52 protein-coding genes and 1 riboswitch (2 of these 53 cut by a window edge) are annotated in these 57,671 nt (G+C 57.5%); of the genes, 27 read left to right on the forward strand and 25 right to left on the reverse strand.

The genetic code is table 11. From position 1 onward, the window contains the following. The 6 genes from dndD to HOP44_RS06370 all read right to left on the reverse strand — a co-directional run. Window positions 1-229: the 5' portion of a DNA sulfur modification protein DndD gene (dndD, locus tag HOP44_RS06345; protein WP_172251707.1), read on the reverse strand. 1,775 nt of this gene lie to the left of the window's left edge; 229 of the gene's 2,004 nt are visible here — the first part of the coding sequence; its start codon is at window positions 227-229; the stop codon falls past the left edge of the window. 18 nt (window positions 230-247) lie between these two features. After that, window positions 248-1,738, reverse strand: a complete 1,491-nt coding sequence (gene dndC / locus HOP44_RS06350; protein ID WP_172251709.1) for a DNA phosphorothioation system sulfurtransferase DndC — start codon at window positions 1,736-1,738, stop codon at window positions 248-250. Continuing rightward, entirely contained in the window at window positions 1,731-2,828 is a 1,098-nt protein-coding gene (dndB, locus tag HOP44_RS06355; protein WP_172251711.1) for a DNA sulfur modification protein DndB, read from the reverse strand. The genes dndC and dndB overlap by 8 nt, the downstream gene beginning before the upstream one ends. A 513-nt stretch (window positions 2,829-3,341) precedes the next feature. Further along, window positions 3,342-3,698 (reverse strand): hypothetical protein, encoded by a 357-nt coding sequence (locus tag HOP44_RS06360; RefSeq protein ID WP_172251713.1) that lies wholly within the window; start codon window positions 3,696-3,698, stop codon window positions 3,342-3,344. Between the two features lie 10 nt (window positions 3,699-3,708). Continuing rightward, the gene (locus HOP44_RS06365; RefSeq protein ID WP_172251715.1) at window positions 3,709-4,935 is read right to left on the reverse strand and encodes an FAD-dependent monooxygenase; all 1,227 of its coding nucleotides are present in this window, start codon (window positions 4,933-4,935) and stop codon (window positions 3,709-3,711) included. 117 nt (window positions 4,936-5,052) lie between these two features. After that, window positions 5,053-5,229: a hypothetical protein gene (locus tag HOP44_RS06370; RefSeq protein ID WP_172251717.1), complete on the reverse strand. Its 177-nt coding sequence runs from the start codon at window positions 5,227-5,229 to the stop codon at window positions 5,053-5,055. A gap of 137 nt (window positions 5,230-5,366) precedes the next feature. Here HOP44_RS06370 and HOP44_RS06375 point away from each other — a divergent pair, with 137 nt between their 5' ends. After that, on the forward strand, window positions 5,367-5,825 hold the full coding sequence (locus HOP44_RS06375; protein ID WP_172251719.1) for a hypothetical protein: 459 nt from the start codon (window positions 5,367-5,369) through the stop codon (window positions 5,823-5,825). 101 nt (window positions 5,826-5,926) lie between these two features. On the opposite strand, the gene HOP44_RS06380 is transcribed toward HOP44_RS06375, so the two are convergent. Further along, window positions 5,927-6,142 carry a hypothetical protein gene (locus tag HOP44_RS06380; protein WP_172251721.1) on the reverse strand — a complete coding sequence of 72 codons (216 nt, stop codon included), beginning with the start codon at window positions 6,140-6,142 and terminating at the stop codon, window positions 5,927-5,929. 127 nt (window positions 6,143-6,269) lie between these two features. On the opposite strand from HOP44_RS06380, the gene HOP44_RS06385 reads away from it, so the two are divergent. Further along, complete coding sequence (locus HOP44_RS06385; protein ID WP_172251723.1) at window positions 6,270-7,439, forward strand: NAD(P)/FAD-dependent oxidoreductase; 1,170 nt, start codon at window positions 6,270-6,272, stop codon at window positions 7,437-7,439. A 29-nt stretch (window positions 7,440-7,468) separates the two neighbouring features. On the opposite strand, the gene HOP44_RS06390 is transcribed toward HOP44_RS06385, so the two are convergent. Both HOP44_RS06390 and HOP44_RS06395 read right to left on the reverse strand, forming a co-directional pair. Continuing rightward, window positions 7,469-7,705, reverse strand: coding sequence for a hypothetical protein (locus HOP44_RS06390; RefSeq protein ID WP_172251725.1), 237 nt, complete (start codon window positions 7,703-7,705; stop codon window positions 7,469-7,471). A 131-nt stretch (window positions 7,706-7,836) separates the two neighbouring features. Then, on the reverse strand, window positions 7,837-8,094 hold the full coding sequence (locus tag HOP44_RS06395) for a hypothetical protein (RefSeq protein WP_172251727.1): 258 nt from the start codon (window positions 8,092-8,094) through the stop codon (window positions 7,837-7,839). Window positions 8,095-8,628: 534 nt separating this feature from the next. Between HOP44_RS06395 and HOP44_RS06400 the strand changes: the two genes are divergently transcribed. From HOP44_RS06400 to HOP44_RS06435, 8 genes are all read left to right on the forward strand, one after another. Further along, on the forward strand, window positions 8,629-10,302 hold the full coding sequence (locus HOP44_RS06400; RefSeq protein ID WP_172251729.1) for an ABC transporter substrate-binding protein: 1,674 nt from the start codon (window positions 8,629-8,631) through the stop codon (window positions 10,300-10,302). Window positions 10,303-10,418: 116 nt separating this feature from the next. Further along, window positions 10,419-11,423 carry an ABC transporter permease gene (locus HOP44_RS06405; RefSeq protein WP_172251731.1) on the forward strand — a complete coding sequence of 335 codons (1,005 nt, stop codon included), beginning with the start codon at window positions 10,419-10,421 and terminating at the stop codon, window positions 11,421-11,423. 55 nt (window positions 11,424-11,478) lie between these two features. Then, window positions 11,479-12,342, forward strand: coding sequence for a nickel transporter permease (nikC, locus tag HOP44_RS06410; RefSeq protein ID WP_246281417.1), 864 nt, complete (start codon window positions 11,479-11,481; stop codon window positions 12,340-12,342). Window positions 12,343-12,489: 147 nt separating this feature from the next. Next, window positions 12,490-13,977 (forward strand): DHA2 family efflux MFS transporter permease subunit, encoded by a 1,488-nt coding sequence (locus HOP44_RS06415; RefSeq protein WP_172251733.1) that lies wholly within the window; start codon window positions 12,490-12,492, stop codon window positions 13,975-13,977. A 105-nt stretch (window positions 13,978-14,082) separates the two neighbouring features. Then, complete coding sequence (locus HOP44_RS06420) at window positions 14,083-16,095, forward strand: McrB family protein (protein ID WP_216667498.1); 2,013 nt, start codon at window positions 14,083-14,085, stop codon at window positions 16,093-16,095. Between the two features lie 436 nt (window positions 16,096-16,531). Further along, window positions 16,532-16,807, forward strand: a complete 276-nt coding sequence (locus HOP44_RS06425; protein WP_172251735.1) for a hypothetical protein — start codon at window positions 16,532-16,534, stop codon at window positions 16,805-16,807. Window positions 16,808-16,906: 99 nt separating this feature from the next. Next, on the forward strand, window positions 16,907-17,353 hold the full coding sequence (locus tag HOP44_RS06430) for a MarR family winged helix-turn-helix transcriptional regulator (RefSeq protein WP_172251738.1): 447 nt from the start codon (window positions 16,907-16,909) through the stop codon (window positions 17,351-17,353). Window positions 17,354-17,521: 168 nt separating this feature from the next. Next, window positions 17,522-18,544 carry an NADH:flavin oxidoreductase/NADH oxidase gene (locus tag HOP44_RS06435; RefSeq protein ID WP_172251740.1) on the forward strand — a complete coding sequence of 341 codons (1,023 nt, stop codon included), beginning with the start codon at window positions 17,522-17,524 and terminating at the stop codon, window positions 18,542-18,544. Window positions 18,545-18,748: 204 nt separating this feature from the next. Here the strand turns inward: HOP44_RS06435 and HOP44_RS06440 are convergent, their stop codons facing one another. Further along, complete coding sequence (locus HOP44_RS06440; protein ID WP_172251742.1) at window positions 18,749-19,153, reverse strand: cupin domain-containing protein; 405 nt, start codon at window positions 19,151-19,153, stop codon at window positions 18,749-18,751. A 131-nt stretch (window positions 19,154-19,284) separates the two neighbouring features. Here HOP44_RS06440 and HOP44_RS06445 point away from each other — a divergent pair, with 131 nt between their 5' ends. From HOP44_RS06445 to HOP44_RS06460, 4 genes are all read left to right on the forward strand, one after another. Further along, the gene (locus HOP44_RS06445) at window positions 19,285-19,728 is read left to right on the forward strand and encodes a GNAT family N-acetyltransferase (RefSeq protein ID WP_172251744.1); all 444 of its coding nucleotides are present in this window, start codon (window positions 19,285-19,287) and stop codon (window positions 19,726-19,728) included. Between the two features lie 309 nt (window positions 19,729-20,037). After that, window positions 20,038-21,381 carry a cryptochrome/photolyase family protein gene (locus HOP44_RS06450; protein WP_172251746.1) on the forward strand — a complete coding sequence of 448 codons (1,344 nt, stop codon included), beginning with the start codon at window positions 20,038-20,040 and terminating at the stop codon, window positions 21,379-21,381. 5 nt (window positions 21,382-21,386) lie between these two features. Beyond that, window positions 21,387-22,334, forward strand: a complete 948-nt coding sequence (locus HOP44_RS06455) for a dipeptidase (protein WP_172251748.1) — start codon at window positions 21,387-21,389, stop codon at window positions 22,332-22,334. Window positions 22,335-22,340: 6 nt separating this feature from the next. After that, window positions 22,341-24,242 carry a restriction endonuclease-like protein gene (locus HOP44_RS06460; protein ID WP_172251750.1) on the forward strand — a complete coding sequence of 634 codons (1,902 nt, stop codon included), beginning with the start codon at window positions 22,341-22,343 and terminating at the stop codon, window positions 24,240-24,242. Window positions 24,243-24,400: 158 nt separating this feature from the next. Here HOP44_RS06460 and abnB read toward each other — a convergent pair whose 3' ends face one another. Together abnB and HOP44_RS06470 are read right to left on the reverse strand one after the other, a co-directional pair. Then, window positions 24,401-26,809: an arabinan endo-1,5-alpha-L-arabinosidase AbnB gene (gene abnB / locus HOP44_RS06465; RefSeq protein ID WP_172251752.1), complete on the reverse strand. Its 2,409-nt coding sequence runs from the start codon at window positions 26,807-26,809 to the stop codon at window positions 24,401-24,403. Between the two features lie 350 nt (window positions 26,810-27,159). After that, window positions 27,160-27,465 carry a hypothetical protein gene (locus tag HOP44_RS06470; protein WP_172199399.1) on the reverse strand — a complete coding sequence of 102 codons (306 nt, stop codon included), beginning with the start codon at window positions 27,463-27,465 and terminating at the stop codon, window positions 27,160-27,162. A 306-nt stretch (window positions 27,466-27,771) separates the two neighbouring features. On the opposite strand from HOP44_RS06470, the gene HOP44_RS22995 reads away from it, so the two are divergent. The 4 genes from HOP44_RS22995 (at window position 27,772) to thiD (ending at window position 30,822) form a co-directional block, all read left to right on the forward strand. Next, entirely contained in the window at window positions 27,772-28,134 is a 363-nt protein-coding gene (locus HOP44_RS22995; protein ID WP_172251754.1) for a YesK family protein, read from the forward strand. A gap of 69 nt (window positions 28,135-28,203) precedes the next feature. Further along, window positions 28,204-28,308: riboswitch (TPP riboswitch) on the forward strand. A gap of 128 nt (window positions 28,309-28,436) precedes the next feature. After that, a complete protein-coding gene (tenA, locus tag HOP44_RS06480) occupies window positions 28,437-29,102 on the forward strand; it encodes a thiaminase II (RefSeq protein WP_172251756.1) in 666 nt (221 codons plus the stop codon). A 41-nt stretch (window positions 29,103-29,143) separates the two neighbouring features. Next, window positions 29,144-29,989, forward strand: coding sequence for a hydroxyethylthiazole kinase (gene thiM / locus HOP44_RS06485; protein WP_172251758.1), 846 nt, complete (start codon window positions 29,144-29,146; stop codon window positions 29,987-29,989). Continuing rightward, window positions 29,986-30,822, forward strand: a complete 837-nt coding sequence (gene thiD / locus HOP44_RS06490) for a bifunctional hydroxymethylpyrimidine kinase/phosphomethylpyrimidine kinase (protein ID WP_172251760.1) — start codon at window positions 29,986-29,988, stop codon at window positions 30,820-30,822. The genes thiM and thiD overlap by 4 nt, the downstream gene beginning before the upstream one ends. Window positions 30,823-31,036: 214 nt before the next feature. Here thiD and HOP44_RS06495 read toward each other — a convergent pair whose 3' ends face one another. From HOP44_RS06495 to HOP44_RS06505, 3 genes are all read right to left on the reverse strand, one after another. Continuing rightward, window positions 31,037-31,183: a hypothetical protein gene (locus tag HOP44_RS06495; protein WP_172251762.1), complete on the reverse strand. Its 147-nt coding sequence runs from the start codon at window positions 31,181-31,183 to the stop codon at window positions 31,037-31,039. Window positions 31,184-31,386: 203 nt separating this feature from the next. Beyond that, on the reverse strand, window positions 31,387-32,391 hold the full coding sequence (locus HOP44_RS06500; protein WP_216667499.1) for an ROK family protein: 1,005 nt from the start codon (window positions 32,389-32,391) through the stop codon (window positions 31,387-31,389). A gap of 38 nt (window positions 32,392-32,429) precedes the next feature. Beyond that, entirely contained in the window at window positions 32,430-33,161 is a 732-nt protein-coding gene (locus HOP44_RS06505) for an N-acetylmannosamine-6-phosphate 2-epimerase (protein ID WP_172251764.1), read from the reverse strand. Between the two features lie 216 nt (window positions 33,162-33,377). On the opposite strand from HOP44_RS06505, the gene HOP44_RS06510 reads away from it, so the two are divergent. From HOP44_RS06510 to HOP44_RS06530, 5 genes are all read left to right on the forward strand, one after another. Continuing rightward, window positions 33,378-34,727 carry an FAD-dependent oxidoreductase gene (locus HOP44_RS06510; RefSeq protein ID WP_172251766.1) on the forward strand — a complete coding sequence of 450 codons (1,350 nt, stop codon included), beginning with the start codon at window positions 33,378-33,380 and terminating at the stop codon, window positions 34,725-34,727. Window positions 34,728-34,787: 60 nt separating this feature from the next. After that, window positions 34,788-36,083 carry a citrate transporter gene (locus tag HOP44_RS06515; RefSeq protein ID WP_172251768.1) on the forward strand — a complete coding sequence of 432 codons (1,296 nt, stop codon included), beginning with the start codon at window positions 34,788-34,790 and terminating at the stop codon, window positions 36,081-36,083. 29 nt (window positions 36,084-36,112) lie between these two features. Then, complete coding sequence (locus tag HOP44_RS06520; protein ID WP_172251770.1) at window positions 36,113-38,257, forward strand: hydantoinase/oxoprolinase family protein; 2,145 nt, start codon at window positions 36,113-36,115, stop codon at window positions 38,255-38,257. Window positions 38,258-38,287: 30 nt separating this feature from the next. Next, on the forward strand, window positions 38,288-39,022 hold the full coding sequence (locus HOP44_RS06525; protein WP_172251772.1) for a hypothetical protein: 735 nt from the start codon (window positions 38,288-38,290) through the stop codon (window positions 39,020-39,022). Window positions 39,023-39,117: 95 nt separating this feature from the next. Further along, the gene (locus HOP44_RS06530) at window positions 39,118-39,975 is read left to right on the forward strand and encodes a MurR/RpiR family transcriptional regulator (protein ID WP_172251774.1); all 858 of its coding nucleotides are present in this window, start codon (window positions 39,118-39,120) and stop codon (window positions 39,973-39,975) included. Window positions 39,976-40,013: 38 nt separating this feature from the next. Here HOP44_RS06530 and HOP44_RS06535 read toward each other — a convergent pair whose 3' ends face one another. Next, complete coding sequence (locus HOP44_RS06535; protein WP_172251776.1) at window positions 40,014-40,940, reverse strand: substrate-binding domain-containing protein; 927 nt, start codon at window positions 40,938-40,940, stop codon at window positions 40,014-40,016. Window positions 40,941-41,143: 203 nt separating this feature from the next. Between HOP44_RS06535 and HOP44_RS06540 the strand changes: the two genes are divergently transcribed. Continuing rightward, the gene (locus tag HOP44_RS06540; RefSeq protein ID WP_172251778.1) at window positions 41,144-41,854 is read left to right on the forward strand and encodes a metallophosphoesterase; all 711 of its coding nucleotides are present in this window, start codon (window positions 41,144-41,146) and stop codon (window positions 41,852-41,854) included. Between the two features lie 34 nt (window positions 41,855-41,888). Here HOP44_RS06540 and HOP44_RS06545 read toward each other — a convergent pair whose 3' ends face one another. The 3 genes from HOP44_RS06545 to HOP44_RS06555 are packed head-to-tail and all read right to left on the reverse strand — an operon-like array spanning window position 41,889 to window position 43,646. Beyond that, window positions 41,889-42,635: a hypothetical protein gene (locus HOP44_RS06545; RefSeq protein ID WP_172251780.1), complete on the reverse strand. Its 747-nt coding sequence runs from the start codon at window positions 42,633-42,635 to the stop codon at window positions 41,889-41,891. 38 nt (window positions 42,636-42,673) lie between these two features. After that, a complete protein-coding gene (locus tag HOP44_RS06550; RefSeq protein ID WP_172251782.1) occupies window positions 42,674-42,940 on the reverse strand; it encodes a YkgJ family cysteine cluster protein in 267 nt (88 codons plus the stop codon). Between the two features lies 1 nt (window position 42,941). Further along, window positions 42,942-43,646, reverse strand: coding sequence for a peptidylprolyl isomerase (locus HOP44_RS06555; protein ID WP_172251784.1), 705 nt, complete (start codon window positions 43,644-43,646; stop codon window positions 42,942-42,944). A gap of 146 nt (window positions 43,647-43,792) precedes the next feature. Between HOP44_RS06555 and HOP44_RS06560 the strand changes: the two genes are divergently transcribed. From HOP44_RS06560 to HOP44_RS06570, 3 genes are all read left to right on the forward strand, one after another. Further along, complete coding sequence (locus tag HOP44_RS06560) at window positions 43,793-44,476, forward strand: TIGR00266 family protein (RefSeq protein ID WP_172199369.1); 684 nt, start codon at window positions 43,793-43,795, stop codon at window positions 44,474-44,476. A gap of 261 nt (window positions 44,477-44,737) precedes the next feature. After that, window positions 44,738-47,026: a YcdB/YcdC domain-containing protein gene (locus HOP44_RS06565; protein WP_172251786.1), complete on the forward strand. Its 2,289-nt coding sequence runs from the start codon at window positions 44,738-44,740 to the stop codon at window positions 47,024-47,026. Between the two features lie 537 nt (window positions 47,027-47,563). Beyond that, a complete protein-coding gene (locus HOP44_RS06570; protein WP_172251788.1) occupies window positions 47,564-50,971 on the forward strand; it encodes a S8 family serine peptidase in 3,408 nt (1,135 codons plus the stop codon). A gap of 145 nt (window positions 50,972-51,116) precedes the next feature. Here the strand turns inward: HOP44_RS06570 and HOP44_RS06575 are convergent, their stop codons facing one another. The 6 genes from HOP44_RS06575 to gpmA form a co-directional block, all read right to left on the reverse strand. Continuing rightward, entirely contained in the window at window positions 51,117-52,073 is a 957-nt protein-coding gene (locus tag HOP44_RS06575; RefSeq protein ID WP_172251790.1) for an NAD(P)-dependent alcohol dehydrogenase, read from the reverse strand. Window positions 52,074-52,222: 149 nt separating this feature from the next. Beyond that, window positions 52,223-53,215 (reverse strand): class 1b ribonucleoside-diphosphate reductase subunit beta, encoded by a 993-nt coding sequence (gene nrdF, locus HOP44_RS06580; RefSeq protein ID WP_172251792.1) that lies wholly within the window; start codon window positions 53,213-53,215, stop codon window positions 52,223-52,225. A gap of 280 nt (window positions 53,216-53,495) precedes the next feature. After that, window positions 53,496-55,580, reverse strand: a complete 2,085-nt coding sequence (gene nrdE / locus HOP44_RS06585) for a class 1b ribonucleoside-diphosphate reductase subunit alpha (RefSeq protein ID WP_172251794.1) — start codon at window positions 55,578-55,580, stop codon at window positions 53,496-53,498. Beyond that, the gene (gene nrdI, locus HOP44_RS06590) at window positions 55,567-55,926 is read right to left on the reverse strand and encodes a class Ib ribonucleoside-diphosphate reductase assembly flavoprotein NrdI (protein WP_172251796.1); all 360 of its coding nucleotides are present in this window, start codon (window positions 55,924-55,926) and stop codon (window positions 55,567-55,569) included. Before nrdI ends, nrdE begins: the two co-directional genes overlap by 14 nt. A gap of 584 nt (window positions 55,927-56,510) precedes the next feature. Next, complete coding sequence (locus HOP44_RS06595) at window positions 56,511-57,104, reverse strand: GNAT family N-acetyltransferase (protein WP_172251798.1); 594 nt, start codon at window positions 57,102-57,104, stop codon at window positions 56,511-56,513. Between the two features lie 48 nt (window positions 57,105-57,152). Beyond that, on the reverse strand, window positions 57,153-57,671 hold the 3' portion of the coding sequence (gene gpmA, locus HOP44_RS06600) for a 2,3-diphosphoglycerate-dependent phosphoglycerate mutase (RefSeq protein WP_172251800.1). The gene runs 231 nt beyond the window's last position; the window shows 519 of its 750 coding nt (coding positions 232-750); the start codon falls outside the window, past its right edge; its stop codon occupies window positions 57,153-57,155.

Raw genomic sequence — 57,671 nt, forward strand, 5'->3', positions numbered from 1 at the left:
TTAATAGGGAATGAATTTTTTTGAAGTAAGGTTCGTTATCCGTCATAAATCCGTAGGCCATAGACCCAAATAATACGATCCGTAGCGATTCAAGAATTGTTGTCTTACCGGCACCATTTTTCCCGCCCAATAGAACGACGTTACGCTCCTTATCTGTTCTAAAGTCAAAAGAGTGAGAAGTGCCATAGTAAGCGCCTATATTACGAAGCAACAGTTTGGTAATATGCATGAAAAACTAATCCACCTTTTATAGATGCAAGAAGTCTTGCTTCAAAGTTTTGTCGAACGCTTGGAACAGTCCCCGTCTGACTTTGACTCCGGAGAAATCTTTTTCTACCGAAATCAGCTTTTTGAGAACGCTAAGGTTTACGCCTTCTTCTTGGCAAAGAGTCTCCAGATCGGTCAATTGATCATCTTTGAACACCGGGCGGTCATTGTGATCCCAATCGTAAACTTCGCCGGTTTCTTCTTCTACGATTCTAGGCAGGCTATCTTCCCATTGCAGATCGGCGTGCCAGTATTTGCGGATTTCTTTCAGTTCTTCTACAGTGATTAACTCCATTGACGGATCATGCAATTCACGAATCAATTTTTGCGTACGCAGCAGCTCTCTGAGGATCTCTTCGCGAGCCTTGATCGTAAATGGACCTACACCCAAGCGTTTAAGTTCGTCTCCATCTTGGATGAGAATATCCAACTCTTCGACAGTCGCCAGATTGATGCTGTTCTCTTCCAAATAAGCTTTCAAGTTTTCTTTGAGTACGACTTCTTGTCCGCTCAGCTCATCATTAAAAGGAAGCAAGTAGACTTCACCGTTCATCCGTTGTTTCTGTCTCTTGGACTTATCTTCGCGAATTTGAACAAGGAAAGCTCTGAAATCATAAAGAGGACGCAGCCAATCTACGCCGTTATTAATAAAACCGCTGAGCGCTTTGTCTTCACTGACTACGGTGCACGTCCAGCAGCCGAAGCGGCTGTTCCCGCAAGAGCCGGCGCTTTCTTTCACTTCTTTGTCTACAATCAAAGGGCATTCGCTGTTCGAACTTTGGTAAAGTTCAAGCAGCTCATTGTTGTCGTCGCCCCAAGGAGATTCATACTGAAGCAAGAATTCCCATACGTCATCGACATGGAAAGTACGGATCGGCGCAAAAACAAAAGCATTTCTCAATGTGGAGTGACGCATAAGCTTTTTGCCTTCGATCGTGTGCGATTGCATAACGGCGGCACGAGTCGCGCTTTCCGAATCGCGAACGCCCAGCAACATGATGACTTCACCAAATTGATCGACTTTATCCAAAATAAAACGGTTGGCAGGCTCGATTTTCAAGCGATCCGTACACCATCTGAACTTTTGACGCGGAGTCGGGTAACCTTTGCCGATGATCGAAGACCAGAAAGTTTGATCGACTTTTGGACGAACTTTTTGCGTTTCAAAAGGCAGGCCGAGTTCGAGTGCTTTTTCCTGAATACGCCCTAACGTACGAGTAATCTTGTCAATAATAAGTGGAGTCTCCACTTGAGTGTCCGAAGAGATCACGTAGACTTTTTTATGCAGTTGGGATGACTCTAATTCTTGCAGCGCTTGGAAGACTAGTTGAACGACGGCAGTCGAGTCCTTGCCACCGCTGAATCCGACTACCCAAGGGCGTTCGTCCATCAGATAAACTTCTTTTACAAGTTCTTTGGCTTCCGTAAATTTGGTGCCTGTATTAAATATGTTAAGTCCGAAATCAACCATTTTGAGAAGCCTCCTTGAATCTATTTTCAATTTTCTGTTCTTGTTCGGTGAGCGGGAGTCCTATTTTGGACTTAATTAAGTTTGCCGTTAGTTGAATCGTTTCACCGTTCTTATTGATGCGGCCCGTATTGCTATAAGCGCGACCTTGCCAATCGGTCTTGTTCTCCCGATTCCAATCGATATCGTTCAAGCGATGAATATACGTTTCCCATTCATCGGGATGATTAAGGTAAAGGTAGTAGCCGACGTTCCCAAGAGACTCCAGGAAGATGCCATGCCCTACAATGGAATGAATACGCAGCTCTCTCGGTGAAATTTTCTTTTCTAAAACGTCTTGCCACTCTGGGATTGAGGTGCATAACAGCTTCCAGAACGTCGTAACAAATTCTTTTTCTTGTTCCGAGATCAGATCGCCTTTGCGCTTATTGATGAGACGGGACGTTGTGTTGAATATGTGGTTCAGCGCGAACAGCTTAGGCGAGTTTTTGGACAAAGATACTTTTTCGCGATCCGTATAGCGCTCCAGTAAAGGAAGCTCCGAAATTAAGCTCTTCGTAATCAGGGAAAGCTGATCGCGGTGGTCGTACAAAATGCCGATCGAAGACGTAGTGTTCACCGCGTGTCTATTGAGATCGGAAAACATCTGCTGAGAACGAGTTAGCCCCAAATCATGAAAAAAGACCACTGAGATTGTCTCATCGCCAAGGTCGGGAGAGATCTTCAGGGCTTCTTCGATAGCAGCTCTACGGTGTTGGCCGTCGTTGATCAGAAATTTGGAATCGAGAGAAATGTTTAGATAACCGACGTCTTTAAGGTCTTTGGAAGCTTCCTTGAACTTCATATCTCCGTCCACCGATGCGGTTAAAGAGGAGAATATGTAGTCTTTCGGATTTTCTAAAATATAGTTTGTGATGTCGGGAACCCGCGATTTGTTCATCAGACGTTGTGCGCGATGCTCAGCCGGAATCTCTTCTTCATCAAATAGAAAGATTCTAGGGATGAGGCGTAACGGGCACATGACGGTATAGAATTCTCTACCCGCCTGGATGCCTCGGAGTGCAGGGAAAGTATAACTGAAGTTCATCAGCATTCTCCTTTATTACGTACGTAATTACGTTCTTTGTACGTGTATTCTACTCCAATAGTATTGAGTCATCAAGAGAACAGTGACAATTTTTCGTGTACATTTTACTGAATTTGATTTAACATAAACGCTATTTCGTATACATCAGCTAGTTTTCCGGCATTTGTAATCTTCCATATATAGAACCGAGTATATCGATTTCGCTATTTTATATACAAAGGGAAAGTGAATTGTATACTGGTAAAGTCATAATCATATTTTCGAGGGAGAATTGTATACGCTTACGCAAAAACGTCTTTTATTCCAATTTATATCTTTTGACTACGAAAATGTAGAAGAGTGCTGAAAGAACAAGACATGCAAATATATAAGAGATATGAAGCCTGGCTGCGCGGCATGGTTGCGAATATCGGCTGCATGTACATTTTGAACGGCGGGCCTAAATTTATATAAAACCGAATCAGATACAAAAAAAGCTTGCCCCTTCACAAAGAGAGGCGAGCTTTTTTATTTAAAAAATCACATCGACCAGGCTGCTTTGGGAATCCGGTATTTAAAGTAACTTTCATCGTTCTTCTGAACATAGATGTAAGGCGGATTATCGGGAGCGGCAGCAAGTTTGTACACGATAAGATCCGCATGGGTTTCATGGCTGAGGGGTTCCAAGTCAATGGACTGAAGATTCTCGGTATCGACGTAAGCAAGGGTGGCGCTGCGCCATTCGATTGAGGGAGCATTGGCGATTATCCGTCTGATGCTGTTGAACGAACCGACATGGCCTGTGATAAAAATGGCAAATTCGATAACCCCATACAGCAGCAGGCCAACAATAAATACAGCCGCTGATTTTTTACTTTTTTCATAAAAGAACTCCAACCCCCTTACCTCAAGTCCGCTGCACCAACCGAATCTCCGGCAGCTCCTGCTGCTTCTTGGCAATCGGATTGAAGCGGGAAGCGACTTTGCGGACGGGGCCTAGGCTGGCGATCCGGATCAGGGTGCGGATGGTGCCGACTCCGATTCTGGTTTTGGGATAGACCAGGTTGGGCACTCCGGGAGGCAGCTGCTGGGCTTTGTCGATCAGCGGGCGCATCCACTGTTCATACTGTTCGAGATAAGGCTGCAGATCGCCGGATTGCCGAGTACCGGATTCCTGCGGCGGAGCCTGCGAGAGGAACGAAGCCAGTACGTATCCGCCGATCAGCGCAAGCGACGAACCGCCGCCTCCGATCGGCGTGACGCACCAGGCGGCGTCACCCATGACGCACGTCCGGCCTGTAGACCAACGGGTCATCATGATTTGCGTCAAGTAGTCGAAGTAGACGTCCCGTGAAGTAGCGAAGCCGTCGACGACGCGCTGCGTCTGCCAGCCGGCGCCTTCGAAGACGCGTCGCAGTTCGGCGCGGGCCTGATCGTTCGGCAGGGAAGCGAAGTTCCGGTCTTTGCTCGTAAAAGCAAGCGTAGCGCGGATCGTGCCCTGATTGTCCGGGCGCAGCGAGACCTGGCGCCGGTCCGGAGCCGTGTACCAGCGCCACCAGCGGTCGTCTTCGGCGGTGCGCTCGATCGTGCCGTAAGCGATGTTCAGACCCAGTTCGCGCCGGGAGACGCCGCCTGCGAACACGCTGTCCCGCGTTCTCGACCGTACGCCTTCGGCGATGATGAGCAGGTCGTAGATTTCTTTTTGGCCGGAATGCAGATCAATCTCGACGCTCTCCTCATGGTTGTGTACGTGCTCGATCCAGTCTCCGAAGCGGATCGAGACTTCAGGCGGGAGCGCCTCCAGAATGAGGCGGGCCAGGTCTCCGCGCAGGATCTCCAGTTCGGCGGTCAGACCGTCCGTCCCCCGGACCGGGAAAGCCCCGACGGTGCGCCCTTTGTCGTCGACGAACGCGGTGCCTTCTTCGGTCGTCGTTTGGGCGCGCACTTGGTCTTCGAGTCCCATTTTGGCTAATACTTCACGGCCCAGGCCGCGTACGTCGATATTTTGTCCGCCATCCCGGAAAGCTTCGGCGCGTTCGAGCACGGTTACGGCCCAGCCGGCTTGGCTCAACCAGTATGCTGCGCCGAGGCCGGCAATGCTTCCTCCGGAAATGAGCGCTGTTCGTGTGGACATGGTCGTTCTCCTCTCGATGTGGGACTGGCGTACGGATCAAAGGATCGGGAATAAAGGGTGCCAGATAGAGAGGCAGCTAGAGACATCTTACCCGCAGCCGGGTTGGTGAAACGAAGCTTAGAATAGGCGCCGCTTACAGCCGAATTGATAGTCCCTGCCCCGTATGTAAGAGGTGCTGTCTTCGATCGAAGTCAGCGAGCGGCGGGGGCCTATTTTAACGTACAGATAATAAGGGTTGTGTTTGGCATCCAGCAGGGTCACTTCGTGCATGTCCCGCATACGCTTCTTTTTCATTTTTATACTCCTTGGATAAAGTGCGGAAATTCTTTCTTATCCCCTAAATTCCCTGCTTTGGCTACAAATCCTTTTCTTCCATCGTCTAGACAAGAACCGGTAAGCCGGACGAATCGATAGATCCCGGTCATGAAGGAGTGAATAAGATCCGAATTTTCAAGAAAATCAGAGGGTCTGCGCTGCTGCTTGCGGCCTTGTCCCTGAGCGCCTGCTCCGTGCCGGAGCCTCTGCGCGAACCGCCGGAATTAAGCGCAGTCGCAGGCGGCGGAAGCGGTTCGGAGGTCGATGTGCCCACCGAACTCTCCACGTATAACTGGGGCGGAGAGATGACGTACGGCGGACCGTGGGAAGCGATGGCGGACGAAGAAGCGGTGCCCGTACCCGCTGGCTCCAAGATCTCTTTGTCTTTTGCCCCGGAAGCTCCTGACGAGATCAGGGTGCGGCTGATGACCGGTTCCTCCCAATTCAAGGAGATCGAATCGGCGGAAGGAAGCTTTGACCTCCCGGATCAGCCGGGCGAATATGTATACGGCATCAATGGAAAATGGATGGAAGGCTCGGCCTTATATGCGTTGAAGGTGAGAGTGCGGGACTGAGAGTCGATCTTCTTCACACCAAAAAGCGTCTGCCCCAACCAACCGGAGCAGACGCTTTATCTTTTGTATAAGACGATGTGCATTCGAGCCTGCCCGTCCCTTTACTCGAACTCTTCCTCGTCTTCCGCATACGTCGTGAACAGTTCGAGCGTCTCGAACAGCAGCGTCATCTCTCCGGATACGTGCAGCGGAACGGTCTCTTCGTCTTGGATACCGGCCCGTTCGTATTGCACATCCGTCAGCAGGTCGCTGTCGACGAGCTTGAGCGAGAGAGGGTCGGACAGTTCTTCGGGAGGGAGGGTCGATGATATCCGCAAAAAGAAGCCCGACCGCCGCCGAAGCGAAACGTTTTGGGTCCGTTCTCGGTATCCTAGGGCTCCGGGTGGTAGAATGGAGAAGGTCCGAACAACCCGGATTTACGGATACGGAAAGGAATCATATCCCATGAAAAAAATTATTGTTGTCGGCTCCGGGATTCTCGGAGCTTCGGCGGCTTATCATTTGTCGCGCCTGGGTGCGGACGTACAGGTGACTCTGGTCGACGCCCGGCATCCCGGCCGGGCGACCGACGCGGCAGCCGGCATTATCTGTCCGTGGCTGTCGCAGCGGCGCAATCAGGCCTGGTACCGGCTCGCCCGGGGCGGAGCGCGTTATTACGCCGAATTGACGGAAGAACTGCACCGGCTGGGCGAGACCGAGACCGGATATGCCCGCGTCGGCGCGCTCAGTCTGCATTCCGATCCCGCCAAGATCGGGCAGATGCGCGAACGGGCAGTGAAGCGGCGCGAAGACGCGCCGGAGATCGGAGAGATCGAGGTGCTGGGCAGCGAACAGGTACAAGGCGAGTTCCCGCTGCTGAACGGGGACTGCCAGGCGGTCCGCGTAAGCGGAGCGGCCCGGGTAGACGGGCGCGCCCTGCGGGATGCGCTGGTGTCGGCGGCGCAGCGCGGCGGCGTAACGGTGCGCGAAGGCGAAGCGGTGCTGCATCCGGCGCAGACCGAAGCGGCGGCAACTGCAGACGGTGATCAGCCAAGGCGCGCCGCCGGCGTTACCGTCGGCGGCGAGCGGCTGGAAGCGGACGAGGTAATCGTCTGCGCGGGTGCCTGGGCGGGCGAACTGCTGCGGCCGCTGGGGCTGGATTTCCGCGTGACGTATCAGAAAGGGCAGATTCTGCATATGCGGATGCCGGATCGGCCGGATAGCGGGCAGTGGCCGGTGGTCATTCCTCCGACGGATCAATATCTGCTGGCGTTCGAAGACGGCCGGATGGTCGTGGGCGCCACGCACGAGAACGAAGTGGAACTGGGCGATATCCGCGTCACGGCGGGCGGCGTACACGAAGTGCTGAACAAAGGGCTGGAGCTTGCTCCGGGGCTGGCTGGCGGCGAGCCTGGCGAGGTGCGGGTGGGATTTCGGCCGTTTACGCCGGGCTTTCTGCCCGTGATCGGACGGGTTCCCGGCTGGGAAGGACTGATTACGGCCAACGGCCTCGGCGCGTCGGGACTGACGATGGGCCCGTTTCTCGGCCGGCAGCTTGCGAAGCTTGCGCTGGGTCTGGAGCCGGATCTGCCGCTGGACGATTATGCGGTGGAGCAAGCGCTGGGCGAAAGATAACAGGCGGAAGAAGATAAGCAGGCAGTCTCTTACTTCGTCAGCTTCAGACATTCATTGGAGACGCCGGTGCAGAGATCGAACGTCGAATCGTCGGCCAGACTGTGGAATTCACCGTTTTCGGCATAGTAGATGGTAGAGACTTGCGTCGCAATAACAGAAGAATCCGAACCGCTGCTCCACGAGTCGAGATAAACGATATAGGGGCCGCTTGCCTCCAGATGCCGACGCTGTTGATTGTCTAATGCAGCCGGTTTGCTTTTTTTCATCGTAAGATCCTCCTGTTCGAATGAGTCCATAAAAGAAAACAGACCGGAGTCCGGCTTCCTGCGAAGCGTGCTCCGGTCTTGTTGGCGTTGAGATCGTTGTTTCGTTGACACCTAAGGCGCAGCGAATGGGCCTAGGTGCCAAACAAATAAGCGATCGGAGTCAGCCACAGCCCATACAGCGCCAGGATGCCCAGAGAAAAAAATGTCGCGATCCGGAATACAAAAGACTGTTTGCGGTGCGGGAACAGGAAGCGCAGGCCGAAGGCCGCGCCGATCAGGGCCAACAGGAAACCGGGCAGCCACTGTGAACCGTACAGCCGGATATCGAGAGAAGCGACAAACAGATAGAGGGCACAAGCGCCCGGCAGCAGAACGGCCAAAACGATCAAGCGATGCGGGAGACGCAGAAGGCAGACCTCCTTTTTCGTTGGACGGCTTGGGAGCTATGGGTTGAACGTTCACGGAAGCGGGGGAGTTGGGAAGTCCCAAACGAAAAAGGCGGAATTCGGCAGCCGGGAAGTGGTATTAGGTCAGATATCCTGTTTGTGGAAATTGCAAAATTTGGAGATCGGGCCGTGCGTGAACATCTCCGTTTATCAAAGAATGTTTTACGCTTTCAATTGAACAGAGGTCGATAAAAAAATTTATAAGATTTTCTAAACGTTTCGATTTTACACTCTATCAACACTCTATATGAAGGGAAAAATCTTTAATTTGTAACCTATTGAGTGATTAAACTTTACATAAAAAAAGAGAAAACGAAAAAAATATTGCGAATCGACCGCTGTTCATGTAAGTTAAATTCACTCGATACGAAGCCCTTACCGAAAAGACCATCCCCTATACATAATAATTACAAAATGTCGGGCTTGGCGGGCTGCGTGCACGGGCATTAAAGCGATCTTGAGGGGAGCGTACGGTTGATGAGAAAAAGAATGGGTTGGCTGTTTACTCTAATGTTGTCGCTGGCATTGATTCTTGCAGCATGCGGAGGGGGCGGAAGCGGAACTTCCGAACCTGAGGCTTCTACGAAACCGGGCGAAGCGGCTTCGACCGAACCGGCTGCGGATCCTGCTGCCGGAGGCAGCGGCGGTACGCTGATCGTGGGACGCGGCGGCGATTCGGCCGCGCTGGACCCGGCGATCGTGACCGACGGCGAATCGCTGAAGATCGCGCAGCAGGTATTCGATCCGCTGCTCGCCTATAAAGCAGGCACGACCGAAGTGGAACCGGCTCTCGCGGAGAGCTGGGAAATCTCGGACGACGGCCTGACGTACACGTTCAAACTGCGTGAAGGCGTCAAGTTCCATGACGGTACCGACTTCAATGCCGACGCGGTGGTGTTCAACTTCACCCGCTGGAACGATACGGAGAGCAAGTTCAAGTTCGAAGGCGATTCGTTCGACTACTACGATTCCATGTTCGGACCGGAAGAAGCCCGCGTCATCAAGAGCGTAACGGCTTCGGACCCTTCGACGGTCGTATTCGTACTGAACCAGCCGCAGGCTCCTTTCCTGCAGAATCTGGCGATGCCTCCATTCTCGATCGCAAGCCCGGCCGCCATCGAGAAATCGGGTGCCGATTTCAAAGCGAACCCGGTCGGAACCGGCCCGTTCGTCTTCAAGGAGTGGAAGAGAAGCGATTCCATTACGCTTGAGAAGAACCCGGAATACTGGCAGGAAGGTCTGCCGAAGGTCGATTCGGTTATCGTGCGTTCGATCCCGGACAACACGGCCCGCTTCAACGCTCTGCAGAACGGCGAGATCGACATGATGGAAGATCTCAGCCCGGACGACCTGGCGACGCTGGAAAGCAACCCGGACCTGCAGAAGTTCAACCGTCCTCCGTTCAACGTGGCGTATCTGGGCTTCAACGTCACGAAGAAGCCGTTCGACGATCCGAAAGTCCGGATCGCGCTCAGCCACGCGGTGGACAAGCAGGGGATCGTGGACGCGTTCTTCGCGGGACAAGCCGAACCGGCCAAGAACCCGATTCCGCCGTCCCTCTGGGGCTATAACGACACCATCGAAGATTACCCGTACGATCTGGCACAAGCCAAGAAGCTGCTGGCCGATGCCGGCTACGCGAACGGCATCGAGCAGCCGCTGACCTTCTACGCGATGCCGGTATCCCGTCCTTATATGCCGGACGGCCGCAAAGTCGCCGAAGTCATTCAAGCCAGCTTCGCGGAGATCGGGGTAACGGTCAATATCGAATCGCCGGAATGGGCGACTTACCTCGACGACCTGAGCAAAGGCGAGAAAGACGATCTGTTTATCATCGGCTGGACGGGCGACAACGGCGACCCGGACAACTTCTTCTACCCGCTGCTCGACAAAGATTCCATTGGCGGCAACAACTACAGCCAATACGCAAGCGATCCGCTGCACGAAGTGCTGGTGAAAGCGCAGCAGGAGACCGACCAGGCAGAGCGCACGAAGCTGTACGAAGAAGCGCAGGTCATCGTGCACGACGACGCGCCTTGGGTACCGCTCGTCCACTCCACGCCGCTTTTGGCCGCTTCGAAGAAAGTGGAAGGGTATGTTCCGTCGCCGACAGGCTCGGAGCCGTACGCGGAAATTTCGATTCGGCAGTAAGCAGGGCCTGAACCATAACGGAGACCGGGGCGGATCGTGCCCGGTCTTCGTCTCTGCTGGGGCTTCCGAGACCGATCTCATTCGACTTCTATCAAACCTACGGCGGGTGATGCACAATGACTACTTACATTTTCAAACGGCTGGCGGTGCTGATTCCGGTACTGCTCGGCATGACGATTATCGTCTTCTCGATCATTCACGCCATCCCGGGCGACCCGGCGGATACCATTCTCGGGGAGAAAGCGACCGAGCAGTCCAAGCAGGCCCTGCGCGACCAGCTCGGGTTGGACAAACCGTGGCTGCAGCAGTATTTCAGTTATCTGGGCGAACTGCTGACCGGCGATCTGGGCAATTCGATCCGCACGCGCGCGCCGATCTCGGAAGAGATCGTGCCGTATCTTGCGGCAACGTTCGAACTGACGATGGCCAGTATGCTGTTCGCGGTATTCTTCGGCGTCAATGCGGGGATTATCAGCGCCTGGCGGCACAATTCGTGGTTCGATTACATCTGTATGCTGATCGCGCTGCTCGGCGTATCGATGCCGGTCTTCTGGCTGGGGCTGATGGAGCAGTGGATCTTCGCCAACGAGCTGCACTGGCTGCCTTCCAGCGGACGCATGAACGCGCGCGATCCGATGGAAGCGGTCACCGGTTTCTATGTGTTCGACGCGATCATTCAGGGGCAGTTTGCCCAGCTCTGGACGGTCTGCAAACATCTGGTGCTGCCGGCGATCGCGCTGGGCACGATTCCGATGGCGGTTATCGCGCGGATGACCCGCTCGAGCATGCTCGAAGTGATGCAGCTCGATTACGTGCGTACGGCGCGGGCCAAAGGACTGTCGCAGTTCGCGGTCGTGTACCGGCACGCTTTGAAGAATTCGTTTATCCCGGTGCTGACGGTGATCGGGATCCAGACCGGCGCGCTGCTTGGCGGAGCCGTACTGACCGAGACCATCTTCGCCTGGCCGGGCGTGGGGCGCTATATTTTTGAGGCGATCAGCAATCGGGATTATCCGGTGATCCAGTCCGGTATTCTGATTGTCGCCGTGATCTTCGTCTTGATCAATCTGCTGGTGGATCTGCTGTACGTCGTGTTCGATCCGCGGATCCAGTACAAATAGGGGGATTACCATGAGCGACGCATTTCTGAAAGCCGAGATTCGGCCGTCCTCCGACATGATGGAGCGCAAAGCGCAGCCCGGCCCCTGGCGGGAAGCGATCCGGTCTTTCGGGCGCAACAAAACGGCGGTTGTCGGTCTGTGCCTCGTCTTGTTCTTCGCCCTGCTGGCCCTGGTCGCTCCGCTGATCATGCCGTACGACTATAAGGCGCAGGTGCTGACGGACCGGCTCAAACCGCCGTCCGGCGACCACTGGTTCGGGACCGACGATCTTGGACGTGACATTTTCAGCCGCGTGATCTACGGAGCGCGTATCTCGCTGCTGGTCGGGCTGCTGTCGGTTGCCGGTTCGATCGTAATCGGGACGCTGCTCGGCATCATCGCCGGCTTCTACGGCAAATGGGTGGATATGCTCATCTCGCGCGTGTTCGATATCCTGCTTGCGTTCCCGGGCATTCTGCTCGCGATCGCAATCGTGGCCATTCTCGGTCCTTCGCTGCAAAATGCGCTGTACGCGATCGCGATCGTCAACGTGCCGACTTACGGGCGGCTTGTCCGCTCCAGGGTACTCTCGCTGAGGCAGGAAGAGTTTATCACGGCGGCCCGGGCGCTTGGCGCGAACGACGGGCGGATATTGTTCAAGCATATTCTGCCGAACAGCCTGACGCCGATCATCGTGCAGGGAACGCTCGGCGTCGCCACCGCGATCATCGAAGCGGCGGGACTCGGCTTCCTCGGTCTCGGCGCCCAGCCGCCGGACCCGGAATGGGGCAAGATGCTGTCCGACTCGCGCCAGTTTATCCAGACTGCGCCGTGGACCGTTATTTTTCCGGGATTGTGCATCCTGCTCACCTCGCTCGGATTCAACTTGATGGGCGACGGACTGCGGGATACGTTCGATCCGAAAATGAAAGGAAGATAACGAGGGCAGGAGAAACCGTTCGGAGCGAAGCTTGAAGCTCCGGACGGTTTCTTTTTTTGATTTATAAAATATATTGTAGATATATGAAGTCTATGATATGCTTCGGTAGATTTACTATTTTGAATTTCGGGAGAAGGAGGCGGTTCCATGACCATTACGGCACAAACGGCAGGGGATAACGGAGAAGGCGAGCGGTTTGCAGAGGAAGAGGGGACAAAAAGGAACAGGAAAACGAGGTTCGCGCGGCCGGGATGGATTGTCGCGTCGTTGATCGTGGCCAATTTTCTGGCGCAGCTGATGCAGACCATGCTCAATACGGCGCTGCCGCAGATGATGTTTGATCTCGGCATTCGCGCCGATCGGGGGCAGTGGCTCATCACCGTGTATCTGCTGGTAACCAGCATCGTCGTGCCGGCGGCCGGATTTCTCGTCGGACGATTCTCGACGCGGGCACTGTTTTTCGCTTCGGGCGGAGCTTTCATCGCGGGAACGCTGCTGGCGGCCGTGTCGTCCGGGTATGCGCCGCTGCTTGCGGGACGGCTGATTCAGGGGGTCGGCGCAGGTCTGCTGATGCCGCTGTTCCAGACCACGATCCTGCGCGTATTTCCCAAAGAAAAAATGGGGGCGGCGATGGGAATCGTGGGGTTGGTTATGGGCCTTGCGCCCGCGCTCGGTCCGGTGCTGTCCGGCTTCGCGCTGGAAGACCGGTCCTGGCGGATCCTGTTCTACGGTGTGCTGCCGATCGCCGCGGCGAATCTGCTGCTGGCGTATCTGACGCTGAAAAACGTGGGCGAACGAAGTTCGGCCAAGCTTGATCTGCTGTCGCTGCTGTACTCGTCCGTCGGCTTCTCGAGTTTGCTGTACGGATTGGGTTCGTTCGGGGGTTCGGGGACTGCCGGGTATGCGCTGCCGGCGATTGCCGCGGGAGCGACCGGGGTGACCTTGTTCGTGCGGCGCCAGAGCCGGCTCGCCGAGCCGCTGCTGGACTTCGGCCTGATGCGCAGTCGTTCGTTTCGGCTCGCTTCCTGGATCGGGGCGATCCTGTTCTTCGTCATGATCGGAACCGAGCTGTTCCTGCCGCTGTATGCCCAGAACGTAGTGGGTCTGACGCCGCGAGACTCGGGGCTGATGCTGCTGCCGGGAGCGCTGCTGTTCGGCTTGTCCGGTGTGGTATCGGGCCGGCTGTACGACCGCTTCGGCGCCGCTCTGCTGACTCGGCTGGCTTTTGGGGCGATTGCGGCCGCGCTGCTGCTGCTGACGTGCTCGATTCGGCTGGATGCACCGCCTTGGCTGCTGACGTCGTTATTTGCTTTGTTCATGGTTGGCGTCGGCTTCGTTATGTCGCCGATTACGGCTTATGCGATGTCCGGTATTCCCGCCGAGCAGATTCGCCATGCCTCGCCGATGACGATCATGATCCGTTCGTTCAGCGGAGCGGCGAGCGGAGCCGTGCTGGTCGCCGTCGCGACGCCGGTGACGGATCTGAGCGCCCTTCCCGTTCCCGAGAATACCCGGATCGGGATCACCGCCGTATTCGGCATTTTGACGGCCTGCGCCGCGGCCGGTCTCGCGGTGTCGCTGCGCCTTGAAGGCCGCAGAGGCCGCGGGCAGGGCGCGGCCGGCAGTCCGGAGTAAGACGGCCGCTTTCTTTTGCCGCATCGCGTTTGGGCTTGGCTTTTGCCGCATGGGGATAACGTCTATAATAGAAAGATCAACCCATGACCGGAGGAATGCCGCACCATGATCAAACAAAACGGAAGCTGGTGGACGGACGACCGGATCCCCGGCCTGATCGCGCGCAAGCAGGTCGACGGATTCCTGTTCGGGCACGGATTCGAGATTCCGCCCGAGTTCTATCCGGATTTCGCGGAAGCCTGCGGCGGCACGCTGCCGAATATCGGCGAGAGCCGGCCGATCCGCCTGCTGCACGAGAACGGCGGCGAATACGCCACCTACGAAGCCCGCCTGGAGCACTGGCGTATCGCCGTGCCCAGCGGCAAATCTTCGCTTGAAGTCCGCTACGACTCCAACAAAGAATTGAAGCAGTTCCTGCTGTCCGTCTTCTCCTCCACGTATCTGGAAGTGGAGGAATGGGCGGCCCGGTTCGTCAGCCAGGCGGGCCGCCCGGACCCTTCGCGCGTGCAGGGCCGCGAATACGGGCCGGCCGGCGTCTATGCCGCGGCGGCCGAAGCGCGCCAGGGAGGCGCCGCTCCGGATGCGGCCGCAGGCAGCCGCCGTATTCCGCCGCGCGGCGAAGCGGCGGAAGCGGGCGCCGTGCGCAGCCCTTTCGATACGCCGGATGCGTATCTGCCGCGCGAAGACCGCGCGGAATACCTGTACCTGTACCGGACGGACACGCCGTTTACGTATCGGCTGGAACTGCGCCCGCGGGGCGGCCAGGAGATGCGCCCGGCGCACTTCTTCGTCGCGGAGACCGGCGGCGAATATTTGATCGCTCCGCCGAGCGAAGGAGTCGGTTCGGCGGCCGATCGGGAGGCTTCTGCCGCCGAGCCCGCTCCGCGTCATATTCCGGACGCCGAAGTGGGAGCCGCGATCGCGGAAGTGTCCGAATATATCCGGCAGCGCGGCTTCTCGTTCCCGGACGGGCTGGTGCAGCATTATTACCTGTCGCTCAAAGCGCGCCCGTTCGTGATCCTTGCCGGCATCTCGGGCACAGGCAAGACGCAGCTGGCCCGGCTGTTCGCCGAAGCGCTGGGCGCTCTGCCGGAGAACGGCCGGTTTACGCTGATTCCCGTGCGCCCGGACTGGAACGATCCCGCCGACCTGATCGGCTACAAAGACCTGTCCGGCGCGTTCAAGCCCGGCCCGCTCACGCTTGCGCTCAAAGAAGCGTCGCGGCCGCAGAATACGGACAAGCCGCATTTTATCGTGTTGGACGAGATGAATCTGGCGCGGGTCGAACATTATTTCAGCGATGTGCTGAGCCTGATGGAGACGCGGCGCCGAACTCTTTCGCCTGACCGGAACGGGGATTCCGCCGCGCATCCGGCCGGAGAGATCGTGACCCAGCCGCTGCTGCCCGAGTCGATGTTCGAACGGGAAGCCGACCGCGCCGCTTACGGCGGTCTTTCTATTCCCGGCAATGTCTACGTGATCGGCACGGTAAACATGGACGAGACAACCTATCCGTTCAGCAAAAAGGTGCTCGACCGCGCCGGCACGATCGAGTTCAACCATATCGACCTGATGCAGCTGCCGCAGCTGCACGCCGAAGCCCAGGAGGAAGCGAAGCCGCTGCTGGCGGACCGGCATCTGCTCGGCGGCGATTATCTCCAACTGGTGGACGCGATGCGGGAATACGGCCAACTGATCGGACGCGCGGCGGAAGAACTGGCGCAGATCAACGGGATCCTGGAAGAGATCCAGGCGCATGTGGGATTCCGGGTACGGGATTCGGTCTGTTTTTACCTGATCTACAATGAGCGTTTCGGTCTGATGACCCGCGCGGAGGCGTTCGACAACCAGCTGATGCAGAAGATTCTGCCCCGCATCCAGGGAAGCCGACATTCCGTCAAAAGGGTACTGCTCGACCTGCTGCGGCATGCGCTCGGCGGCGAAGCGTCCAAAGCGTTCGACTGGCGGGAGCTGGAAGATTCGGCGGAAGACGTCTATACCGGACGCCGCAGCCGCGAAAGTCTCGCCGCCGCGCGTTATCCGCAGAGCGCGCGCAAGATCGCGTACATGCTGCGGCGGCTGGACGAGGACGGATTTACGTCGTACTGGCTGAACTGAATGCGAAGCGGGAGCGGCGCAGGCAGGCGGTGCCGGGACTGGCCGCGAGCACGGGCCAGCCAGGCCCGGTCCTGCCGTACAATGGAATAAGCGTCAAAAAACGTCCCTGCCGGGCATGGATCCGGCAGGGACGTTTGAATGGCGTAAAAAGATCAGTGCAGCGTGCCGAAAAATTAAGGCTGCCCCGTCGGTCGCTTTTTACCGCGAGTACGGAGGGCCTGTGTCACAAGCTTACCGGCTGCACAGCGAACCGCTCAACCGACAAAAAGGGCGATCTGTCGCTTAAACGCTTTTTGGACCGGATTGTCGGGAGAACGGCTATTTTTCCCGCGCGGGGGTCGGCGTTGAACAAAGAGACTGCGAGCGGGTTCGCTGCGTCTTGTGAGTCTGCCCGCTTTTGCCTATAATTTGGAGAACCGGAAAGGAGAGTGGAGCCATGTCCGGCGTATTCATGCCCAATCCGAACGATCCGCGGGTGATCCGAACGCGCCGCCTGCTGATCGACGCGTTCGGCAAACTGCTGCACCATAAAGATTTCAATCAGATCATCGTGCTCGACGTGGCGCGGGAAGCGACCATGATCGGCTGGTCGATCTACGGCCTGACGTACCTCTGGCATCGCGAAGGGCAGCGCGAACGTCCGGAAGAACGCGCCGCCCGGGCTTCCGATTTCGTCATGAGCGGCGCGAGCGGAGCTTCCGGCAGCCGATAAGGCACGGGAACGCGGTGCCCCGCTCTGGCGCGGCGTCGGATTAGGCGGTATAATACAAAAACATCTTTTCCATCCTAAGCATACGAAACAGGTGAACCGATGCATTCGAATCGATCGAACGGACTTTTGACGAACTGGCTGGAACTTGCGAATATCGGAGCGGCGATCAACCGTCGGCTCGAAGAATCGCTGAAGGAAGAATCGGGACTGTCGCTGAACGAATTCTACGTGCTGCATTTCCTGTCGTTGAACGACAAGAAAAAGCTTCGCCTGCAGCAGCTTCAGGAACATGTCGGATTGAGCCAGAGCGCCATGTCGCGTCTGGTCGTGCGGATGGAAGCGCCCAAATGCGGCGCGCTGCGCCGGAATATCTGCGAAGACGACCGGCGCGGCGTCTATACGGAAATGACGGAAATCGGCGCGGACAAGCTCGAACGGGGCCGCCGGATCGTCGAACGGGTGCTGCAGGAATCGGTATCTTCGGGCGAACTGCCGGCGGAGCTGCAAAGCTTCATGAGCCGAACGGCGGTCGAACCTGCGACATAGAGAATCCCGATAGAGTCATAAACGCAAGGCTGGAGCTGAGGCTTCGGCCTTTTTTGGCGGCGGGACTATAGAGGGATCGGAGAGGCAGGGAAGATTGACAGAACAAAAAAAAATATGTTAAATTACATGCAGACGCATACATCTATAATGAAATCGAGGCGATTCCTTATGAAAAACCTGTTCAGTCCATTTACGTTGAAGAATATGGAATTGAAAAACCGCGTGGTCATGCCGCCGATGTGCCAATATTCCGTGGAGCAAAAAGACGGGATCGCGACCGATTGGCATTATCTGCATTATGTCAGCCGCGCGGTGGGTGGAACGGGTCTGATTATCGTCGAGATGACCGATGTGGAACCGGACGGCCGGATTACCGACAACGATCTCGGCCTGTGGTCGGACGAGCAGATCCCCGCTCTTCGGCGCATCGTCGATGCCGTGCACGCCCACGGCTCGAAGATCGGTATCCAGATCGCGCACGCCGGACGCAAAGCGGAAGACGCTCCCGTGCCGGTCGCGCCGTCCGCGATCGCTTTCGACGAAGGCTGGAAAGCGCCGCGCGCCCTGACGACGGATGAAGTCCGGGAGATGGTCGGCAAGTTCCGCGATGCGGTGGAACGGGCGGTTCGGGCCGGCTTCGATACGATCGAGCTGCACGGCGCGCACGGCTACCTGATCCATCAGTTCCATTCGCCGCTGACGAACAAGCGCGACGACGAATACGGCCGGGATCGGACGCGTTTCGGCTGCGAGATCATTCGCGCCGCGCGCGAAGTCATGCCGGCGGATATGCCGCTGATGATGCGAATCTCCGCGCAGGAATATGTGGAGGGCGGTTACGGAATCGAAGACAGCCGAGTCTTCGCCAAAGCGTACCTGGAAGCGGGCGTCGATCTGTTCGATATCTCTTCGGGCGGAGAAGGCCCGATCGGCGCAAGCGGCAGACCGGGCACGCACGCCGGCTATCAGGTTCCGCTGGCGCGGGCGATCCGCGAACACTTGAACGTTCCGGTCGCGGCCGTCGGACGTCTGGACGATCCGATCCTGGCGAACGCCGTCATCGGCAACGAAGACGCGGATCTGGTCGCCGTCGGCCGCGGCCTGCTGCGCAATCCGTATTGGGCGCTGGAAGCGGAAGCGGTTCTGAAGCTGCCGTCCACCGCGCCGAAAGCGTACAGCCGCGGATTCTAAGGCGGCCGCTTCCAAGCGGGCTGCCGAGAGTGGGCGGACTGTCGGGATAGACCGGCAAAAAGGAGGCTCCCTAAAGGGAGCCTCCTTTTTCATTCTATCCAAACATTCGGTGCAGCGGCGTCCTTGGCTCTAGTCGTCCAGATTTACGGTAGAAATACCGGGCATGCCGGACTTGGACGGGGTGAACCAGAGATCGACGTCGACTCACTCGCCCAACTTTCCGTACGTTTCGTCGTCTACCGGCTCCAGCCACTGCGTCTCGCCCGGCGTCAGCGCCAGATGAACGAACCAGCTGTCTTTGTTCGCGCCGTGCCAGTGTTTGACATGGGGAGGAATATTGACGATATCGCCGGATTTGAGCGGCTGCGCCGGTTTGTTCTCTTCCTGATACCAGCCTTCGCCCCCGGTTACGATCAGTACCTGGCCGACTTTGTGCGTGTGCCAGTTATTGCGCGAACCCGGCGCGAACGTGACGCTGCCGATCGCGGCGTTCAGCGGGGAGCTGCCGGTGAAGACCATGTTGAGGTACGTATCGCCGATGAAATAATCGTTTTCGACTTTGCTGCCAAGCGGGAATAACCCGCCGCCGTTCAGTTCTTCGTAAGCCATGTTGAATCTCTCCTTTTCAAAAAATGTTGTATTTGCATGTAAATAGACTTCGTCGAAGACTTTGGCTATACTGGAAAACAGGTTTTTGGAATACGCCGCCCTATGCGGTTTCAGCGAAAGGATGAGCAGACATGGAAACGGTACAGATCACGACAAACGAACAGTTGAAACAGGCTTTTGCGATCCGCAGGGAAGTGTTCGTCGACGAGCAGGGAGTCCCTCTCGAAGACGAGTTCGACGAATACGATACCCAAGGCGGAGCGTGCAAGCATCTTCTTGTTCTCGACCAAGACCGGGCGGTAGGCACGGGCCGTATTCGCGCCGTCGACGGAGTAGGCAAGCTGGAGCGGATCTGCATCTTGGCGCCGCACCGCAAGTTCGGGATCGGCAGAATCATCCTGGCCGGGCTGGAACGGCTTGCCGCCGAGCAGGGGCTCCCAAAGGTCAAACTGCACGGGCAGACCCAGGCCAGAGGCTTCTACGAGAAGCTCGGCTACCGCGCCGCGTCGGACGAGTTCATGGAAGACGGCATTCCTCATCTGCTGATGGTCAAGGACCTGGCGGACCGGGCTTAAAAGCCGGACCCGAAACCGGACCCGAATCTGTCAGACCGTGCAGGCGCTCTTTGTTTACCCGCACTTCCCGAATATCTGCCTTCACGCACATCCGGCCGCTTCAGGGTTTTTTACCCCGTTTCCAACCTCATGCGCCTTCATTATAGAACCCGATTCGCCCCGGAGTCACGGCCTGCCGCAGTATTGGGCACAGATTCGGCACGATCGGGCTAATTGCAACCGGAATGGCGGCCGAGTTCCGTTTCGCGCCGCGCTCGGGTAAGATAAAGGGAAAACCATTTAGCCAACGCCGGAAAGGGGCACGCCCGATTGAAACTGTTCATTCACCGCAAAGACCTGCGCACCGAAGATCTGGTAGCTTTCGATTATTTGCGGGAGGCCGAAGCTCCGGTGATGCATCTGCTGATTCTCGATCCTTTTCTGCTGCAAAAAGGCCGGGACCAAGAGCACAGCGGCGTCAATTTCCTGCGTCACGCCGTTCGTCTCCGCAAGCTGTACGACGTCGCGGGGCGCACGCTGCACGTCGTCCACGGCGATCCGTCCGAAGTGCTGGACTGGCTGCTGGATGAGCTGAAGGGCGGCGAACACGGGATCGACGAAGTGGTGGCGCACCGCGACTTCACGCCGTACGCGCGCGAGCGCGACCGCAAAATGAAGCAGGCGGCGGACAAGCACGAAGTTCCGTTCACGCTGCTCGTCGATTCGCTGATGATCGATACGAAGCGGTTCGCCGAATTCACGGGCAAAGACGGCCATTACAAAATCTTCGCGGCCTTTCACAAAAAGTGGCTCGAGTATCTGTCCCACGCGCCGAACGAACCGTCTTCCGTCAAGCTTGGCGACCTGGAAGAAGGGGAAGCGAAGCCGGACTGGCCGCAGAAGTTCGACGTGCCGCAAAGCCTCGGCGGACATGAACCGGCGGACGAATGGGAAGCGAAGCTGAGTCCTTTTCTGGAAAATGATATAGCGGAGTACGGCGACAAGCGCGACTATTACCCGGAACTGCCGGCAAGCGGCGTCAATCCGCACGTGAACGCCGGCGCCGTGTCGCTGCGCGAGCTGTACGCCCGGGCGATCCGCCGCCAAGGCAGCGACGAATGGGTGCGCCAGCTTGCGTTCCGCGACTTCTACTATTACCTGGCGATCTACGACAAAGACTATTTTTCCTATGAGAAAAAATACGACCTGTCCGCCCTGACCGACGAACATTTCGAACGCTGGGCCAAAGGGGACACCGGCATTCCGGTCATCGACGCGGCTATGCGGGGGCTGAACAAAACGGGGCTCATGCCGAACCGGCTGCGGATTCTGTGCGCCATGTTCCTGACCAAGAACCTTCAGTGCCCGTTCACGCTCGGGGAGAATTATTTCCGCCGCAAGCTGCTGGACTACGACAACGTCCAGAACCGCGGCAACTGGCTGTGGTGCGCGTCGCTGGGAGCCAATTCCGCTCCGTATTTCCGTGTCGTGAACCCGGTGACCCAATCCGAGAAATACGATCCGAACGGCGAGCATATTCGCGAATGGCTGCCGGAGCTTGCAGGCGAAGACGTCAAAACGGTGCATAAACCGAGAAAAGACGCCATCGTCGATCTCAAGGTTTCCCGCGCGGCGGCGATCGAGACGTACAAAGCAATCGTGAACGGAGGCTGAATACCATGCGGGTCATCGATATGCACTGCGACGTATTGGCCAAGATCGAAGCGTCGCGCGGCAGGTTGTCGTATGCGGACGCGCCCGAGCTTGCGGCGAACCGGCAGCGGCTGAAAGAAGGCGATATTGCCGTTCAGGGGTTTGCCGTATTCGTCGATCCGGCGCTGCCGGGTTCGATGCGGTTTCAGTCGTGCCTGGACCAGATCCATTACTTTTACGACGGGATTCTAGGCAAGCACGACGACATGACGCTGATTACGGACTGGTCGCAGATCGCACAGCTGCAAGATGGGCAGACCGGGGCGCTGCTGACGCTCGAAGGCGTGGATCCGGTCGAGAACGATCTCAAACGGCTGCATCTGCTGTACCGGCTGGGCGTACGCTCGGTCGGACTGACGTGGAATTACGCCAATCAGGCGGCCGACGGGGTCCTGGAACCGCGGGGAGGCGGGCTCACGGCGCTCGGCCGGGACATCGTGGCGCTGAACAACCGCTACCGCATGCTGACCGACGCAAGCCATTTGAATGAACGCGGATTCTGGGAAGTGCTGGAACTGGCCGACCATCCGATCGCGAGCCATTCCAACGCCCGCGCCTTATGCGACCATCCGAGGAATCTGACCGACGCGCAGGCCCGGGCGATGTTCGAACGCGGCGCGCCGGTGCATGTCGTGTATTATCCGGAGTTCGTGCGGTTGAAAGGCAGCCCGGAGACGGTCACGATCGCGGACGTGATCCGCCATATCGACCATTTCTGCGCGCTGGGCGGCGAACGGCATATCGGATTCGGTTCGGACTTCGACGGCATCGACGCGACGCCCGCAAGGCTGGAGCACGCGGGACAGACCCAGAATCTCATTAACGAGCTGCTGAAGCATTACAGCGAAGAGCAGGTGCGGGGTTTTGCCCACGGCAATTTCACGCGGTACGTATCGGGCATCGGAAAGGACTGAACAAAGATGACCTCTTATCCGCCGGCTTCTCTAGATTCGGGCACCGAGCTGCTGCGGATCGAGAGTCCTCTGTTTGAATTGTATATGGCGGGAGAGCCTCTGCACGAGACGGCCGAGCGGCTGGCTCTGCATCGGGACGCGCAGACCGGAGAGCGGATTACGGCGCAGTTCGATGTGCAGCGGCGCTCGCCGCGCCTGACCGAACTCCGGGTCCGTCTGTTCTCGCCGCAGAGCGGCGCGCTCGAACCCTGGGAAACGGGAATGCCCGCTTACCCGTGTTTCTATGAGACCAAGTCGTACGAGCTGACGCTGATCAAGGCCGATCCGGCGCTCGATCTGACTTTTCATCATGAGAATCTCAATCTGCGCCGGCGGATCAAGCCCAGAGGACGCAGCGTGCTGTCCGGGACGCTCGATTTCGGCAGCGAGATCGGCCAGAGCGAACTGGAGATCCGCTTGAACGGCAGGGCCGTGCTGACGATGACGCTCGAGATCTTCCCGGCCAAGCTGGATTATCGGCGCGATTATGTCCGCCTGATGGAAGAAGTGGGCGAAGAAGCGTACGATCTGTCGTTCGATTTCCTGCGGCGGACTTATCGGCCGACCGAAGAGACGCAGACGCCGCGGCAGAGTCTGACGGAATTCCATACGATTCTGCGGCGGGTCTTCGACCGGCTCGAGAGCGCCATGGCGCGTATCGCGATGCATCCGCATCATCGTCTGGAGAGCGAACATCGTCTGCTCGAGAGCGGGCGGGTGCGCCGGACGGACCGTTCGAGCCTGGAAGACCTGAGGCGCCATCCGCAGCGTCTGCGGGCGGACGAAGACGGATGGCTTGAAGTCGATGCCGGTGCGGCGGGAGCACGCGGACCAGGCGGCTCCGGAAGAAACGGCCCGCAGCAGAACGCCGTGCGCTATGTGCCGACCCATCTGCGGGAAGCCCGGCGCACCCTCTCGGCCGATACGGACGAGAACCGGTTTCTGCGCTGGATGCTGGAGCGGACGGCCCGCCGAATCGAGACGCTGCGCGGCGAACTGAAGTCGGGCCGCTTCGGGCGCGACCCGCTGCCCGAACGCGAACTGGAGCGGATGGGCAGGCGGATCGGCACGATGCTGAAAGCGGATTTCCTGCGAGAAGCCGGTCCGATGCGCCGGATGAACGTCAGTCTGGTTCTGCAGATGGCGCCCGGCTACCGGGAGATGTATAAGGTCCATCTGCTGCTGCTTCAAGGGCTGTCGCTCCGCGAAGGCCTGCTGCGTTTGTCGCTCAAGGACATGGCGCAGTTGTACGAATACTGGTGTTTCCTGAAGCTGCATCGTCTGCTTGCGCAGCGCTGCCGGGTCATCCGGGGACCGGGTCCGGCCGTCGACCGGAGCGGTCTGTTTCCTTCGCTGATTCGGGGCAGCCGCTCGCGGATCGAATACGAACACCGGGCGAGCGGAGCCCGGCTCTCCCTGCTGTACAATCCGTCGATGCTGGGCCGCAGCCGCCCCACGACGGAGCAGAAGCCGGATCTGCTGCTGACACTGCGCCCCGTGGGCGGCGCGGCGGAGAACGTGTTCGTGCTCGATGCCAAATACCGGCTCGATCCGGCCGTGCCCGGCGGGAGTTACGATTCCATGTACGCAGCCCCGGGGCCGCTCGAAGAAGACATCAATGTCATGCACCGTTATCGGGATGCCATCGTCCGGCGCAGCGAGAGCAGCGGCGAATACGAACGGAGCGTAACGTCCGCCTGCGTCCTGTTTCCGTACGCCGACGAAAAGGAATTCGCCGGCCATCATTTTTACCGCAGTCTGGCCAAGGTCGGCGTCGGCGCGCTGCCGTTTCTGCCCGGTTCGACGCAGCTTGCGGAGCGGTGGCTGGATGAACGGCTTGAAGCGTCCGGTTCGCCGGATGAGCGGTAAGAGGCGGTGGGGAAGGATCGGAATTATGGAGACGGCCGAAAGTTGTACCGCTCTATTTCAAAAAGCCCCCGGGTTTCGCGGTGTTCGCGAAATCCGGGGGCTTTGGGTTGGAAGGAACTTTCGGAGAAATTATCGGAGGTGTTGGCGGATGCCGAACATTACTTCGCCAATGCCGCAATTTCCGCTGCGCTCAGCGCTTTATCGTAGAAGCGCACTTCGTCGAGGCTGCCGTTGAAAAAGGCATCCGAAGCGAAGCGGCTTTTGCCCAGCCAGGCTTCGCTGCTCTGCAAATCGTGCGGATTATACGTCATTTCGGCATTGGTGCCGGCGGCTTGGCCGTCCAGATACAGCGTACCGGTATTTTCGGCGAGGCTTATCGCGACATGCACCCATTTGCCGGTCGGCAGCGGGGACGCGCTGACGATGCTCTGGTCTTTGCCTTCGCGGTGAATCGTGAACTGCACCCCTTTGCCCTGGGACGGGGTCAGGAACAGGTAGCCGTTCATGCCGCTGCCCGCATCGAGAATTCGCTGCCAGTCCGAACCGCCGCTCCATTTAACCCAGCCCGCGAAAGTGAAGTCCTGGGCATCCGTTACGGCACCCGGAAGATCGATATAGCCGTCTTTGCCGTTCAGCGCCGCGGCTTTGCCGCTTTTGCCGCCTTTGGCATAGGAAGCCCCGTTCTCGAGCGTGCCGTTATAGCCGTTGGGCGATGTATCGGCCAGACGGTTTTTCGAAGCGTCTTCGAAGCCGTACGAGGCGATCAGCGGTCCCTTGGCTTTGGCCGGAATAGTAAGCTTGAACGATTTGGTTTTCTTGGCCTCGCCGTTTGTGATCGTGGCGGTCAGCGTTACTTTGGCATCCCGCTTTCCGACTGCCGGGCGGGTAACGGCGCCGGTGTTCGATACGATAGACGGATGGGAGGAGGTCCAGGCGATTCTCGTCCCCTGCGTGCCCGAAGTCGGCAGCGCAAGGTCGTAGTAGGTATCGCCGGACGCGGTCAGCGCAAGCGCTTTGTCGACGGCGGAGACCGCGTCTTTGGCTTTGGAGACGCCGGCCCTGCTGGCCCAGACGCCGACGCCTTCCGCGGACAGGGCGCTCAGCGTAAGCGTTTGTTCACCGGTGACCGGATGGGTCTCGCGCAAAAAGACGCCTTTGTACGTCCGTCCGCCAGCGGTGAGTGTGACGCTGCGTTCGCCTTCAAGCTTCCAGGTGCCGGATACCGCGCCGCTAAGCGTACTGTCCGCTTTGAGCGTCACCGCAGCGTCGGAGACGATATCGGCGCTGATTTCTTTGGTCTGCGCGATCCAGCGGTAGTCGCCCGGAATCTCCGAGGCTTTGACCGGCGTCGATGCGGCTTCGCCCGCATAGCGGTAAGGCGCCACAACCGGCCAGCCGTCCGCGTTCATGACCATCTCGTGGACTCTGATCTCGTGCTGTTCGCCGCGTCCGGGGAAGCGGGAATGGAAGATCAGGAACTGCCTGCCGGTCTTCTCGTCATAGTAGGCGGAGTTGTGTCCCGGCGACACGGCACCTACGCCGAGTCCCGTGCCGGGATCGCCGAGCTTACGTTCGAACAAATAATTGCCGAGGATTTTGACGCCGTAAGGTTCGATGGAATCGTCGTCGAACAGAGGCTTGGACGGATCGGCTTTTACCTCTGCCATATCGTTGCCCTGCGCATCGACGAACGGGCCGTCCGGCGTTTTCGAACGGACCACGCGTACGTTGTAGCCGCCAACCGCGTCAAGCCCGCCGAACGAGAGATACATGTAATAGTAATCCGTCTGCGGATTGTACAGCATATACGGCCCTTCGATCCGGCTGTGGTTGCCTCCGATCAGCTTCTTGCCGTACCCTTGTCCGGGCAGCTGCTTGCCGGTCTTCGGATCCATTTCCAGAATGAAAATGCCGCCGGAATACGAACCGTAGACCATCCACAGCTTGCCGTTTTTATCGAAAAAGACGTCCGGGTCGACCGCGTTCGGATGTTTCGTCGCATCGTAGATCGTGCCGTCTTCGCTTTTCTGGTCCCACATGCCCGATTTCAAAATAAGGCCCGTATCCTTGTAAGGTCCTTCCACTTTGTCCGAGACGGCGATGCCGAGTGCGGAGCGCGGGGAGTCGCCTTTGCAGGCGTTGTAATACATGTAGAATTTGCCGTCCGCAAGCTGAATGACGTCGGCCGCCCACAGCGTATCGGTCTGCGCCCATTCCAAAGCTTCCTTAAGCTCGGTCTTCACATTGGGAATGATCGGATTGGAATCGGTCACGCCCGAAGCGATCAGATCCCAATTCATGAGGTCTTTCGACTTGGCGGCTGCGAGGTGCGAGCCGAATACGTAGAACGTATCGCCGACTTTGATCACGGACGGATCATGCACGGACGCTTCGCGGAAAGCGGGCGCTTTGGCGTTGAATGTCGGGAACGCTGCCGATTTTTGCACAGCGGAGACGGAAGAAGCGGACGCCGCGGCAGAGGGCGGCAGAACATCGGCGGACAGGGGGAGCAGCAGGGCGGCGGTTAAGGCGGTTACGCCGGTTTTGATCCGGATTTTACGGTTCATTGAATTCTCCTTTGAATGTTTTGTTAATTATTTTGTTCACTTAATTCTTAATTGTTGTAGCTGTGTTCATCTAAAAGAAAACTTTGTTACCGCTTACAGAGAATAATAAGCGTAAAAAGCTCCGATATTCAAGTGTTTATTTTCTTTTTGACGTATAATCTTGATAAAGGTAATGATTATGTTTATTTTAATGGAGATTAAGCAAGCACGGTTCCCGTATAGAAACCCTAGAGGTTTTGTTCATGTACAAACAGACGGAAAAAGCCCCGACTCCCGGAATTCCGGCTGTCGGAGCTTTCTTGCAAGACTTGGCGATTCCGCCGGGTTTGCCCGGAAGCCGTACGCGGCGGTCAGCCGACGGCGGGGAACGGGTTGTGCTTCAAACACACGAGTGTAACATAGCCGTCTTGTACCGATACAACGGCGCGGGTCGTACGGACCCCGTATAAGATGTACGAACAGCCGTTATCGCGCCGGCCTTCGTACTTGTCGATCCGCCTTGGGGCGCGGAGGAACTCACCCAGCATCTCATCGTCGAAATGAGCGCGTTCCATGTCCCGTTCCGCACGTTCGGTCAGCAGCAGCCGGTTTTGTTCCAGCGCCTCCTTCAAATGTGCCGCAATCACTTCCGAGTCCACTCCACCAGATTTGATCATCAGTAAGCCTCCTTTTGCTTTTCTGCGTTTTCGCTGTTTCGCTGTTGTGCTTTAATGAATGAATGAATTCTGCTTAGACTCTATTTTGCACAAAAAGGTTTGTTTCGTAAAGAAGTTTAATAAACCAGTAGTCAAAAATCGACAGAATTCTTCCGACTTACCGAGCAGATATGTCTATCCTGATCATGCCGAAAATAAAATTCAAACCGGCGGATGGGGGACGGTCGTTTGCTTGGTTGACGCTGGAGGCTTTTTTGTTTAAGCTGAAAACCGTCGTGCCGGTAAGGGTACGCTTTCGCCCGGAAGATGGGAACATCCTGCAATATTAACAATATTTTCACTTCTTCGGCGGATCGTTGTGCTATTCTCGTGTGCAAGGAGGTGTTCAAGCTGAACGGCATCGTGTTTTTGTCAGCCTCGACTTTTATCGTCTTGATGAGCGTTTCATACTTGATCTACAAGAAATATCCTTATCGGCAGGAACTGACTTATATTCCGTCCGGAGCAGCGCTGCTGGCAAGCTTTATGTTGATTTTTATGAGCTTCGATTTGTCCCATTTCGACGGGATGACCTTGAGCGGAATGAGCGTGGCGGTAGGACTGGCAAGCTTGGCCGCGTTTATGTGTTCGCCTTTGATCGATTACTTTATGCGCTACAGACAGCATTGACAAGAAGAGCCGGCGGGGATACAGTAGACACGTAACCAGACCCGCGTCTTCGGACGTCAATCGAATAATGCAATCCACTGGGGGAGCCGCGGCGCGGCTGAGACAAGAACGGTTCTTGGACCCTTTGAACCTGATCCGGCTCGTACCGGCGTAGGGAAGTGGAGACGGTCCCTTTCCTTGCGAATTTATTGTATTTGGCGTATAAACGGGAGCCGCTCCATTTCGGAGCGGCTTTTTTGCGTTCTTTTCAAAGCCTCCAGCTGCTTATTCGGGCGGGATCATCTATCGGAGGTGCATCATCCATGTCTTTTACCGAACAGCTTCGACGAGGGGCGGACCCGATTTACGAAGCGATCTTCGCTCATCCGTTCGTTCGCGGTATTGCGGACGGCAGTCTGAGCAAGCAGCAGCTGATCCATTATGTCAAACAGGATTTCGAGTATCTCAATGCCTACATGCGGATCTACGGGATCGCGATTTCCCGATGCGAGAAGCGCGAACATATCGAACTGTTCAACGAACAGATTTCTTTTATCCTCAACAGCGAGATCCATCCCCACCAAAATTTCTGCGATCGTGCCGGAGTGACTTATGAAGAACTGCAGGGATATCCGCTCGCTCCGTCGGCGCATCATTATACCCGGCATATGCTGAATGCGGCCTATGAAGGCACGCTGGAAGATATTCTGGCCGCGCTGCTGCCCTGCCCCTGGACGTATACGGAGATTGGACGGCGCCTGCTGGACGAAGTGAATCCGTCGCCGGACCATCCGTTCTACGACTGGATGCATTTCTACGGCGGCAAGGAAGCGGGCGTCACGGAGAAGATGCGGACCCTGCTCGACGAATGGGCGGAGCCGCTGGGCGAAGCGCGCAAGCGCAAACTGAAAGAACAGTTCGACGCGAGCTGCCGGCTGGAATATATGTTCTGGGAGATGGCTTACCGCTTGGAAGAATGGCCCGTTTAGCGCCGGCGGTCTGAAGCCCATGAACGAAGCAAACAAGGAGGTTGAACCCTGTGGAGAAAGAAATAGGCGGATTGTTGGATAAACTGCGCCGTGAGCGGCCGCTGGTCCATAACATCACGAATATGGTAGTCACGAACTTTACGGCCAACGGTCTGCTGGCATTGGGAGCGTCCCCGGTGATGGCGTATGCGCGGGAAGAGGTCGCGGATATGGCCAAAGTATCGGGGGCGCTGGTACTCAATATCGGGACGCTGACGGCCGAAGTGGTCGAGTCGTGTATCCTTGCGGGGCAGGCCGCCAACGAAGTCGGCGTACCGGTGGTGCTCGATCCGGTGGGAGCGGGCGCCACGCCGTACCGGACCGATTCCGCGCTGCGGATTCTGCGCGAAGTCCGGGTGGCTGTCGTGCGGGGCAATGCGGCTGAAATTGCCCATCTGGTCGGAGAAGTGCGGCAGATCAAAGGGGTGGATGCCGGGGAAGGCACGGAAGCGGCCGCGGTCGAACTGGCGGTGCGGGCAGCTGCGAAGCTGGGGACGGTCGTGGTCGTTACGGGGCGCGAGGATGTGATTACGGATGGAACATCCGGTTATATCATCTCGGGCGGCGACGAGCTGCTTGCAAGCGTCACCGGTGCGGGCTGTCTGCTGACGTCGGTCATCGGAGCGTTTGCGGCCGTAGAGCGGGATTGTCTGCAGGCCGGAGCGGCTGCGCTTGCGCTGTACGGCTCGGCTGCGGAAACGGCGGCCGCAGCCGCCGGCGGACGCGGGCCGGGCAGCTTCCAGATTGCGTTTCTCGACGCGCTGGCCGGATTGAACAGCTTGTCCGCGTCTTCCAATGCCGTGAAGAAGCTCCATGTTTCGCCGGTCATCGGCGGAGGCGCGAGATGACCGCTCCCCGGGCGCTGACGATCGCGGGTTCCGACAGTGGGGGAGGAGCGGGCATTCAGGCCGATCTCAAAACGTTCCAGGAGCTTGGCGTGTTCGGCATGTCGGCGATCACGGCGATCACCGTGCAGAATACGCTTGGCGTTCACGGCGTCTATCCGATGACGCCGGAAGCCGTAGCCGAGCAGATCGACGCGGTCGGTTCGGACCTCGGCGTCGATGCGCTGAAGACCGGCATGCTGCTGAACGCGGAAATTATCCGGGCGGCGGCAGGGCGAATCTCGGCATTCGGCTGGAAGCGGGTCGTCGTCGACCCCGTGATGGTTGCAAAAGGCGGAGCGGAACTGCTGCGCAGCGATGCGGTCCAAGCGATCCAGGACCATCTGCTGCCTCTGGCCCTGATCGTGACGCCGAATATTCCGGAAGCGGAAACGCTGTCGGGTATCCGGATTCGGACGATGGACGACAGGCGCGAAGCGGCGCGGCGAATCGCCGGCTGCGGAGCGGGAATTGTCGTGATCAAAGGCGGGCATGCCGAAGGGCAGGGGGAGGACAGCGGGATTGTAGTCGATCTGGTCTATGACGGACGGGATTTCGAGTCCTTGAGCGGGAGACGGATTCCGACCCGGCATACGCACGGTACCGGCTGCACGTTCTCGGCCGCTATCGCGGCGCGCCTGGCCGCCGGAGCGGAGCCGCGCGAAGCGGTGCGCACGGCGCGCGATTTTATCCAGGCCGCGATCGAAGACGCGCCGGCTCTGGGCCTGGGCGGCGGACACGGACCTACCGATCATGGAGCGTACCGGAAAAGGCGGGAAGCGCAGGTGAAGCGGTAGACGCAAAAAAAGGCGGACGAAATCGTCCGCCTTTTTTTGCATGCCGAAAATACCCGCGGCGGGATAGGCAGACAAAGTGCCGTCCGGGAGCGGGTGAGAATACGGTATTCGGGTAAGAAAGGCCCGGAGTCGAAGCATCCAGGATTATGTAGGCGAAAACGAAGCTGCGATGTAGGCAGTCGGGTGCATTATCCGGGCGGCGTGCGGCGGAAGATCAATCGAGAAACGTCAGAATCGAAGAATGCGACGGAGTGCTGTTAACGGCCAGCGACGCGGCATCGTGGCTCCACGTCCAGACGTTCAGCAGCAGCAGTGCGGCGGCAAGCGCGATCAGCCACTTGTTTTTGTTGCGGTTCGGCATGGGGTCCTCCTTTTCCTATAGATGACGGCATAAAATTAGTTCAATTTTTTTCTATTCTAAAGGAGGTTCGCGGCCAAAGCTATGATTTCCTTCTCTATTCTGCCGGAACGCACTAAAGTTTTAGGGACATGCCGTCTTCTTTGAGGAAAAGGGAAATGGAATACGTCACAGAAAGCTGTGCCGCAGATGCGGACTTTCGCAAGTCAGTTCTGCCGAAGCAGGGCATAGGCCGCGCCGACGACACCCGCCTTGTCTCCCAGCTCCGCAGCATGAAGACGGATTCCCCCGCTGCCGTAGACGGGCATGATCCGCCGCTTGATCTCGGCATTGATCCGATCCAGCAAAAATCCGCCCTGCGCGGAAATGGCTCCGCCGATTACGAAATCGCGCGGATTCAGCATATGAATCAGATTAACGAAACCCACGGACACGCGGTCGGCGTACTCGTCGACGATAGCCAGTGCCTGCCGGTCGCCTGATCTTGCGGCATCGAACAGCCGCCGCGGGTCGGCGGCAGGGGCTGATTCTTCCAATGTTCCTCCTGCAGCGGCCGCCGGGAATTCAGAAGCAAAGCGGGTGCCCGAACGCTCGGCAATCAGCCGCTTGAGCGCATTGACGGAAGCATAAGTCTCCCAGCAGCCGGATAATCCGCAGCTGCAGGGAATCCCTCCTTCCTGCATGACGATTTGATGCCCGAATCCTCCCGCGTAGCCGTCTTGCCCGCGTACAACGTTCCCGTCTGCAATCAGGCAGCCGCCGATACCCGTACCGAGCGTCACGCATACGAAATCGCGCAGTTTGAGCGAAGCGGCCGCGCCTCTCCAGCCCTCTCCGAGTGCCAGCGCATGCACATCGTTCAGTACGGCAGCCGGCAGCCCGGTTGCCGATTCCACCTCGGCCCGAAGTTTGGTGCCTGTCCAGCCGGGAAGATTGTCCGTCGCATAAGCGACCCTGCCGTCCGTATCGACAAATCCGGCCGTACCGATTCCGACGCCGACCGGCAGGAAGCCGCGTTCCCGCGCTTCCCGGTCCATTTCCACGCAGGCCTGTTGAAGTTTGTCCAGCAGATGCCGGCTGCCTTTTGCGCTTTCGGTCGGAACCGAGCGGAAAGAATGGATATCCCCTGCATGATCGACCAGCCCCATCTTGATCTGCGTTCCTCCCAGATCGATCCCCAGCACAATATTCGGTATACGATTTCCGTGCATGAGAAGCCTCCTTTTTTGCATCTTTATTCGCCGGACCGTCAGCTGCGCTTGAGTGCGTCCGCAAACCGCCGGGTCAGCGTATGCGGTCGCGTAATCGCCGTACCGACCACTACGGCGTAAGCGCCTGCCTGCAGCGCCGCCGCCGCAAGCTCGGGCGTATCGAAGCGTCCTTCGGCAATGACGGGCACCCGGCAATTTTCCGCCAGGCGCTTCACCAGTTCGAGGTCCGGCCCGGGTTCCTGCCTGCTGTAAGACGTATACCCCGACAGAGTCGTAGAGATCAGTTGGAATCCCATGGATTCGGCGGCTAAACCTTCTTCGAATGTGGAGATATCGGCCATTAGCAGCGGACCCGTTCCTGCCGAAGAGCCGTTTTCTTCTCCCGCTGCAGCAAGTTCTCCCGAAAATCTCCGGACTTCCTCAAGCAGCCGCTCCAGTGTGCCGCCGTTCGGCCGTGGGCGCGAAGTCGCGTCGAGAGCGACGATATCCGCACCGGCTGCGAACAGCGCAAGCACATCGCCGCTTGACGGCGTAATGTAGACTTCGGAGTCGGGAAACGACTTTTTCCAGATGCCGATTACCGGCAGCCCGCAGGCTTCCCGGATCGCGGCTGTGTCCTGCGGAGAATGGGTACGAATAGCGGCGGCACCGCCGTCCTGGGCGGCACGCGCCATGGCGGCCATATGATGGCTGCCGTACAGCGCTTCGCCGGGATAAGCCTGGCAGGAGACGATCAAGCCTCCTCGCAGTTGTTCCAATCGTTCATGCATATCGGATTCCTCCTTGAAAGGGATAGCTATGGGTCCAGTATAATTTTCACGAATCTAACATGTAAAGAAAAATATTTTCTAAAAAAACGGATAAAAAGAAAAAAATAAACGAAAAGCGTTTACATTCATTCGGACCTCTGCTAATTTATAGGCATGGATTTTGAAGATCCTGGATAGACAGAGCGGGACCCACTTAGCGAAGGAGGGACAAGCCGAATGAAATCGTATGACGTAATCGTGATGGGCGGCGGCGTATCGGGAGCCATGGCGGCCTGCGCAGCGGCAAGAAGCGGTGCATCGACACTGATCATCGAATCGCAGGGGTATCTGGGAGGGACGCTGACAGCAAACGGCGTCGGTCCGATGATGACGTTTCACGCGGGGGACAAGCAGGCGGTTCAAGGAGTAACGGATGAGTTGATCGAAAGGCTGAAAGCCGTAGGCAAGTCGCCGGGTCATATTTTCGATACGGTGGGCTATACCTATTCCGTTACGCCGTTCGACGCGGAAGCGATGAAAGTGGAACTGGAATCGATGGTACTGGAGAGCGGCGGAGAGATTCTGTATCATGCGATGCTTGCGGAGCCGCGTACCGAGAGCGGAAGAATAACCGAAATTTCGGTATGCAGCAAATCGGGAATCGAAGTGCTTGGCGCCAAAGTGTTTATCGATGCGACCGGTGACGGCGATCTGTCCGTGCGTTCGGGAGCAGCTTTTACAAAAGGGAGAGAATCCGACGGAGCGGCTCAGCCGATGACGCTCAATATGAAGATGAGCGGAGTCGATATCGCAAAGGTCAAAGCTTATATCCATGCCCATCCTGAAGATTTTCCGATCTACAAAGGGGATACTTCGATCATCGAGAAAGCTCCAAGGTTGTCGACCGCAGGGTTTGTAGGCCCGTTCAAAGCGGCGAAGGCCCGGGGAGAGATTCATATTCCGCGTGAAGACGTGCTCTTTTTCGAGACGAATACGCCCGGAGAAGTCATTTTCAATACGACACGTATTCTTGGCCACGACGGAACGGATGTCTGGAGTTTGAGCCGTGCCGAAACGGAAGGCCGCAGGCAGTGCCGGGAGTTGGAGCGTTTCGTCAAAACGTATATTCCCGGCTTTGAAAAGGCGGTTGTCGTCTCGACCGGCCCTTCGATCGGCGTGCGGGGTTCCCGGCAGATCAAAGGTCTCTATACGCTGAATGCCGACGATATTCTGAATCAGACCAAGTTCGGGGATGCGATCGCACACTCCGGTTATCCGATCGATATCCATAGTCCCGACGGCGAGGGTACCAACAGCCGCAAGCTCGAATGGGGCGGGATGTACAGTATTCCGTACCGCAGCCTGGTGACGGACAGCCTGTCGAATCTGATCGTGATCGGGCGGTGTCTGTCCGCGACATTCGAAGCGCAGGCGGCCGTCCGGACGACGCCGACAACGGGAGCGATCGGACATGCCGGCGGCGTTGCCGCCGCATTGGCGGCGGCAGGCGACGGCGATGTGCGCAACGTGGATATCGCTAGGGTGCAGACGCTGCTCAAGGAACAGGGTGCGTATCTGGAAGTTTGAACAGGCCGCAGCCAAACGCAAACAAGCCTTTTATCTCGATAGACAAAGGGGAAGAATTCGATGACGACATGGATGTGGGTACAAGCCATTGGCATTCTGCTGGTGTTTCTGCTCTTCGTGGGATTGATGATGGCACGCAAGATTCCGACTATTCTCGCTCTGCCGAGCATGGCCATTTTGTTCGCCGTGATCGCCGGCGTCCCGTGGACATCCGCCGATCCGGAAGCCGCGACGATCAGCGGGACGGTGCTGGCGCAGGGCGCCATGCGTCTGTCCACGGCGATCGCCGGCCTGATCTTCGGCGCCTGGTTTGGACAGATTCTCAATAAAGTCGGAATCACCAAGGCCATTATCCGAAAAGCCGCCGAGCTGGCCGGAGACAAACCGATTCTGATCGCCTTGCTGTTCTTTGTTACGGCTTCGATCATTTTCTCGGCTGCCAACGGGTTGGGCATGGTCATTCTGGTCGGGACTATCGTTATTCCGATCATGCTGACCGCGGGTATTTCCCAATTTGTCGCTTCGATCGTCGTTCTGGCCGCCGTCGGAATCGGCGCTTTGTTCAATGTGTCGACGTGGGCCGTTTATGTCGATGTACTGGGTCTTCCGGTTTCGACTATCGCCGATTATACCTTGATCGCAGCCGCTCCGCTGTTTGCCGTTAGTGTCGCGATGATCGTTTTCTATATCAAGCGCGGTGGACAAGGGCGCCGGGCCTGGGCGATGCCAAACGGCACGCCGCCGGGCGAAGGACGCAAAGTGCCGACGATCGCGCTGATCAGTCCGATCGTACCGGTATTGATGGTCTTTATTTTCAAAATGGATATCGTGCCCGCCGTCATTATAGGAGCGCTGGCTACCTTGATTCTGTCGCTGCCCAAGCGTCCGATCCATATTCTGTCCAGCGCACTCGTAGAAGGGATTCAAGATGTGGCCGGAGCACTTGCACTTATGATCGGGATCGGGATCCTGCTCAATTCCGTTATGGCGCCCCAGGTAACGGCCGTCATCTCGCCGCTGATCGAAAGTGTGCTTCCTGGCAGTCCGTGGGCTTATATCCTGTTCTTCACGATTCTGTCCCCGCTCGCGATCTACCGGGGACCGCTCAATGTATGGGGGCTCGGCAGCGGGATCGCGGCGCTGTTCGTGGGCGCGGGTATGACGCCGGTTGCCGCGATGCTCGCGCTGCGCGTCGTCAGCAATGTTCAGGCCGTATCCGATCCGACCAACTCGCATAACGTGTGGGTAGCCGATTTCACCAAAAGCGATATCAACGATATTCTCAAAAAGACACTGCCTTGGATGATGGTATCCGTACTCATCTCCATGCTGTGGGGAGCGTTCGTCGTCTTTTGAAAAGAGTGCCTGAGAGAGGAGAGGGCGTCATGTCCCGAAAAGTAAGGGTAGGGATCGATGTCGGCGGTACGTTCACCGACGCCGTCGTGCTCGATAATGAAACGTTCGAAATTCTGGAACAGATGAAAATTCCGACGACTCACCATGAGCAAGAAGGCGTAGCCCGCGGAATCGTTGATATTTTGCAGGCCGTTCTGGGCAGGTGCGGGGTTGCTCCCGAAGATGTGGTCTTTATCGCCCACGGCACGACCCAGGCGACCAACGCGCTGCTTGAAGGCGATGTCGCCGCAGTCGGGATCGTCGGGATGGGAACCGGCATGGACGGAATCAGCGCCCGCGGAGAATCCAATCCCGGACGAATCGAACTGGCGCCCGGCAAACTGCTGGAAATCCACCATACGTATCTCGATTCCAAAAATTTGACCGACGAACGGGCGGCTGCCGCCGTTGACGAGCTGCTTGGACACGGAGCGGAAGTGATTGTCGCTTCCGAAGCGTACGGCGTGGACGATCCGGGAGCCGAACTGCGCGTAATCGAAGCGGCCAACCGCAAAAGCGCATTCGCGACGGGCGGGCACGAGATTTCGCAGCTGTACGGACTCAAGACCCGAACACGCACCGCGGTGGTTAACGCCAGCCTCATTCCCAAAATGATGGAGACCGCGAACATGACCGAAAAGTCGGTCAAAGATGCGAACATCGCGTCGCAGCTGATGATCATGCGCTGCGACGGCGGCGTCATGAGCATTGAAGAAGTGCGCAAGCGGCCGATCCTGACCATGCTGTCCGGCCTTGCCGCCGGCGTCGCGGGAGCTTTGATGTACGAGAAAATTTCGGACGGGATTTTCTTCGAGGTCGGTGGAACGAGTGTCGATATCTCTGTGATCAAGAACGGAAAAGTCATGATCCAAAACGCTCAGGTCGGCGGGCACCGGACCTATTTGCAGTCGCTCGACGTGCGTACGCTCGGCATCGCCGGCGGCAGTATGATTCGAGTCAACGATCGGGAGATCGTCGACGTCGGTCCCCGGAGTGCGCATATTGCCGGGCTGGCTTACGAGTGTTTCGCCGATTCGGCCGAACTGGCCGACTGCGCGGTTTCGTTCGTCAGTCCGCGTCCGGGCGATCCGCAGGAATACGCGATCGCGAAGTCGGCCGGCGGCGATTTCTATTCCTACACGTTGGCCGGAGCGGCCAATCTGCTCGGTTACGTACCCGAAGGCGATTATGCGTATGCCGGACGAGACAGTGCGGCTGCGGCCTGGTCGGCACTCGGGTCCTACCTTGGCGTAAGCATGGAGGAAGCGGCGCGCCGGGTACTGGACCTGGCGATCGCCAAGACGATGAAAACGGTGAACGAAATGATTGCGGACTATGAGCTGGAGCGTTCTTTCATCACGCTGGTCGGAGGCGGAGGAAGCGGTTCGGTCCTTGTGCCGGCAATGGCGGAGAAAGAAAACCTGAAATGGAAAATCGCCGATAATGCGCCGTATATCTCTACCATCGGGGTTGCGCTGGCGATGGTCAAAGAGCAGATCGAGCGCACGGTCATCAATCCGACGGAAGAAGATATCAAACGGATTCGCGGCGATATTCTGGATAAGATCGTCCGTTCCGGAGCCAACGAAGAGACGGTTGAAGTTTCGATCGAGATTGATGCGCAGAAAAACGTGCTTCGGGCCATTGCTACGGGATCAACCGAACTTCGCTCAAAAGATTTGGCGCAGGCCGAACTCGGCGAGTCGGATATGCTTGAAATTGCGGCCGCATCGGTAGACGCGTCCGCGGAGAGCACACGGTTGAACGCCGCAACAGGAAGATGGAGTTTGTTCGTGGCCGAAGAACTCCGCAAAAGTTTTTTTGGTTTATTGAAAAAACGTCGAACTTCCGTCAGCGTACTCGATCGGGAAGGTGTCGTTCGCTTCAAGCAGGCCAATGCGCAGTATGGACTGTTCCGCAAACGCGATAAAGACGGAGCATTTATCGAGTTTCTCGACGACAGCACCATTTATTCCGACGCCAACGCGACGATTCCGAAAGTGTTTCTTTTTTACCGCGAAAAAATGCTGGATCTGACCGGCATGCAGACGAAGGATCAGTTGATGTCGATGATCGAACTGGAGACGGAGCGGCTCGAAGGCGAAGAAGAGTGGATCGCGGTCGCTTATCATTAATAAGCGCCGGGCCCCGGAAGGAGGAATGAAATGGGCGGAGTCAGGGACGAAGTGAACAAGGAATGTCTAGAAGGGTTGAAGGCGCAGACAACCGATTTTGCTGTGGGAGTCGATTCCGATAAAGCGCTCGGCCTGATGGAGCTCAAGCGGGATCCGCTGTACCGGCGTATTCCGGAAGAACGCCTGTCCGAATACGTGGAGCGGTCGCTGGAATTCGGTCGAAGCGCCGCGGCTGAAAAACAGGGCCGTTCGATCCGGGAGTGGCTGGAACAAGACGGAATTGCGGTCGAAACGGTCGGTTCGTCCGGAAGTTTATTTGGCACCGTGCTTCGCGCCCAGATCGATTGGACGGGGAAGGTGCCGAAGATCACCGTCTACCGGGAATCGATGAACCAGCTTGCCGAAGCCTCCGCCGCTTGGCCCCAGGCCTTCGGGAAGCTGAGCGCCGAAGCGGCCGAGGATATCCATCTGGCCCATGAATATTACCACTGGCTCGAGTATCGCAGCGGCTTGTTCACCGGGGAGCGTCTGGCTCCGGTAGAGACGTTTCGGTGGGGGCCGCTGCGCCGGAAAGTTTCGATTCGCCAAAGCGGCGAGATCGCTGCGCATGCTTTTGCGCAAAGCCTGCTGGAACTGCGGCATCTGCCGAATCTGCTCGACTATCTCTATCTTCTTCATAAAGGCGAACTGGATCAAAGCGCATTCGAGAAGGAAATGGAAAAATGCAGGGAGGCTTTGGGCGCCGGACGGCGGCATATGGTATAATGGGGCAATCGTTGATGTCGCAAGCGCGATTTGCGCCCGGTCCGCTTCGGATAGGGAGAACGGCGGGCGCTTCGCGCTGTGCAGGAGGACAAAACATGGCTCAGGAAGTACCGGCTGTCATCGCGAAAATCGTGTCGCTGCAGCAGAAATTCACTTACGGCGAGAATCAGATCGCCAATTTCGTTATTGAACACGCCGATTTCATTACCCGGCATACCATTACCGCGCTGGCCAACGAAATCGGCGTGTCCGAGACGAGTATCAACCGTTTTTGCAAAAAAATAGGGTTCAAAGGATTCAACGATTTCAAGATTGCCGTCGCGCAGGATTCATTCTACCGGGAAATGCAGACACGTAAAAAAGAACGCCGGGAAGTGACTCTGGTCGACGGCCTTGCGCTGGATTACAATGAGCTCATTGTCAGTACGTCGGCGATGATCGATGAACAGGAGCTTCTGCAGTTGGCCGAGATGCTCAAACACGCCCGCCGGGTGCATCTGTTCGGCATATTCGATTCTTTTCTGGCGGCGACTGCACTGAAGAATCGGCTGCTGCTGCTTGGCATTCATGCCGAGGCCGTCAACGACAGCCGGGCCATGAAGATCGTGGCTTCCCAATGTACGGCGGAAGATGCCGTCATCGCGTTTACCCGTTCGGGCACGACAGAAGAAATTGTGGAATCGATTGCTGCGGCCCGTGCCAATCAGGCGAAGACGGCTGCGATCACCTGCTATCATTCTTCTCCGGTAACGGAATCGGCTGCGATCAATCTTATTGTGCCGGATAAAAAGTCGGTAAGCAGCAGCGCCATGATGTCCAACCATATTACTTTTTTGTTTGTGGTGGACGCCGTAATGAGCCTGCTCATCTCTTCGGACAAGACCTATCTGAAAAAGAAGCTCGACAGCGAAGGGTTGATCTCCAACCGTTCACGGTTGAGCGACTACTATTAAGCCGGCTGCGCCGGCTTTTTTTGCGTGCTTGGTTAAACTCACGCATAATACCGCGCATTCTCTTTGGTCACCAGTTCCAGCTTGATTCTTTTCTCATCGGGAGCGGGCTGTTTTCTCGAGGAAAGATACTCGAACAGCGACTTGACGATCAGGTAGCCCTGGCTGAACGGGTCCTGGCAGATCGTGGCCGTGATTGCGTCGCGCTTCAGGCCTTCGCGAATGTCTTCGTTCATATCGTGCCCGATCAGGGCGACGCGTCCGGCCAATCCTGCCGCTTCGAGGTGGGAAGCGATCAGGTGGAGTTTGGCGCTCGCCACATAGAGGCCGTCCAGCCCTTCGAAATACCCGGCAAAGGTCTCGAACGGGGTGTCTTCTTCCGGACCGAGCTTTAACGGGGCACGCAGTTCGACATCCGGATAGCTGCCGATGACTTCGCGAAATCCCGTTACTTTCTGCTGCATTTGCAAATTGGTATACGACATGATCAGACCGACGCGGCCTTTGCGGCCTACGAATCGGCACAGGGCGTCCGCGGCCAGACGGCCGGCTACGCGATAATCGCATCCGATATAGAACAGACGGGAGCTGAGCGGCGAATCGCTGTTGAACGTGCCCACCGTCAGATTGCGGCTGACCGCATAGTCGATCACGTCGGTCATTTCCTGCGGATCGTTCGGAGAAATCGCGATCGCGTCATACTCTCCCGAATCGACCAATTCCAGCATTTTTTGTTTCTGATCGGTGAGATCGTAATCTTTGGAGCGGACGGAGCGGACCGTAAGACCCAAGTCGCGGTACTGCAAGATAGCGGCGTCGATGCCCGTCTCCACCCGGCTCCAGAATTCCCGGGGCAGCTCGGGGAAAGCGATAGCCAGGGAGATCCGGCGCCTTGTCGGTACGGAATCGTCCGGGAGAACGGATTCCCGGGGGACGGCTTGAGCGTTCTTTTTTTGGGGAAGGTTCATGGACCGGCTCCTTTCTCAAGATGAATCAAACGTCATGTCCCTAAGAATGGTAGCGCTTACCTGGTTTTGGTGAAAATGATAGACCATCCTGAAAAAGGTGTCAATTCCCAAAGCGGTTTGGACGCTGCTGCGGCCGGAGGCTACAATAGAAGCAGAGCCTTGGTGAAAGGCAAATTCAAGCCGAAGCGGAAGGGGCGGATCGGGTGGGAAAAGGGCGCAAGCTGTTTGTTACGGATATCCACGGCGAGTACCGCGGACTGATCGAGCTGCTGCGGGAAATGGAATATGACGCTTTTAGCGACCGGCTGACGGTAGGCGGCGATCTGATCGACCGCGGCCCGGACAGCGCGCTGGTCGTCCGTTATTTGCGCACGCTGCATCGGATGCATCCGGAGCGGGTAACGGTGCTGACCGGCAACCACGAAGAGATGCTCAAATGGTACCGCGCCGACAAAACCAACATGTGGCTGATCCACGGCGGAGCGGAAGCGTTGGCGAGCTTTGAACGCACCTTCGAGGACGAAGCGGAGGGTCGGGAGAATTTGAACTGGCTGTTGACGCTGCCCATGGTGGCCGAAGACGAGGAATATGTGTATACGCATGCCGGATTTGCGCCGGATCGGCCGCTGCACGAACAGAGCCGGGATATTCTCTGGATGTCGGAAAAAGAATTTTACGCGTACCCGTGCGATACGATTCTGCAGGCCACAGGCGGTCGCCCGGTTGTGCACGGACATACGCCCTGCGAGTTTATCTGTTTCGACGGAGCGCGGCTGAACTGCGATCTCGGCTCGCAGACCTATGCGATCCGGGAATCGCGCGCTCTGGCGCTGGTGGATCTGACCGGCGGCGAATATGCTTTGTACAACTGCGCAAGCACAGAAGTGACGCGCCGCACATGGCGAAAAGGCTGACGGAAGATTCCGTCAGCCTTTTCTTTGCGTCCCCTTAGGCGGAAGCCGCTTTTTTGCGGCGTTTGCGGCGCAGCAAAAAAGCGATAACCGCCGCGATTACGAGCAGCAGCACGGCGGAAGCCGTATAGACGATCCGGCGGATATTCGGAACCGTGAAGCTGAGTTCGATCCGGTTCTCGCGGGTTACGGCCAGATTCCAGGTTAGCGTCCGGCCGTTGCCTGAAATCTCGTCCGCGTTGTTGGCACCCGGCTTGAGCGGCAGCGTCAGCTTGAAGTCGAAATCGAATTCATTGTCGACGAATCTTCCCAGCAGGCGGGAACCGACCAGGCCGGTCAGCGACGAGCTTTCGCGGGGAATCAATTCGGGCGGATCGGCGATGACCACAAGATTGTGGGTGGTTGTAAACCACCCGGCTTCCTTGTTGTTTTGCACGGTAATGCCTTCCGGCATCTCGGGCAGGGTCCCGCCGTCGAGCTCCACTTTGCGCGAAGCGCTCAGACCCGCCTGTCCGTCTTGATGGATGGCTTCGGTTTCGAGTCCCTGCTTGCGCAGGCTCTCCGCAATCTGATCGGGCAGATCGCTCTGCCCGATCGTATCGAGCGCCGATTCGTCGATGGTCGCGTCCATCCGGATATCGGCGGTGCCGTCGCGGTTGACGGTTACATCGACCACGCCCTGGGCGCAGGCGGCAAGCGGCAGACACAGCGCGATCGGCAGAATCAACGCCGCCAAGCGGCGAAGCGGGCGGCGCGGCGCATCGGGGGATGAAGGTGTCGGCATATCTTTTTCCTTTCCGGGGCGGTAATGTCCCGTTTCGCTCAAGGCGTTGTCTCGCGCTCCAGCCATTCGAGATAAGCGAAAGCTTCCTCTGCGGACGAACCGCACATCTCGGGCGAAGGCGGAAGTCCGCCGCATACGTCCGGACGTTCGGGGCGGCCGAACAGCCGGCAGCGTCTGCGTTCGTCCAGCTGCACGCACGGCACGCCGGCCGGCTTGCCGCCGGGCATGCCGGGAATCGGCGAAGTGATGGAGACGGCCGTGCAGCAGGCGCCGCAGTCCGCGCGGCATTCGAACTCGGCTGTCATCTTATTGGATCTTCTCAGGTTCCGGATATTCTTTGCCCAGCGTGTCGACCGTTACGGTCTTCATCGTGGCGCCTTCGGCCGAAGTCGGTTTGTCGTTTCCGTCGACCGGCAGTGCGGCGATCGCTTGCACCACATCCATGCCCGCGGTTACTTTGCCGAATGCCGCATACTGTTCGTCGAGACTTGGCTGGTCGGCCAGCATGATGAAGAACTGCGACCCTGCGGAGTCCGGTTCGTTCGTCCGCGCCATCGACAGCACGCCTTCGGTGTGCAGCAGCGTATTGTCGAAGCCGTTCGACGTAAACTCGCCTTTGATCGCATAACCGGGACCGCCTCCGCCCGTACCTTCGGGGTCGCCGCCCTGAATCACGAAGCCGGGCACGATCCGGTGGAAAGCCACCCCGTCATAGAAGCCCGATTTGACCAGCGAAATAAAGTTGTTGACCGTATTCGGCGCGATTTCCGGATACAACTCGAGCTTGATGATGCCTCCGTTGTCCATTTCGATCGTGACGATCGGTTTGCCCTCGCTGCCCGGAGCCGGTTCCGGAGAAGCTTGTGTGCCGCTGTCCGTGCCCGGAGTTTCGGTCCCGGCCGGAGCGGACGCCTGAGGTGTCTTGCTGCCGCACGCGGCGAGTACGAGCAGTGTCAGCATCAGGAGCGCGGTCAGCGCGAACCGGAGCCCGACTCTCTTATTTCTGTACATGGATGTTGCCCCCTTGAAAGAATAATGGCGGTGATCTTGTACCGCCTTGCGTATTGCTGCATTTGATTATAGCACAGCCGCGTACGAACTCCATTGCGCCGCAGGTAAAATCTCTTTAAGATGAAAGAGAGAGGGGGACAACAGGTATGGAGTATCAAATTTTGTATCAAGGCGCTTTCCCGCTGCTGCAAGTTCAGCTCGAAAGCGGAGAGAGTATCAAAGCCGAAGCGGGGGCCATGGTATCGATGTCGCCGAATATCGAACTGCGGGGCACGACCGACGGCGGTCTTATGCGCGGTCTGGGCCGGATGCTCAGCGGGGAGTCGTTCTTCTTCCAGGAGCTGCTGTCGGTCGGCCGTTACGGCGAAGCGACGCTGGCGCCTTCCAGTCCGGGCGGCATCGAAGCCGTGGAGCTGGACGGGTCGTACAAGCTGCTTGTGCAAAAAGACGGATTTCTGGCCGGTACGGCCGGGATCGAAGTCAATACGAAAATGCAGAATCTCGGCAAAGGGCTGATGTCCGGCGAAGGGTTCTTCATCGTGGAGATCAGCGGCCGCGGGACGGTGTTCCTGTCTTCGTACGGAGGCATCCACGCGATCAATCTGCAGGCGGGCCAGGAAGTCGTCGTCGACAACGGACACCTTGTGGCTTGGCCGGATTACATGCAGTATGACATCGAAAAAGCGTCCAAAGGCTGGGTATCGAGCTTTACGAGCGGCGAAGGACTGGTCTGCCGGTTCCGCGGCGAAGGCGTCGTCCTGATCCAGACCCGCAGTCCCAAATCGTTCGGCGCATGGATCAGACCGTACATACCGGGAGGACGGGGCTAAAGCCTGGCCTTATGGGGAAGAGTTTGACCCGCGAAGTCCGCCGCAAGGCGGGCTTTTTGGCTTGGGCGGGTCCGCATGGGGCCTTCCTGTTTATTTCTTTTTTGTAAGCGGTTGAATTGTCATTTTTCCGTAGCCGAAACGTAACTTCTGCAGACGGTGCCGATGATAAAATGAGAGCGAAAAACGCGGTTTGAAGCTTGGCGGAACGTCCGACGGCAAAAAGAAGAAATCCAGCATGTACCCAAGAGAGGGGATAAGAACATGAAGACAGGCAAATGGGAGTTTGCTTCTCCGCGCGCGGCGACGGCGGCCGTATTGGCGGCGGCCCTGCTGTGTGCGCCTGCGGGCGGAAGCGTATCGGCGGAGGCGGGAGGAGCGGAAAGTTTCTCGGGCGCAACGCTGACCAAAGCGATTCCGGAAGGCGCAAAAGTGTCGTCCGCAGCCGCGGCGGCTGCGGTGCAGAAACTGTTTCCGGAGCTCACGCCGGCCCGCCTCGCAGCGGCCGATTACAGCGCGTATTATGCGAGCGAAGCGGATGCGAACAAGACCTGGAGACTTACATACGAGTTTACGGGCCGGGAGAATGCCTCCGCTTCGGTATCGGTCGACGCGGTCAGCGGAGTGCTGGTCGATGCCTATCTGCCGGCTTCGGGAGCCGGCGATTCGAAGTTGAAGCGCGAAGAGGCCTCCGAGCGTGCATTGGCTTTCGTGCTGAAAGCGATGCCCGGCAAGTCGGCCTCGGATTTTGCCGTCGAAGCGGGCGTACCGGCTTATGAAGGCAGCGGTTCGGTCACGCCGCTGTTCGGCAGTTCGAATCACACGTTCTCGTTCCGGGTCAAGGTAAACGGCGTCCCTTCCCAGAGCGAGACCGTCTTCGTAGCCTTGTCGGTCGGCGGGGAAATTGTCAACTATACGCGCAGCATCAACCGCCTGCCTTATCCGTCCGCGGTCCCGGCTCTCTCGGCCGCCGAAGCGCGCCGCGCCTATGAAGCGGACTTCGGCTTGAAATTGGCTTACATTCCCGAGAACGGATGGGGCGGCATCGGTTCGCGCTACTATCTGGGTTACATGCCGTACGACGACTCGGCAGCTCCGATCGATGCCGCTTCCGGCAAGCAGCTGGATACGGCGACCGGGCTGCCTTACGCAAATACGGTAGCCCGGGAAGGAGAAGCGATCAAGTCTTCCAATCTATCGGCTGCGGCCATGGATCCGCTCAAGACGGAAGAAGCCGCACAGAACCGTCTGACCCGGCTCGGTTTGATTCCGGACGGCTACAAACTGAGCGGCCAGCAGACCTATACGCAGGATTATCCGCAGAAAGACACAAAAGTATGGGTATTGGATTTGAACCGGACAGTTCAGGGCGAAACGGGCAATGTAAACGCCCAATTGAATGCCGACACGGGGCAGCTGTATAATTATTACCGCTATGAACCGAATACGTCCGGCGGAAATGTGCAGCCGACGGCGGCGGACAAGTCCCATGCGACCGATTGGGCGGCCAAACTGCTGCCGAATGCGGCGCAGTGGCGGCTGGTGTCGGTGCCAAGCAGCGGCAGTTGGACGCTGGCTTACGGATTCCAGCGTTATGAAGCGGGGCTTCCCGTCGTTGGAGATACGGCGGTCGTTACGGTCGACAAAAAGGGCGGCCTCGGCGAGTTTTATGTCAGCGAGCCTTCGGCTTCGAAAGTGGGGGTATTCCCGCCGGCCGCTTCGGCCAAGCTGACTTCCGCGGAGGCAACGGCCAAATTCCTGGAAGCGACCGAACTCCGCCTGGCGTACAGCCGTTTCGACCGGCCTTCCGCCAACGCCGGCCAGCAGCCGGACGCCAAGATGATCCTGACCTATCTGCCGGTATCGGCATCGGGTGAAGCCTTCGGCATCTCCACGATCCTGGATGCGGCAGACGGAACATGGAAATCGCTGTACGGCGCAAACGCTTCGCGTCCGGATACTCCCGAAGCGGCCGATGTCGCGGGTCACGCCAACCAGGCGGCCTTGGAGAAGATGGTCGAGCACGGCGTTCTGGTTCCCGACGCAGAAGGACGCGTGAATCCGGATACCCATCTGACCCGCGGCGAATGGGCCGATATGCTGGCCCGCGCTGCGCAGCCGGATTATCCGATGTACAACGGAGATTACGGGGGCGATCCGTTCCGCGATACGAATGAAGATAATCCGTACCGGGCCGCGATCGGTTTCCTGGTCGGTCAGGGCTGGCTGACGCCCGACCGGACATCCGATTTCAAACCGGAAGCCGGATTGACCCGCGATGAATTGGCCCATCTGCTGATGGGGGTGCTGAATTACGACAAGCTGGCTGCCTTCTACAACTCTACTGTCGAGCTGCCGGGAATCGCGGACGCTGCGTCCGTCGTTCACAAAGGGGATGCGGCCATCGCGATCAAACTGGGCCTGCTCCCTCCCGTGAATGGCAGCTTCCTGCCGGACCGGCCGGTTACCAAAGCAGAGGCGGCGGTCGTGCTGCTCAAGCTCGCCGAACTTCAGGGAAAAACGGATACGTTCATGAACTGGAATTCCTGGTAAACGCCGATTTTCGGACAGCCAAATCATTGAAAATGAGAGTGGGAAAGCCCTGCGCCTTTGGTGCGGGGCTTTTTCGCGGTCCGCAGGATCGCGCAAACGAAGAAATAAACCCGGCAGCTGTACCTTCCAACGGACCATCAAGCCTTTTGTCGAAAAATTAAGTCTTTTGGCTTACAAGCAAGCGGGGTAAAGCAACCAAAAGATATAGAGGAAGCGAAAGGCTTTTGCATATTAAAGAGATGAATGAGACTTTTGCTTGCTTTACATGTCAGGTAAGAAGGGAAGGAAAAAGAAGCGGTAAAGTGCATTCGACAAAATCCGCTTAGAGAGAGTGTTGAAACACCTTTTTCGAAAAATTTACAGGTGGTCAACTCTTTGTGCCGATGCTAACATAGGTGGCAAGCTTTTTGACACCATGCGAAGGGAGGACGGTTTCCGGAGTCGATTTTCGTTGATCTGTAAACATAGCTGACAGCAAGCGTGCTGCGATGTAAGCTTGTACGTTCACATTTTAACAATTAGAGAGGGGAAGTTGCATTGAAAAAAGAGCAGCATTTGTTCCGTAAATGGTCGGGCGTATCACTGAGCCTAGCTCTGGTCTTGGGAACGGCGCTTCCGACCGCGGCATCCGCACAGTCGCAGAAATCGCCGAACGAACTGGTTCCGTACAACCTGTCCAAAGATTCGATCGGCGGCGGAGCGGCCCAGGATACGATGAGCGCGTTTGCCGTTCAGACCCGCGATCCCGCTTCCATCATCTCGCCGAAACTGGATACCCGATCCCTACATAAAGTGCGCGCTATCGTGCAGCTCAGCCGCGAGCCGGTTGCCGCTGCCGAATCGACGGCCGGCCAGGCGGGGCTTCGAAGCTTCTCGACCGCTTCGGCGGAGCAGTTGGTCGACAGCGAACAGACCGATTTTATTGCCCGGGCCGCGGCTCTGGGCATCGATCTGCAGGTCAACTATCAATACAATACCGTGCTGAACGGACTTGAAGTAACGGTATCGTCGAAAGACCTGACGGCGCTGGCTTCGATTCCGAATGTCGTCTCGATCGACGAAAACCAGACGTATCTCGAAATTCCGGTCGATGAAAAAGAAGCGTCCGCCGGCGACAACTTCGAGATCCAGCCGCTGAAGCAGATGGGCGTGGATGAAGCCTGGAGCGAAGGATTTACCGGAAAAGGCTTGAAAGTCGGCGTCATCGATACCGGCGTCGACTATCTGCACCCGGATCTCAAAGACGCTTACAAAGGCGGCTACGATTCGTTCGAGCAGGACAACGATCCTTACGAAGAACCGCCGATCGTCATCGACGGAACGACTTATGCGGGTACAAGCCACGGTACGCACGTCTCCGGCACCATCGTGGGACGAGGCACGAATCCGACATCGGAACTCGTTCAAAAAGGCGTTGCCTACGATGCCGATCTGTATGTGTACAAAGTACTCGGCCGCAACCTCGAGACCGGCCGCGCTTCGGGTTCTTCGGCGCAGGTCATCGACGGTATCGAACATGCGGTCAAAGACGGCATGGACGTCATCAATCTGTCGCTGGGATCGGACTCGAACAAAGATCCCAATTCGCCGGACGCGGTAGCGATCAATAATGCGGTATTGTCCGGCGTCACGGCTGTTATTGCAAGCGGCAATGCTGCGGACGAAGGTCCTTACTATTATTCGATGGGTTCTCCGGCATCCTCGCAGCTGGCCATCTCGGTCGGCGCCGTAACAAGCGAAAGCAATCATTATGCGGCTACGTTCTCGGCGGCTGTCGAAACGGCTCCGGCCGCTTCGGCGGCAGCGGAAGCAGCGCCCAAAGCGGCGGAAGAAACCTCGACCGAAGCGGCAGCGCCAAGCGAAGAGCCGGCTGCGCAAGCAGCGGAAGGCGACGCGGCAGCGGTTCCGGCAGCGGAAGAAGCCGCGGCAGCACCGGCCGTAAGCGACGCGGCCGATACGGTGACGCAGGCGGTCTACGGCGAATACGGTCCGTACACGACGGATATTCTGGCCTGGAAAACCGGCCAGGAAGATTTCGCTTCGCTGCTCGGCACTGAACCGAACGAAGCCGTATATGCGAATCTCGGCACGGATGCGGATTACGACAAGCTGGCTGCGGACGGAGTCGAAGTGGCGGGTAAGGTCGTCGTGGTCTCCCGCGGCAATCTGACCTTCGATGCCAAAGTTCGCGGCGCTGCGGCGCACGGAGCCAAAGCCGTCGTGATCTTCAACGGCAACACGGTTCCGGGCAATCCGAATCTGGCAGACTTGTCCGAGTCGCTTCCGGGCCGTGATGCGCCGGTCGGTTCGGTAGCCTTCCTGGGCGACAGCTTCGATTATGTCCCGTACTTCGACATGAGCGGCGTCGAAGGACGCAAGCTTGCGAGACAGCTGGTCGAATCGGGATCGCCGGAATTTGAAATTTCGTTCGGCGCCGAATATCCAAAGACGGTCGTGGAAGGCGACAAGATGGCGTCGTTCAGTTCGCGCGGCCCGAACGGGGACGAGAACCTGAGCATCAAACCGGACGTTGTGGCGCCGGGCGTCAATCTGCTGTCGACTTACCCGGAATACGGCAAGTTCGATGACGGAATCAGCTATGATGAAGCTTATGCGCGTTCCAGCGGTACAAGCATGGCGGCTCCGCACATCGCCGGTCTGGCTGTGCTGCTGAAGCAGAAATATCCGGATTGGACGCCGTTTGATGTACGGGCGGCGCTCGCCAATACGGCCGATACGATTGCGGACGACGCGGGTACTCCTTACGATGTCTATTCGCAGGGTGCGGGCCGCGCTTATGTAGCGGATGCGCTCGATACGCCTGCCCTGCTGCAGGCGGTTGAAGAAATCCGCGTGCTGAATACCGATCTGGTCGAAGTGCCGGTGACCAACTACGCTTCTTCGACCTCGTTCGGTGTTCTGAGCGCGGACAGCGGCGAAGTAAGCCGGGAACTGCAGTTGAAGAGCGTAACGGGCGCGCCGGTTTCTTATACGGCGAGCGTAGTGTGGCATGACAACGTGACCTCCGATCCGACCAACCCGATCGCTACGCCGGATACAAGCAAGATTTCGGCGAAATTGACGGGACTGTCCGGCGGATCGGTCAGCGCTTCTGCGGGAACTCCGGCCGAATTCGGTCTGGCTATCGATCCTTTGTCCGATGCGGCCAAAGGCGTGTATGAAGGCGAAGTGCTGCTGAAATCTTCGGCAGGACCGGATCTGCACCTGCCGTTCGCCGTCCATATCGGCGATGAAAAGCCGGCAACGGGCTTCGGACTTCAGGATATCGGGCTGTCGGAACGTATCATTACCCCTGACGGAGACGGAAACCGCGAAGCGACCGATGTCTCCTTCACCCTCTCGGCCGATGATGTGAACTATATCCAGATCGCCGTTTACGGCATCGACGATGAGTATATCGGACTGGTCGGACAAATTGTCGACGAAGACGAGAATGGCAGCCTGAAGATGCTGGAACCGGGCCGCTACGTCTTTGAAGATATCGACGACTATTATCTGGACGAGAAAACGATGAAGATCGGCAAGCTTGAGCCGGGAACCTACCAGCTCGAACTGCTGGCTACGCAGCTGGATTCTTCCGGCGCCGTCGTCGACGAAATCCAATACCTGGCTTATTCCAGCTACCGTATTGCGGATCGCAAAGAACTGCTGGTCGACGAAGCGATTGCAGCTTTCGACAAAGCGGCCGCAGTCGTCAACACGACCCGGATCGGACCGAATGTACTGGAGCTGAAATCGACGAATGAAGTGAAGTTCCAGGTGACCGGAAGCGATCATCCGAACCTTATCAACAGCAAAGGCGCTCTCCGCGCCCTGCCGTCGACACCAACGGTCGTCAATCTGGAAGTGACCGCTTCCTACAAGAAGAATTCCAAAATCAACGAAACGTTTATCGTACCGGTTACTCTGCTGCCGAAGCAGTAAGCGTGAAGGTTTGACTCCGGCGCCTTTACGGGATTTCCCGTAAAGGCGTTTTTTTGTGGATAACAGAGGAAACAAAGTAAAACCGGCTTCCGCTGGGCGGAGGCCGGTCGGGTTTGAACAGACAGCGGGCAGGGCAGGCACTCTTTTAGCTGCGGGAAGAATGGGTACGAATGACAACCTTGCCCCGGGTGCGGCCGGATTCGGCCAGTTCGTAGGCGGCACTTGTTTCTTCAAGCGGAAACACGGCTTCGATCAGCGGCTGCATCAGCCCTTCGTCGCACCACTGCCGCAGAAGGCTCAGGTCCGCGTCGTTGGAGTTGGCGATAATGAAGCGCGCTTTGCGCCCTGTAGAACCGGAGAAGACGCGTCCGATCATCGAGGAAGGACCGGGTACCGTCGTCACGTAGGTTCCTTGTTCGTTCAATAACGCGCGGCAGCCCCGGAATCCGTATTTGCCCGCGGCGTCGAAGATGACGTCGAACGTTTTTCCGCTTTTGTGAAAATCGTCCCGGTCGTAAGCGATCACGTCTTCGCAGCCCAGCGCTCTTGCCGCGGCTTCGCCGGAAGATCGGCAGACGCCGGTGACATGGGCGCCGAGGATCGCGGCCATCTGAACCGCGTAATGGCCGACGCCGCCGGTTGCGCCGATCACCAGCACCCGCATGCCCGATGTCAGGCCGCCGGTCGGCACAAGCGCCTGGTAAGCCGTCGAGGCGGCCAGCGGAACGGCTGCCGCGTCGTCGAAATTCAGCGAAAGGGGTTTGCGGGAAGCGACCGAAGCTTTGCAGCAGAGCACTTCCGCCAGTCCGCCGCCCTGCGAAGCGCCGTTGGTAAAGCCGTATACTTCATCGCCGGGAACGAATCCTTCGACGCCGGCGCCGCATTCTTCCACAATACCCGCGAAATCGGAATTCAGAATCTTGGGGAAACGAAATCCGGACAGGAAAAACAAATAGCCTTTGCGTACTTTGAAATCGATCGGATTGATGGATGTGGCCCGTACGCGTACTTTGATCTCTCCGGCACGCGGCTGGGGTTCTTTGACCTCTTCGATCCGGAAGACGTCCGGTCCTCCGTATTTTCGTATCACTGCCGCTTTCATTTGAATCGCCTGCTTTCTTTTCGCTTGGGTCACTTGTGCTATTACCCTATTCGACACCCAAAAGAAGCCCCGTCCGCGATAGAACCCAAATCCTGCAGTTCTTTCGCGGCCGAGGCCTCCGAATGTTCCTTATGAAGCTGTGGGTGGACTTACAGGACGCTCGGTACCGGCGTTTCCAGCGTATCGAACAGGAAGTCTTCGTCGCGCAGCGGTTCCACGTGAACCGTGCGCACGTAGCCGTTGCCTTTTTTGGAGAAGAAATCGTGCTGTTTGGTCTGCGTCTTGAGGCCGTTCATGACGATCGGGTTGATACTTTCTTCGTCTTCTTCGAACTGCGGTTCCAGGCCCAGGTTCATCATCGCTTTGTTGGCGTTGTAGCGTACGAACTTGTCGACTTCATCCTTGAGGCCGATCTTCGTGTACAGCTGCTCCGTATACAGCTCTTCGTTGGCCTGGAGCGTGTGCAGCAGCTCGTACAGTTCCTTCGTCGCCGCTTCGGCTTCCGATGCCGGGAGATCGCGCAGCACTTCCTGGGCCAGCACGCCGACGTACACGCCGTGAATGCTCTCGTCGCGCAGAATCAGGTCGATGACTTCGCCGCTGCTCGTCATTTTGCCTTGTCCGGCCAGGTAGAGAGGGTAGAAGAAGCCGCTGTAGAACAGGTAGCTTTCCAGCATGACCGAAGCGCCCATCGCCAGATAAAGATCTTTTGGCGTCTGGATGTTCTGATAATACTTGGAGATGATTTCGGCTTTCTTTTGCAGCAGCGGATTTTCTTCGACCCAGCGGAACACCTTGTCGATCTCTTCGGTGGAAGCGAGCGTCGTGAAGATACTGCTGTACGATTTGGCGTGGATCTGCTCCATCATGCCCATGAACGCGAGTACCGCTTTGCGCTGCAGGTCTTCGACATGCTCCATGATCTGCGGCATGCCGACTCCGCCCTGCACGGTATCGAGGAGCGTCAGGCCGCCGAGGACCTGCATATAGGCTTCCCGTTCGTCTTCGCTGAGCGTAATCCAGGACATTTTGTCGTCGGACAGCGGGATTTCGTCGTCGGTCCAGAACTGCATAATATTTTGATTCCAGAACATCAGGGTGAAGTCGTCTGCGGGACGGTTCCAGTTGACGGCTTTGATCATGTTTAGTCATCCCTTTCGGTGTGGGTCATATAAATTAAGTTAATTGTGGGCAAAGTTGGATATTCGTAAGCACAGATGAACCGGATTGCGGGCAATCCGGGACGGCTGCACAGAATTCTTATTATCGGCGCAAACGAAGCAAAAGTAAAGCGGGGCGTTTTGCTCGAGACCGGAATGTCCGGATCGTGGAAAAGGCGCCCCGCAGTGTCACGTTATCGTTCGAGCTTTTTGAAAAAAGGTGAATGTACTCGTTCCTGCCGCGTTCCCGCCGAAGTACGGCTTAGATCGCGCAGCTGATGCATTCTTCCACGCTCAGATGGTTCGTGCGCGTGTAGTACAGGGCTTTCAGGCCTTTGCGAGCGGCATACAGGTAGTAGCGGGCCAAATCGCGCGTCGTTACGTTGCTGTTGACGTGCAGGATGGCCGAGATGCCCTGATCGATATGCTCCTGGATCTCGGAGATCAGATCGATGACCTTGAACTGGTTCATTTGGTAGGCCGATTTGTAGTAGAAGAAATTCTCCTGGGCCAGGTAAGGCATCGGGAAGTACGTCGTCGAGTTGGCATAAGTGCGCGTCTCGATCGCATCGACGATCGGCATGACGCTCGACGTGGAATTCTGGATGTACGAGATACTTTGCGTAGGCGCGATCGCCAGACGGTAAGCGTGGTACAGGCCGTTGGCTTGAACCAGCGTACGCAGATGGTTCCAATCCGCCGTCGTCGGGATGTGCATGCCTTCGAACAGCGATTTGATCCGGTCGGTACGCGGGCTGTAGTCGGTCTGTACGTACTTGTCGAAGTATGTACCTTTGGCATACTCGGATTTCTCGAAACCTGCGAACGTGACATTGCGATCGCGGGCGATTTCCATGCTTTTCTCGATCGAGTAGTAGTTCATCATCATGAAGAACGTACGCACGAAGTCGATCGCTTCGTCGCTTTCATACGCGATTTTGTTCTTGGCCAGGTAGCCGTGCAGGTTCATTGCGCCGAGACCGACGGAATGCATCTCGCGGTTCGCTTTGGCTACGCCCGGAGCGTTTTGCACTTCGGTCATGTCGCTGACGGCGGTAAGGCCGATCATTGCTTCGTGCACCGACTCGCGGATTTTGCCGAGGCCCATCACGTTTGCGATATTCAGGGAAGCCAGGTTGCAGCTGATGTCGCGGCGGATATCGTTCGCTTGGCCGTAATCGCCGATCGTCGACGTTTCTTGAAGCTGGTAGATTTCGGTGCACAGGTTGGACATTTTGACCATGCCCAGATCTTTGAGCGCGTGATTGTTGTTGGCGTTGCTCTTGTTCATGATATAAGGGTAGCCGGATTCGAGCTGGATCATGGCGATCTTCACCAGCATGTCGCGGGCGCTCATGACGGTCTTTTTCTTGATGTTGTCGTTCGCGAGCAGTTCGTCGTACATCTCGTCGATCTCGAGGTCGTCCAGATGTTTGCCGTACTCTTTGTAGACGGAGTAAGGACCGAACACCACGAGCGGCTGGTTGTCTTCCGCAAGCTTATAGAAGCGGTTCGGGATGATAAGGCCGATCGACAGCGTTTTGAGGCGCGATTTCTCGTCGGCGTTGATTTTTTTGCTGTCCAGGAATTCAAGCACGTCCCAGCCGAAAATGTTGTAGTAAGCGGCGCCGGAACCTTTGCGCTGACCCATTTGGTCGGCGTAGGAGAACGCGTCTTCCATCAGTTTCAGGACCGGCATCACGCCTTTGGCTGCGCCTTCGACGCCTTTGATCGGCTCGCCGCGTCCGCGCAGTTTCGACAGGTTGACGGCTACGCCGCCGCCGATCTTCGACAGCTGCATGCAGGTCGAGAGCACGTAGTTGATCGAGTTGAGCGCGTCGTCCATTTCGAGCAGGAAGCAGGAGACCAGTTCGCCGCGGCGGCTTTTGCCCGCGTTCAGGAACGTCGGGGTCGCCGGCTGTACGCGCTGCTCCATGATCGCCGTTACGAGCGACTTGGCGTTGTCGACATTGCCGGCACCGAGGTGCAAAGACACGATCGCGGCGCGGTCGGCGTACGTTTCCAGGTAAGTCGACTTGTCGTTGCTTCTCATTGCGTAGTCCGTGTAGAACTTGGAAGCGGCCATATACGAAGCGAATTCGAACGGAACGTTATGCGACGTCTCGAACACCGACACGACTTCTTCGCGCGTGTAGTTTTCGTACACGTTCTCGTAGTAGTCGTTTTCGATCATATAATCGACCTGGGAAGCGAAGTCGGGGAAAGTCAGGCTGCGCTGGGCGACTTCCTCCATGAATACGGCTACGGCTTCCTTGTCTTTCTCCAGTCGGAAAAACCCGTCGGCGTTTCTCAGCATCAGTTGGTTGTTCAGTTCAATATGCCGCAAGGCTGTTCAACTCCTCTTTGAAATGTAAAATATCTTTTTTCGTGCCGGACAGTTCGAATTTGCAGAGGACAGGCACGCCGTAAGTCTGGGAAATGGTATCCGCGCTCTTGGCGAAGCATTGTCCCCAGTTGCGGTTGCCGCTGGCGGACACGCCGCGCAGCTGCTGTGCGTTCTGCTGGAGGAAAAGGTTGACTTTGTCCGGTACCTGACCGAAGCCCGTCGTATAGGTAACGAGGATGAAAGGCTCGTCCAGCTTCATCGTCTCGTCGATCTGAACCGAAGGAAGTTCCAATTTATCAATAAATCTCCGTACGTTTCCAGTCTTGGAATCGTAAGCGATCACCATGTGCTTTCACGCTCCTCGATTGCCCGCTTAAATCTATATCTAGTTTTAACCGGGTCAGTGTTACTCATTTTATAACCAGATATGGGGTTTGTCAAAGCACAAATTTTAGAAAATAAAACCGTTGAAATTGTCTGCGGACGCGAAAAAGCGAGCAATCGAAGGGAAAAAGGCGGTTTTGCGGTCCAAGAATGCCCATACGGGGATTGACGCGCACGAAAGCAGAGGGAGTTTCTGGAGAATGGCGCAGCAGTGCGGAACGGAAGACAGACCGCAAAGCAAAAACGGTGAAGAAGTGCAAAGAGCCGTTCGGAAATTCGGAATCCCTAAGTGAAAAAAAGTTAGATGTGCGGGAAAAGGATGGAGATGCGGCTGCAGATCGAAGCGTTTCCGTGGAAGGAAAAACTGTGGATGACGGGGATATCCGCGAAAAACAAATCTGTGGATGGCGGGGATAATGGGGATATCCGCAGAAGCTTATCCGTACGCAAAAACCCGATGTCCGCTCGAAAGCGTAGCATCGGGTCAACGGAGAAAGGCGGAAGGTACGATTCCCGGCGCAGCGAAGCGGGAAAGCCTGCTGCGCCCTACTGGCCTTCCGACACGACCGGCTTGATCATCCGGTCGTACAGATGTCCGCTCAGCTCGATGGAGCCGTCTTCGCGGTAGCCCAGGCGCTCATAGAGCGCCCGGGCTTTAACGTTCGCGCGGTCGACGAGCAGCATCGTCTGCCGCTCGCCCAGCTCCGCCGCCCGGCGCTCGAACGCTTCGATCAGGCGGGTCCCGAGTCCGGACCCTCGGTAAGCCCCGTCCACCGCCAGCGAATCCAAATAGTATTCGCCCGGCCGGGCTTCCGGCAGCAGTCCCGCCGTAGGAAGCCCCCGCTCCCGCAGGCGCCGAAGCAGCGGCGCGTCCAGCGCCTCCGCGTCGGCACCGGCATAGCTCAGCGCGAATCCGGCCAGCCGGCCGTGTTCGTCTTTGCAGACGAGCGCGTTCTCGCGGCTTAAGCGGCAGCCCGGCGAACGAAACAGTTCCGCGAGCGTCCCAAGGGTCTCCGGCAGATCCGTCGTACCCGCGAGAGTATGCGCGATATCGCCGATCGCTTCATACATGAGCCGGGAGACGGCTTCCGCATCTTGTGCGTCGGCAGGATAGATCCCAAATACGGAAGAATGGGTCATTTCGTGTTCCCCTTTCGGAATAAAGATAGCCGGAAAGCGGTCCGCCCTTCAATCGGGATCGTGATCCGGATCGGCCGCCTGGCGTTTTTTCTTTTCCACGTGATCGGGATGTCCCAGATAAAACCGCCGGATCGGCTTTACGTCGCCGTCGAGTTCGTAGACAAGCGGTACCCCGGTCGGAATATTGAGATCGAGCAGTTCATGCTCTTCGAGGTCTTCCATAAACTTGATCAGGGCCCGGATCGTGTTGCCGTGCGCGGCGATCAGCAGATGCCGGCCTTCCCGCACGCGCGGAGCGATTTCCTCTTCCCAGAACTCGCCCACGCGCCGGATGGTGTCCTGCAGACTTTCGCCGGCCGGCAGTTCGCCGGGCGTCAGGTCGGCATACCGCGGATCGCTGCCCGGCAGCCGCTTGTCGCCGGCTTCCAGCAGCGGGGGACGGACCGTCAGACTGCGGCGCCAGAGGTGAACCTGGTCTTCGCCGTATTTCTCGGTCGTTTCCGGTTTGCTGAGACCCTGAAGGGCCCCGTAATGCCGTTCGTTCAGCTTCCACGATTTCTCTTCCGG

The organism is Saccharibacillus deserti, from assembly GCF_013618475.1.
In the GTDB taxonomy this organism is placed as follows: domain Bacteria; phylum Bacillota; class Bacilli; order Paenibacillales; family Paenibacillaceae; genus Saccharibacillus; species Saccharibacillus deserti.

Excerpts from the sequence above, each read along its gene's own strand:
- HOP44_RS06365 (WP_172251715.1), bottom strand. The coding sequence starts at position 4,935 with ATGTCCACACGAACAGCGCTCATTTCCGGAGGAAGCATTGCCGGCCTC.
- HOP44_RS06505 (WP_172251764.1), bottom strand. The coding sequence starts at position 33,161 with ATGCATGAACGATTGGAACAACTGCGAGGAGGCTTGATCGTCTCCTGC.
- HOP44_RS06415 (WP_172251733.1), top strand. The coding sequence starts at position 12,490 with ATGACCATTACGGCACAAACGGCAGGGGATAACGGAGAAGGCGAGCGG.
- HOP44_RS06595 (WP_172251798.1), bottom strand. The coding sequence starts at position 57,104 with ATGACCCATTCTTCCGTATTTGGGATCTATCCTGCCGACGCACAAGAT.
- HOP44_RS06445 (WP_172251744.1), top strand. The coding sequence starts at position 19,285 with ATGGAAACGGTACAGATCACGACAAACGAACAGTTGAAACAGGCTTTT.
- nikC (WP_246281417.1), top strand. The coding sequence starts at position 11,479 with ATGATGGAGCGCAAAGCGCAGCCCGGCCCCTGGCGGGAAGCGATCCGG.
- HOP44_RS06520 (WP_172251770.1), top strand. The coding sequence starts at position 36,113 with ATGTCCCGAAAAGTAAGGGTAGGGATCGATGTCGGCGGTACGTTCACC.
- HOP44_RS06555 (WP_172251784.1), bottom strand. The coding sequence starts at position 43,646 with ATGTACAGAAATAAGAGAGTCGGGCTCCGGTTCGCGCTGACCGCGCTC.
- HOP44_RS06530 (WP_172251774.1), top strand. The coding sequence starts at position 39,118 with ATGGCTCAGGAAGTACCGGCTGTCATCGCGAAAATCGTGTCGCTGCAG.
- HOP44_RS06515 (WP_172251768.1), top strand. The coding sequence starts at position 34,788 with ATGACGACATGGATGTGGGTACAAGCCATTGGCATTCTGCTGGTGTTT.
- HOP44_RS06390 (WP_172251725.1), bottom strand. The coding sequence starts at position 7,705 with ATGAAAAAAAGCAAACCGGCTGCATTAGACAATCAACAGCGTCGGCAT.
- HOP44_RS06470 (WP_172199399.1), bottom strand. The coding sequence starts at position 27,465 with ATGATCAAATCTGGTGGAGTGGACTCGGAAGTGATTGCGGCACATTTG.
- tenA (WP_172251756.1), top strand. The coding sequence starts at position 28,437 with ATGTCTTTTACCGAACAGCTTCGACGAGGGGCGGACCCGATTTACGAA.
- HOP44_RS06370 (WP_172251717.1), bottom strand. The coding sequence starts at position 5,229 with ATGAAAAAGAAGCGTATGCGGGACATGCACGAAGTGACCCTGCTGGAT.
- HOP44_RS06440 (WP_172251742.1), bottom strand. The coding sequence starts at position 19,153 with ATGGCTTACGAAGAACTGAACGGCGGCGGGTTATTCCCGCTTGGCAGC.
- thiD (WP_172251760.1), top strand. The coding sequence starts at position 29,986 with ATGACCGCTCCCCGGGCGCTGACGATCGCGGGTTCCGACAGTGGGGGA.
- HOP44_RS06430 (WP_172251738.1), top strand. The coding sequence starts at position 16,907 with ATGCATTCGAATCGATCGAACGGACTTTTGACGAACTGGCTGGAACTT.
- HOP44_RS06535 (WP_172251776.1), bottom strand. The coding sequence starts at position 40,940 with ATGAACCTTCCCCAAAAAAAGAACGCTCAAGCCGTCCCCCGGGAATCC.
- HOP44_RS06385 (WP_172251723.1), top strand. The coding sequence starts at position 6,270 with ATGAAAAAAATTATTGTTGTCGGCTCCGGGATTCTCGGAGCTTCGGCG.
- HOP44_RS06425 (WP_172251735.1), top strand. The coding sequence starts at position 16,532 with ATGTCCGGCGTATTCATGCCCAATCCGAACGATCCGCGGGTGATCCGA.
- HOP44_RS06405 (WP_172251731.1), top strand. The coding sequence starts at position 10,419 with ATGACTACTTACATTTTCAAACGGCTGGCGGTGCTGATTCCGGTACTG.
- HOP44_RS06435 (WP_172251740.1), top strand. The coding sequence starts at position 17,522 with ATGAAAAACCTGTTCAGTCCATTTACGTTGAAGAATATGGAATTGAAA.
- HOP44_RS06455 (WP_172251748.1), top strand. The coding sequence starts at position 21,387 with ATGCGGGTCATCGATATGCACTGCGACGTATTGGCCAAGATCGAAGCG.
- HOP44_RS06565 (WP_172251786.1), top strand. The coding sequence starts at position 44,738 with ATGAAGACAGGCAAATGGGAGTTTGCTTCTCCGCGCGCGGCGACGGCG.
- HOP44_RS22995 (WP_172251754.1), top strand. The coding sequence starts at position 27,772 with ATGGGAACATCCTGCAATATTAACAATATTTTCACTTCTTCGGCGGAT.
- HOP44_RS06500 (WP_216667499.1), bottom strand. The coding sequence starts at position 32,391 with ATGCACGGAAATCGTATACCGAATATTGTGCTGGGGATCGATCTGGGA.
- HOP44_RS06460 (WP_172251750.1), top strand. The coding sequence starts at position 22,341 with ATGACCTCTTATCCGCCGGCTTCTCTAGATTCGGGCACCGAGCTGCTG.
- HOP44_RS06550 (WP_172251782.1), bottom strand. The coding sequence starts at position 42,940 with ATGACAGCCGAGTTCGAATGCCGCGCGGACTGCGGCGCCTGCTGCACG.
- HOP44_RS06545 (WP_172251780.1), bottom strand. The coding sequence starts at position 42,635 with ATGCCGACACCTTCATCCCCCGATGCGCCGCGCCGCCCGCTTCGCCGC.
- HOP44_RS06510 (WP_172251766.1), top strand. The coding sequence starts at position 33,378 with ATGAAATCGTATGACGTAATCGTGATGGGCGGCGGCGTATCGGGAGCC.
- dndB (WP_172251711.1), bottom strand. The coding sequence starts at position 2,828 with ATGCTGATGAACTTCAGTTATACTTTCCCTGCACTCCGAGGCATCCAG.
- HOP44_RS06525 (WP_172251772.1), top strand. The coding sequence starts at position 38,288 with ATGGGCGGAGTCAGGGACGAAGTGAACAAGGAATGTCTAGAAGGGTTG.
- nrdF (WP_172251792.1), bottom strand. The coding sequence starts at position 53,215 with ATGATCAAAGCCGTCAACTGGAACCGTCCCGCAGACGACTTCACCCTG.
- HOP44_RS06420 (WP_216667498.1), top strand. The coding sequence starts at position 14,083 with ATGATCAAACAAAACGGAAGCTGGTGGACGGACGACCGGATCCCCGGC.
- HOP44_RS06560 (WP_172199369.1), top strand. The coding sequence starts at position 43,793 with ATGGAGTATCAAATTTTGTATCAAGGCGCTTTCCCGCTGCTGCAAGTT.
- HOP44_RS06400 (WP_172251729.1), top strand. The coding sequence starts at position 8,629 with ATGAGAAAAAGAATGGGTTGGCTGTTTACTCTAATGTTGTCGCTGGCA.
- HOP44_RS06495 (WP_172251762.1), bottom strand. The coding sequence starts at position 31,183 with ATGCCGAACCGCAACAAAAACAAGTGGCTGATCGCGCTTGCCGCCGCA.
- abnB (WP_172251752.1), bottom strand. The coding sequence starts at position 26,809 with ATGAACCGTAAAATCCGGATCAAAACCGGCGTAACCGCCTTAACCGCC.
- HOP44_RS06575 (WP_172251790.1), bottom strand. The coding sequence starts at position 52,073 with ATGAAAGCGGCAGTGATACGAAAATACGGAGGACCGGACGTCTTCCGG.
- dndC (WP_172251709.1), bottom strand. The coding sequence starts at position 1,738 with ATGGTTGATTTCGGACTTAACATATTTAATACAGGCACCAAATTTACG.
- nrdI (WP_172251796.1), bottom strand. The coding sequence starts at position 55,926 with ATGGTGATCGCTTACGATTCCAAGACTGGAAACGTACGGAGATTTATT.